This is a genomic window from Candidatus Latescibacterota bacterium, from assembly GCA_019038625.1.
In the GTDB taxonomy this organism is placed as follows: domain Bacteria; phylum Krumholzibacteriota; class Krumholzibacteriia; order Krumholzibacteriales; family Krumholzibacteriaceae; genus JAGLYV01.
Genome location: JAHOYU010000072.1, coordinates 1 through 42,538 on the forward strand (window position 1 = coordinate 1; position 42,538 = coordinate 42,538).

At 51.1% G+C, this 42,538-nt stretch carries 41 protein-coding genes; 29 read left to right on the plus strand and 12 right to left on the minus strand.

Annotated features, from left to right (window positions below):
• Window positions 1-1,064, minus strand: a 1,064-nt coding sequence (locus tag KOO63_05025; GenBank protein MBU8921163.1) for a hypothetical protein, incomplete at its 3' end; no start/stop codon positions are given.
• A 159-nt stretch (window positions 1,065-1,223) separates the two neighbouring features.
• Here KOO63_05025 and KOO63_05030 point away from each other — a divergent pair.
• A complete protein-coding gene (locus KOO63_05030; GenBank protein MBU8921164.1) occupies window positions 1,224-3,176 on the plus strand; it encodes an alpha/beta hydrolase in 1,953 nt (650 codons plus the stop codon).
• 79 nt (window positions 3,177-3,255) lie between these two features.
• Here the strand turns inward: KOO63_05030 and KOO63_05035 are convergent, their stop codons facing one another.
• The 9 genes from KOO63_05035 to KOO63_05075 all read right to left on the minus strand — a co-directional run bounded on the left by KOO63_05035 (window position 3,256) and on the right by KOO63_05075 (window position 10,607).
• On the minus strand, window positions 3,256-4,263 hold the full coding sequence (locus KOO63_05035) for a 7-cyano-7-deazaguanine synthase (protein MBU8921165.1): 1,008 nt from the start codon (window positions 4,261-4,263) through the stop codon (window positions 3,256-3,258).
• An 11-nt stretch (window positions 4,264-4,274) separates the two neighbouring features.
• Window positions 4,275-5,249: an NAD(+) synthase gene (gene nadE, locus KOO63_05040; protein MBU8921166.1), complete on the minus strand. Its 975-nt coding sequence runs from the start codon at window positions 5,247-5,249 to the stop codon at window positions 4,275-4,277.
• Window positions 5,250-5,265: 16 nt separating this feature from the next.
• On the minus strand, window positions 5,266-6,813 hold the full coding sequence (locus tag KOO63_05045; protein ID MBU8921167.1) for an AMP-binding protein: 1,548 nt from the start codon (window positions 6,811-6,813) through the stop codon (window positions 5,266-5,268).
• Window positions 6,814-6,845: 32 nt separating this feature from the next.
• Window positions 6,846-7,091, minus strand: coding sequence for an acyl carrier protein (locus tag KOO63_05050; protein ID MBU8921168.1), 246 nt, complete (start codon window positions 7,089-7,091; stop codon window positions 6,846-6,848).
• Window positions 7,092-7,254: 163 nt separating this feature from the next.
• The gene (locus KOO63_05055) at window positions 7,255-7,893 is read right to left on the minus strand and encodes an MBL fold metallo-hydrolase (GenBank protein MBU8921169.1); all 639 of its coding nucleotides are present in this window, start codon (window positions 7,891-7,893) and stop codon (window positions 7,255-7,257) included.
• On the minus strand, window positions 7,886-8,116 hold the full coding sequence (locus KOO63_05060) for a 4Fe-4S binding protein (protein ID MBU8921170.1): 231 nt from the start codon (window positions 8,114-8,116) through the stop codon (window positions 7,886-7,888). Before KOO63_05060 ends, KOO63_05055 begins: the two co-directional genes overlap by 8 nt.
• Before the next feature lie 41 nt (window positions 8,117-8,157).
• Entirely contained in the window at window positions 8,158-9,399 is a 1,242-nt protein-coding gene (locus KOO63_05065) for an NAD(P)/FAD-dependent oxidoreductase (GenBank protein ID MBU8921171.1), read from the minus strand.
• 3 nt (window positions 9,400-9,402) lie between these two features.
• Complete coding sequence (locus KOO63_05070) at window positions 9,403-10,161, minus strand: hypothetical protein (GenBank protein MBU8921172.1); 759 nt, start codon at window positions 10,159-10,161, stop codon at window positions 9,403-9,405.
• An 89-nt stretch (window positions 10,162-10,250) separates the two neighbouring features.
• The gene (locus tag KOO63_05075; protein ID MBU8921173.1) at window positions 10,251-10,607 is read right to left on the minus strand and encodes a cupin domain-containing protein; all 357 of its coding nucleotides are present in this window, start codon (window positions 10,605-10,607) and stop codon (window positions 10,251-10,253) included.
• 380 nt (window positions 10,608-10,987) lie between these two features.
• On the opposite strand from KOO63_05075, the gene KOO63_05080 reads away from it, so the two are divergent.
• The 9 genes from KOO63_05080 (at window position 10,988) to KOO63_05120 (ending at window position 21,037) form a co-directional block, all read left to right on the plus strand.
• On the plus strand, window positions 10,988-11,497 hold the full coding sequence (locus tag KOO63_05080; protein ID MBU8921174.1) for a DUF2059 domain-containing protein: 510 nt from the start codon (window positions 10,988-10,990) through the stop codon (window positions 11,495-11,497).
• A 179-nt stretch (window positions 11,498-11,676) separates the two neighbouring features.
• Window positions 11,677-12,912 carry a hypothetical protein gene (locus tag KOO63_05085; protein MBU8921175.1) on the plus strand — a complete coding sequence of 412 codons (1,236 nt, stop codon included), beginning with the start codon at window positions 11,677-11,679 and terminating at the stop codon, window positions 12,910-12,912.
• Between the two features lie 219 nt (window positions 12,913-13,131).
• Window positions 13,132-14,475, plus strand: coding sequence for a Trk system potassium transporter TrkA (trkA, locus tag KOO63_05090; GenBank protein ID MBU8921176.1), 1,344 nt, complete (start codon window positions 13,132-13,134; stop codon window positions 14,473-14,475).
• Window positions 14,476-14,487: 12 nt separating this feature from the next.
• Window positions 14,488-15,933: a TrkH family potassium uptake protein gene (locus tag KOO63_05095; protein MBU8921177.1), complete on the plus strand. Its 1,446-nt coding sequence runs from the start codon at window positions 14,488-14,490 to the stop codon at window positions 15,931-15,933.
• Window positions 15,934-15,957: 24 nt separating this feature from the next.
• Window positions 15,958-18,240: a T9SS type A sorting domain-containing protein gene (locus KOO63_05100; GenBank protein ID MBU8921178.1), complete on the plus strand. Its 2,283-nt coding sequence runs from the start codon at window positions 15,958-15,960 to the stop codon at window positions 18,238-18,240.
• A gap of 34 nt (window positions 18,241-18,274) precedes the next feature.
• Entirely contained in the window at window positions 18,275-19,051 is a 777-nt protein-coding gene (locus KOO63_05105) for a formylglycine-generating enzyme family protein (GenBank protein MBU8921179.1), read from the plus strand.
• A complete protein-coding gene (locus KOO63_05110; protein ID MBU8921180.1) occupies window positions 19,048-19,383 on the plus strand; it encodes a hypothetical protein in 336 nt (111 codons plus the stop codon). Before KOO63_05105 ends, KOO63_05110 begins: the two co-directional genes overlap by 4 nt.
• Before the next feature lie 14 nt (window positions 19,384-19,397).
• Window positions 19,398-19,919: a hypothetical protein gene (locus KOO63_05115; GenBank protein MBU8921181.1), complete on the plus strand. Its 522-nt coding sequence runs from the start codon at window positions 19,398-19,400 to the stop codon at window positions 19,917-19,919.
• Between the two features lie 56 nt (window positions 19,920-19,975).
• Complete coding sequence (locus tag KOO63_05120) at window positions 19,976-21,037, plus strand: methylated-DNA--[protein]-cysteine S-methyltransferase (GenBank protein MBU8921182.1); 1,062 nt, start codon at window positions 19,976-19,978, stop codon at window positions 21,035-21,037.
• On the opposite strand, the gene KOO63_05125 is transcribed toward KOO63_05120, so the two are convergent.
• Window positions 21,034-23,046: a carbohydrate binding family 9 domain-containing protein gene (locus KOO63_05125; protein ID MBU8921183.1), complete on the minus strand. Its 2,013-nt coding sequence runs from the start codon at window positions 23,044-23,046 to the stop codon at window positions 21,034-21,036. The two genes, KOO63_05120 and KOO63_05125, sit on opposite strands and share 4 nt — an antisense overlap.
• A 504-nt stretch (window positions 23,047-23,550) precedes the next feature.
• On the opposite strand from KOO63_05125, the gene KOO63_05130 reads away from it, so the two are divergent.
• The 18 genes from KOO63_05130 to KOO63_05215 all read left to right on the plus strand — a co-directional run bounded on the left by KOO63_05130 (window position 23,551) and on the right by KOO63_05215 (window position 39,363).
• Window positions 23,551-24,039, plus strand: a complete 489-nt coding sequence (locus KOO63_05130) for a low molecular weight protein arginine phosphatase (protein ID MBU8921184.1) — start codon at window positions 23,551-23,553, stop codon at window positions 24,037-24,039.
• Window positions 24,040-24,299: 260 nt separating this feature from the next.
• Window positions 24,300-25,220, plus strand: a complete 921-nt coding sequence (locus tag KOO63_05135; protein ID MBU8921185.1) for a branched-chain amino acid transaminase — start codon at window positions 24,300-24,302, stop codon at window positions 25,218-25,220.
• Between the two features lie 52 nt (window positions 25,221-25,272).
• Window positions 25,273-25,713, plus strand: coding sequence for a ribose 5-phosphate isomerase B (gene rpiB, locus KOO63_05140; protein MBU8921186.1), 441 nt, complete (start codon window positions 25,273-25,275; stop codon window positions 25,711-25,713).
• A gap of 38 nt (window positions 25,714-25,751) precedes the next feature.
• Window positions 25,752-27,020 carry a serine hydroxymethyltransferase gene (locus KOO63_05145; protein MBU8921187.1) on the plus strand — a complete coding sequence of 423 codons (1,269 nt, stop codon included), beginning with the start codon at window positions 25,752-25,754 and terminating at the stop codon, window positions 27,018-27,020.
• A 37-nt stretch (window positions 27,021-27,057) separates the two neighbouring features.
• Window positions 27,058-27,549: a cytidine/deoxycytidylate deaminase family protein gene (locus KOO63_05150; GenBank protein ID MBU8921188.1), complete on the plus strand. Its 492-nt coding sequence runs from the start codon at window positions 27,058-27,060 to the stop codon at window positions 27,547-27,549.
• A gap of 26 nt (window positions 27,550-27,575) precedes the next feature.
• Window positions 27,576-28,034, plus strand: a complete 459-nt coding sequence (gene nrdR, locus KOO63_05155) for a transcriptional regulator NrdR (GenBank protein MBU8921189.1) — start codon at window positions 27,576-27,578, stop codon at window positions 28,032-28,034.
• A 25-nt stretch (window positions 28,035-28,059) separates the two neighbouring features.
• Entirely contained in the window at window positions 28,060-28,920 is an 861-nt protein-coding gene (locus tag KOO63_05160) for a hypothetical protein (protein MBU8921190.1), read from the plus strand.
• Between the two features lie 64 nt (window positions 28,921-28,984).
• Complete coding sequence (tatC, locus tag KOO63_05165) at window positions 28,985-29,725, plus strand: twin-arginine translocase subunit TatC (protein MBU8921191.1); 741 nt, start codon at window positions 28,985-28,987, stop codon at window positions 29,723-29,725.
• Window positions 29,726-29,792: 67 nt separating this feature from the next.
• Window positions 29,793-30,803, plus strand: a complete 1,011-nt coding sequence (locus KOO63_05170; protein ID MBU8921192.1) for a polyprenyl synthetase family protein — start codon at window positions 29,793-29,795, stop codon at window positions 30,801-30,803.
• A gap of 57 nt (window positions 30,804-30,860) precedes the next feature.
• Entirely contained in the window at window positions 30,861-31,844 is a 984-nt protein-coding gene (gene amrS, locus KOO63_05175; GenBank protein MBU8921193.1) for an AmmeMemoRadiSam system radical SAM enzyme, read from the plus strand.
• Window positions 31,845-32,198, plus strand: a complete 354-nt coding sequence (gene rsfS, locus KOO63_05180) for a ribosome silencing factor (GenBank protein MBU8921194.1) — start codon at window positions 31,845-31,847, stop codon at window positions 32,196-32,198. It abuts the gene before it with no gap.
• Window positions 32,188-33,873, plus strand: coding sequence for an arginine--tRNA ligase (gene argS, locus KOO63_05185; GenBank protein MBU8921195.1), 1,686 nt, complete (start codon window positions 32,188-32,190; stop codon window positions 33,871-33,873). The genes rsfS and argS overlap by 11 nt, the downstream gene beginning before the upstream one ends.
• A gap of 50 nt (window positions 33,874-33,923) precedes the next feature.
• Window positions 33,924-34,844: a bifunctional hydroxymethylpyrimidine kinase/phosphomethylpyrimidine kinase gene (locus KOO63_05190; protein MBU8921196.1), complete on the plus strand. Its 921-nt coding sequence runs from the start codon at window positions 33,924-33,926 to the stop codon at window positions 34,842-34,844.
• 107 nt (window positions 34,845-34,951) lie between these two features.
• Complete coding sequence (locus KOO63_05195) at window positions 34,952-35,848, plus strand: hypothetical protein (protein ID MBU8921197.1); 897 nt, start codon at window positions 34,952-34,954, stop codon at window positions 35,846-35,848.
• Window positions 35,849-36,034: 186 nt separating this feature from the next.
• Complete coding sequence (locus KOO63_05200) at window positions 36,035-37,345, plus strand: HD-GYP domain-containing protein (protein MBU8921198.1); 1,311 nt, start codon at window positions 36,035-36,037, stop codon at window positions 37,343-37,345.
• A gap of 106 nt (window positions 37,346-37,451) precedes the next feature.
• Entirely contained in the window at window positions 37,452-38,471 is a 1,020-nt protein-coding gene (gene purM / locus KOO63_05205) for a phosphoribosylformylglycinamidine cyclo-ligase (GenBank protein ID MBU8921199.1), read from the plus strand.
• 175 nt (window positions 38,472-38,646) lie between these two features.
• Window positions 38,647-38,988, plus strand: a complete 342-nt coding sequence (locus tag KOO63_05210; GenBank protein MBU8921200.1) for an STAS domain-containing protein — start codon at window positions 38,647-38,649, stop codon at window positions 38,986-38,988.
• Window positions 38,989-39,021: 33 nt separating this feature from the next.
• Window positions 39,022-39,363 (plus strand): STAS domain-containing protein, encoded by a 342-nt coding sequence (locus KOO63_05215; protein MBU8921201.1) that lies wholly within the window; start codon window positions 39,022-39,024, stop codon window positions 39,361-39,363.
• A 71-nt stretch (window positions 39,364-39,434) separates the two neighbouring features.
• Here the strand turns inward: KOO63_05215 and KOO63_05220 are convergent, their stop codons facing one another.
• Window positions 39,435-40,718 carry a hypothetical protein gene (locus tag KOO63_05220; protein MBU8921202.1) on the minus strand — a complete coding sequence of 428 codons (1,284 nt, stop codon included), beginning with the start codon at window positions 40,716-40,718 and terminating at the stop codon, window positions 39,435-39,437.
• A gap of 174 nt (window positions 40,719-40,892) precedes the next feature.
• Between KOO63_05220 and KOO63_05225 the strand changes: the two genes are divergently transcribed.
• Window positions 40,893-42,538 (plus strand): hypothetical protein (locus KOO63_05225; GenBank protein ID MBU8921203.1); only part of this gene is annotated, 1,646 nt, incomplete at its 3' end.

The following is a 42,538-nucleotide window of genomic DNA, read 5'->3' on the forward strand; positions in this document are numbered from 1 at the left end:
CATATATATAGCCCTGCCAGGCCGAGTTCCGACATGCAGAGGACCACCGAGTTGTGCGCGGTCAGGTGATGGTGCTCTGTGAAATTATGAAACCCCACTCCAAGGATGGGTCGCCAGAAAAGAAGGTTCAGCCCCGTCGCCCAGGCGTCGATACGGCCGCTCGCCGAGGCCTCGTCGATCGACATGTCGGACATCCTGCTAGGACCCAGTGCCAGCGCCGCAGCGCTGAAGATAGCACCTGTGATCAGGCCTTTCACCAGCCCTATCCTTTTGCAGAGCAGCATCGTTGATACGGCCAGAAGCCCGAGGAAGGTACCCCTGGAATTTGTCAGATACAGAGCGTAGATCAATATGGCGAGGGACAGGATCCAGAGGATCCTCTTCAGTATCCCTATCTTTTTATTCAGTGATTTAAGCATGGCGAAAGGTGTAAAGGCGAGTATGGTCAACCCGAGATCGTTCGGGTCTGAGAAGATCCCGATCCACCTGATCCTTCCCTCATACATCGTCTGTCCCGCGATATCATATCCTCTGACATACTGCAGGATCCCGTTCAGTGAAAGTGCCAGGGTCATGAAAAAGAGCAGGTAAAATGTCTGTTTGAGTTGATTCGGATCGACAATCAGGTTGACGATCATGAAAAAGAGGAGAAACACGGGCAGAAAGTCGCTGAACGATTCCTGCGCGCCTGTCAGGTAGAAACGCTGAAGGTGACTCAGTGGTATAAGCAGGAAGAAGACCAACATGAAGATGCTCTGTCTGTTGTTGACCACTCTCATCGGCCGTTTCTCTATTGCGGCGTGCAGTATGAGAGTGCCGAGGAGCACGAACGCGAGAGCGAGCATCAGTGGTTGTTCCCTCAGCGCCGGAACGAATTCCTGGGGACGCAGGTATGTCATCGTCAGATAGATAAGGAGTCCCTGGTATGGATAGAAGAATACAATGGTTCCCACTATCCCCCCGGCGAACACCACCAGCGCGGCTTTAGCGGAGACCAGAAGCAGTGTGATCGCGAATGCCGCGAACACCGTTGCCAGGACCGGTATGACAGATTTGTTCCTCATCGGTCAGTCAGTTTATTTTATTCGCGCCTCAATCGCAATTGATATTTATTTCCGGGTATGTTGAAATCTACCGAAAGGGACTCATCTGGTATTCTTTTTGCAGATTGGATGGTTCAAGAGTAAATCGGGTTTTTGAGGATCAACGGGAAAAGACAGGATATGCCTGAAGAACGATCATTCTTTTTCAGAACTGAAGACAGGCCTCTATACGGGCGGTTGTATGCGCCTGGTGGGGGCACTCCGCCAGCCGGGAGCAGGGGGCTGGTGATCTGCGATTCGCTCTTCGAAGAGAAGTTCTGGTGCGAGAGGGTCCATTCCAATCTTGCGAGGCGTCTTTCCTGTGCTGGATGGACGGTACTGACCTTTGATTATTACGGGTACGGCAATAGCGGGGGAGACAGCGACGATGTGACTCTGACCTCGATATATGAGGATATCGGAGCGGCCTGTGACCTGCTAAGGGGAAAGGGTGTGGACACAGTATCGCTGCTCGGGTTGAGATGGGGAGCTCTTCCAGCATGCGAAGTGGCGTCCAGGAGAGAGGATATCGACAGCATATTCCTGGTAAACCCGGTCAGGAAATGGAAAAAACAGTTTATGAAGGCCCTCAGGGCCAATGTGGCGGGGCAATACGCGATCTTTAAAAAGGTCGTCATGACCAGGGATAAGATCATCGAGGAACTTCTCTCCGGCGGCGACTGCGTCAGATCCGGATACCATATGAACAATATCGATGGATATCTCATATCGAATAAATTCTTCGAAGAGGTATCCGATGCTGCTTTCCCTGAAGCTCTTCCCGGCAATATTTCAAAAGCGGCAGTGATAACGATACCGGAAAATCAGGCATCGTCCGAAGCCTCAGTCGACCCGCTTGCCGAGACCTGGAGGTCTGCCGGTGCCGACTGCGAAGACGTTTTTATAGCGGAAGACAACGCTTTCTGGATAAATAACAGGATATTTACTTCCGATACACCGAGATTTTTCAGTGTCATGGAAGGTCTTCTTGGATCTGTCGGGGATATTGTTCCCGGGGCCAGCAAGGGAGTTCCATCGATCACCGAGGCACCGTCATGTGTCATCGATGGTGTTCGGGAGGAGGCGGTCACGGTCATCTCGCCGGACGGTCACCAATTGTGTGGAGTGACTTACGTGCCGGAGAACGGCCCGCGGAATGAGGGCTTTGTTTTCACCCACGGTGGACTGATAGGCATGAACGGCGCTTTCAGGTTCAATACGAGAGCGGCGAGGAGACTGGCCAGGGCCGGTTATCCGGCCATTTGCTGCGACACTCATGGGATGGGCAGGTCGGGCGGACTGATCGAGAACCAGGAGCAGAGAGTCCTGTTCAGAGAGATCTGCGCCGGACTGTTCGCCGGTGACGTTCATGCTGCGGCATCGTACTTGAAGGAAAAGGCCTCTGTTGAAAAAATTGCTCTTTTCGGAGTCTGTGGCGGAGCGATAACCAATATCCTCTCCCACAGCATCTATGAAGATATCGACGAATCTATTCTTCTCAGTGTGCCGGTCATGTTGCCGAGTCTCGATTACGGCGAGGTCAGGATGAGCGAGGGATTCGCGAAGTTCTACCTGGGACTTTATCTGCGGAAGATCTTCAACCCCGTCGCATGGTACCGTTTCATCACAGGTAAAAGTGAGACTGACAAGATCGGCAAATCGTTGAAAGTCGCCCTGGGCGGTATGATGAAGAAACTGTCGGGAGTCGGCAGAAAGACCGGGAACACTCCCAAGCCAGTGGGCAGCGGAGGGACTCCGGCATCTGGTTCCTGCGTGGCTGCGAAAAAGGAAGTCAGGGGCGGGCTCAGTGTCACTGTTCCCGGTGCGGGAGACCTGCAGTTCAACAAAGGATTTCTCGACGCTTACAACCGTATCACGGGCCGGGGTGGACGCGTGTATTTCATCTTCGGCGAACATGACAATTTCAAGTATGAGTTCAACAGCGAATTTGTCGACGCGATGCCGGAAGAGTTCCAGGCGGGAATAGACGCAGTGACTGTCGAAGAGATAGCTCAAGCCAACCACATGTACACATTGCGCGAATGGCAGGATATCATCATAGACAAATGTATGGCCTGGATAACACCTGGTTGATGGCAGTACGACTTATGCTGCCAGCCAGAGAATCCACACGAAATCTCCGCTAGTCGACCTCAAGTCCGGTCAGCAGGCCTCAGTCGCTGTCCGCGGATTTTTCCAGTCTGTCTCTCACCATCTTGACGACAGACTCATCGGATGCTTCCTCGAGCCTCTCGATGGCTTCCTGCCTCTTCATGTAGCCTCCCCTGACAAGTCCGGCCAGTTCGAAGGCGTAGGGGTGGAAGCCCAGTCGCTCCTTGTGTACATCGATACCTACCGCGTTGAGCAGGCAGTTGGTCGAGTTTGGATCTGTGTCGTCCGGTTTTTTCCAGCCGAGATCCTTGATCTGCTCGATGATGGCCTTTTCATCGTATTCAAGAAAGGCCAGGGGACTCACGTTGGTCGGGAAACGTTCAGGTGTGGAGAAATGATCCTCTGTGAGGAAGTAGTTCGACACGCCTTCGCCCACTACTTTGGACATGGGGTCGGTGAACTGTTCCTGCATCGAACGGATCATGTCAGGATTGTTTTTGAAGATCGAGGCTTCCACCGGGGCTTGTCCCGGTGACCAGCCATAGAAGATGAATGGGATGTTTCCCTCGATCGCAAGACGAAGGGCGACAAACTTGACTATCCCCATGCATGTCGTGCAGATCGAGCTGGCTCTTTCCAGTCCCTTGCGCGAATAGATGTCCTCGTCGGCGCAATGCAGGAAGAGCTTACTTAAAGTGTCGAGCCTGGGCTTGTACAGGACATGGTCCACGTTGAGGCCCTCTACGACATTGCGGATATTCTCAAGTGACTGCGGAGAGATAAACCCGTTGTCCAGCGTCATGGCGAGGATCGAAAGGTCGTACTCGTTTTTCAGTACAGCCATCGTGTACGTCGAATCCTTGCCGCCGCTGAACGCCATAATGGCATCGTATCCACCAGTCCGGTTTTTTTCTGCCAGAAGCTTCTCGAAGCGGCCTTTGTATTTTGCCATCGATTTTTTCAGACGTTCCACACCTCTGAACATCCTGCAGAAATTACATACGCCGTCTTCATCGAATTGTATCCCCGGGTATGTTTCGGGGAGAACGCATTTCGTACATCTTTTCATTACAGCCTTCCTCATAATTTCAGTTCGGGCGCGGGAGGCAGCTGCCTCAGGGTCGCCGTCGCTTTTTTCTTTCTCTCCAGATCTTTCCAGGCCCTGTCGACCTGTTCTACGGTCATGCCGATCACCTCGGCTGTTTTTTCTATAGGGACTTCGTTAAACATCGCGTACATCACCAGGTCCAGAGTCTCGTACGGCATGCAGAAGTAGAAATCCTTGTCGCTCACCGGCAGCGAGTAGGTGTCCGGGCTGGGAGTCCTGTCGAGTACTTCCTGCGGCACACCGAGATGCCTGCCGAGTGCGAATACCTGTGCTTTGTAAAGATCGGTAAGTGGCTCGATATCGACCCCTCCGTCTCCAAACTTGACGAAGAAACCCTGGATGGTCTCGGGTAGATTGGTCGTTCCGCATACGATGTAGTGCCGTTTTTCAGCTTCGTAGTATAGCTGTGTCATCCTGACGCGCTGCTTTATATCGTTTGCAGCCATCATTTTCAGGTAATCCTTGTGAGCCAGTCTTTTCGATTCGATTTTTCCTTCAGCGATCTCTACCTCGAGATGGTAGGTGCTGATCCTGTCCCTGTCCAGGAGGTCCTGCGGGAGAGTGAGGCGGAATTTCTGATCGCCGTCGTACTCGGGGAAATATTTTTCTACGACAGAATCACGCTTGGCGTAGACCCCGAAGACATCGAGCATTGGGGATATCTCTACCTCGTGATACCGGATATCGAGTGACTCGGCACATTTTCGGCCATACTCCCTGCTGACCGGGCTTGAGTCCCGTTCTGGAAGCAGAACGCCGAAAACACGGTCCTTACCCAGTGCCTTAACAGCCAGGGCGGCACAGACCGCCGAGTCGATTCCACCGCTGAGGCCTATTATTATCCCTTTTTTGTGAAAATTGTTCTGTACCTGGTCGCGTATGAAATCGACAAGTTGTTCAGTGATACTTTCTACATCGAAATCAAGTACGTTCCGGTTGAATTCCATTCCTGCTTTCCTTCCATCAGAGATTCTTTGTAGTTATTTTTCCGGTCGTTGTCCTGGGAAGCGATTCTCTCAGCTCTATTATCTTTGGTACCATGAAATCTTCAAGATTGCGCGAGCAGTGGGCGATGATCGCCTTCTCGCTGAGTTCAGATCCATCTTTGAGGACGACGAAGGCCTTTACGGCTTCTCCCAGGATATCGTCGGGAACTCCGGTGACAGCAGCCTCTACCACATCTTCAATGGCGTAGAGCGCGTTTTCCACTTCCCTCGGGCTGACCTTTTCGCCCCTGCTTTTTATGATATCGTCCCTGCGCGAGACAAAATAGAGATACCCTTCCTTGTCCATCCTGAAAAGGTCACCTGTATACAGGGACTTTTCCCACGGATGTATGCCGGGCCTGAGCCTGCGGGCAGTCTCTTCGGGCAGTTCCCAGTATCCCTTCATCACGTTGGCTCCTCTTACGACGAGTTCGCCGGTCACGTCGGGGCGGGTGATGAGGTCATCATTTTCATCGACCAGATAGACCTGCTCGTTCGGCATGCCTTTGCCCACCGATTCGGGGCGTATGTCGATCTGGTCCGGGTGAAGGTATGATACCCTCTTGCATTCTGTAAGCCCGTACATCGAGTATATCTTTGTCGAAGGGAAGACATCTCTCAGTCCATTTATGTGGCTGACGGGCAGCGCCGCCGCTGTATTCGTAATGTAGCGAAGATTGCTGAAATCTTCTTTGGCCAGCTCTTTCATCTGGAGCAGGATGGCTGACATCGTCGGTACAATAGGAAAGCCGGTTGCTTTTTCCTCGTGGATGAGTTTGATAGTCTGATATGGATAGGTGAACGAACGCTCGAGTATCACCGTCCCGCTGAACTGAGCGGCCATTATCACCTGGTATAATCCATAGTCGAAGGAAAGGGGGAGGACGTTTATTATCCGGTCGTTCTCCGTGTTCTCAAGATATGTAGATACAGAGGTCGATGCCGCGACCATGTTGAGATGGGTCAGCATGACGCCTTTGGGATTTCCGGTCGATCCGGATGTGTAGATCAGAGCGGCAAGATCGATATCGATAGCTTTTCGTTCGGGCCTTGTTCCGGGCGCGTCGTTCAGTGCTTCGTCCAGCGTCAGGAAAGTAAGGGTGTCCGGCGATGATTCCTTCAGTTCCCCGGCCTTATCTCCAGCACAGATAACGGTTTTCAGTGATTCTGCTTCCGCAGCGGCTTCCGCCGCCTGTCTCCAGCGTGACTGGTGAGTGATCAGGGCGGCTGCCCGGCAATTGCCCAGTATGTATCGTATCTTGTCCGATTTCGTCGTCGGATTGATGATAAGGAAAACGGCATCCGCCTTCAGGACCGCCCAAAGCGCGATAACGGTCTCGGGAGAATTATCGATCAGTATGGCTACCCTGTCTCCATACCCGACTCCTGAATCACGGAGGGTATGCGCTAGCTGGTTCGCCATATTATCGATCTCTCCGAAACTCAGCCTTCGGTCACCGGAGACGAGAGCCTCCCTGTCAGGATGACGCGATGCGCTGTTTTCCAGAAATTCCTGAAGGAGCATGATACCTGCCTGGGCAAAATGGGTCGGCTGATTCAGCCCTGTTTCTTCGTTACGTAGGCTATGAGCTTGTTGAGTGAATCAAAATTGTCGGGGACGAGTTCCTCGTCCAACACTTCGATATCAAATTCATCTTCAATGAAACCAACGACTTCCAGTACTCCTGTCGAATCGATTATACCCGATTCAAGAAAGGAGTCATCGTCGCCAATAGTTGCGTCGTCGGATCCGAAAAGGAAGTTTTCGATGACAAAACTTTTTATCTGTTCCCTGATATCCAAGAGGACCTCCTGCAAATTTTTATTATCATTCGATTGGTACCCTGTATGGACGGTAACCATTTTACATCAGACTGACTATTATGCAAGAAGAAGTCCAAATCTCTTGTAAAATAACAGATTTACCGGGATTCTCCGCGAGGTGTTTCGCCTGGTTTCCCTGTTTTCAGAATGTGCCGTTGAGGTATGGGTTTCGGACCTTTTCCTCACCGATGGTCGTGGCAGGGCCATGACCGCAGAAGACGGCGGTGTCGTCAGGGAGAGTGAACAGTTCGCTTCTGACCGAGGCCACGAGTGTCTCCATGTCGCCGCCGAAGAAGTCGGTCCTGCCGATCGATCCGGCAAACAGTGTGTCGCCTGCAAAAACGGCATCACCCAGGACCAGGCTTATTCCTCCGAGAGTGTGTCCGGGAGTGTGCCGGACCTCTGCTTCGACTTCTCCGAATCGTATCGTGTCACCGGCGGAAAGAAGGGTCTTTACTTCCGGGTATTCCACATCGCCGAGGCCCCAGTGAGGTGAGTCTTCCACAGATTTTTTCATCGTCTCGATATCGTCTCCATGCATGGCGATCCCGATGTCGAATTCACGCGTCAACCCGGCCGCTGATGCCATGTGATCACTGTGTCCATGAGTAAGCACTATCATGACCGGCCTCAGGCCGTCTTCCTTTACAGCGCTGATAATCGAGGGCGAGTCTCCCCCCGGGTCGATGATTATGGCTTCCGAGCTTTTTGTGCAGGATACGATGAAACAGTTTGTACCGAGTGGCCCTACTACGAGGTGCCTGATCCGGATATCATCCATTCTTCGATTTCTCCCCTTTTTGTGGACAGCGCAACGCCCCTGTTGGACAGACAAGCGCCGCCTGCCCGCAGGGGCGGCATCGCTCGGGAACCGACTTCAAGGTCAGCCCCTCGATAATGAGCGCTTCAGTCGGGCAGACGGCAACACAGGCTCCACAGACGATGCACTTGCTGTCGTCAATGCAAATCAGGTCAATATTTTTTTCAACATCTCGTTCTGACATGTCAATTATAACTCTTTCGATCAATATTTTCAATCCAAAGACTATGTATTCAATCCTGAAAAGGTCTTCCTGGATCTTTTTCTCGCCGACAAGGCTTTCATCAAGGTCTTGCCAAGCAGGGATGGTGACGATCTGAGCAGCACTCCGATCAGTTTGGCGCTGCCCAGTCCTTTTCTCGTGATAAGGCCCTCTCTGGTGTTGAGGGCAGAAAGTACCTTGTCCATCGTTCTGTCGTCGAGACTATAGAAGACCTTTCCAGCAAGATAGAATCTCTTGTTCATTCTGCCTTCATTCCGTTTCCACTCTTTCGTGTAGGTCGAAAGTCCACTGGAACTGAAGTCTCCCTTTTCGAAGCATCTGCATATAGTGGTTGCCGCCATGTCACCAGCCATTATCGCGTTCAGGATGCCACCGCCGGTGAACGGGTTGTTCTGATTCGCTGCCTCTCCGACGGCGATAAATCCGTCCACCGCAAGGGAGGGAAGAGAATCGGACAAAAGCGTTCCGCCACACACGAAACGTTTTCTATCGCCTTCCGGGCAGACGCGGTCCATGAACTTTTCGAGGTAGTCCCTGGCGGTGAGGCCTGAGGCCAGCTCGGGGTTGATTCCCACACCGATGTTGGCGCTGCCGTTCCCCTTGGGAAACACCCACCCGTATCCTCCGGGTGCGAAGGTCGACGAAAGATGGAATTCCACATATTTATCCGGAAGATCCACGCATTCGACCAGGTACTGGGCGCAGGAGAAGATCTCGTCGACCCGGGTAGGGCCTTTCAGCCCCGCCCATCTGGGCGAAAGAGATTCGACCCCGTCCGATCCGACTGTGATCTTGCTTTGCACACGGTATTTTCTGCGGGTGGATAACTCGAGGACATTTACGCCGACGACTTTCCCATCTTCGCGAATTAGACCGGTCGCCTGATGTCCAGTTCTTAGTACGGCTCCATTCGAACATGCGGCCTCAGCGATATGGAGGTCGAGGAGTTCACGGTCGACGATGTAACCTATACCCTTCATCTCTTTCTGGTATCTTTTTCCGTCAGGTGAGACGATGGTCAGGCCGTTCACGACGCTGGTGACGAATGGTTCCTTCACATCTATATAGCGGGCTATTCCCTCAGCCGGGCCTATCGCTTCGGCGCAGCGGACCGGGTATCCGATCCTCTCTCTTTTTTCGAGTATCAGCGTGGAAAGACCCAGGCGGGAAACACCAGAAGCGGTCCGGGTACCACCAGGACCGCCACCGATGACAACTACATCGAAACGTTCATCAGTCATCATTCATCAGAAGTAGTAATAGAAGTTCATCGCAAGCGAAAGACCCGAATAATCGATGTCGAAATTAGCGTTATGGATATCGAATTTGCTCTGGGACATCTGGTACTTACCCTCCATACCTGCAGCCAGCTTGTTGGTCAAAAGGTACCGCATGCCGAATTCGATATGGATCCCCGACTGGAATGTGGTCTGGTCGAGGTTTTCATCGGGCAGGTCGTAGCTGGCTCCCAGACCGGTGACGGCGCTGGTCTCAAGCTTCACCATCGGGATCACGCCGGAGAAGCCACCGGCGATATACGGCGCCAGGGCGCTTACTTTCGGTTCGATCAGGTAGTAGGCGAAACCCAGATCGATGGAGAAATAGTAGATTTTCAGTTCTCTCTCGATATCTAGAGGGATATTGTCCGCGTCGGGAATCTCCTGGATGAAATAGCCGACACTCGAATTATTCAGGTAACAGAACGATATATTGCCCCTGAAGAAATGGAAGGGAGTGACCATTCTCTCATACCCTATCGAGGCGTACGGCGATGTGGATATTCCTTCGAAGAAATCCTTTCCACCCTGAAGCTGGGCCCAGAAGCTCAGGTGATCAGTCAGATACTCGTCGTCTGGTCCGTCGATGAACCCGAAACTGAAATTGATGTTGCTAATAGGAATGGGACCGAAATACTTCTTCTTCTTGTAGACCGATGGCCCCGCCTGAATGCTGTTTGCGAAGAAAATGGCAACCAGGACCGAGATGAACAGAAAAGTCTTTTTCATGAATGCTCCCATCGTCTGCGGATATTTCCCTGGACAGAACCCTCTATGGTTAAAGTTACTTCCAGAATTGTTCGAAGTCAATCCAAACATCAATCGTACGACGAGTTTGGTACCAGACAAAGAAATCTCGCAGGTGATTCTCCGGTGTTCGAGAACCGATGCATATTGCCTCCGGGTACGAAGATAAAATCACCTCCAATGAACGGTTTTTCTTCACCCTCGAATGTCAGGATGCCCTCGCCGGACACTATATAGACCTCATGTTCCCATTCGTGCGAGTGGAGGGGAGTGTGTCCTCCCGGGCCGACCTCGAACAGTCTCATCGCGAAATTCGGGGCGCCGTCAGCCTTCGAGATCAGCCAGCGGATCGATACATTCTCGACGCCTTCCATCTTCACTTCGCTGGCTTCGATCTCTGTCGCTTTCCCGATCTTAAGATCCAGCATCTAATACCTTCCTGTCTTTTGAATGCAACATGAGTATTTCCAGGTTCAATGACTCCAATTCAAGAGGACATTAAGAGCATAAGCAGGGGATGGGGAAGGTTACAAGTGGTTTTTAATGGCCGGGAGCAATTCAAATATTTCCCGCTCAGAAAGAATGCCTTGTCTGTTTCCGGCCCAGTGTGATAAATGTCTTTGACTGTGTTTTCCAGGCAGGATACACTGCCGCTGAATTGAGAATCGCGAGTTTGAAAGGGAATGAAAATAAATAAAAGTTAAAACACGAATAATGACAGTCCAGGCAGAGAACCATGCGGACTGAATATTTGTTGTTGTGCAGGGGTAATGAAAAAGGTGACTACAAAACCGAAGGAGGCGACAGGATGAGAAGAATAGTAGCAGTGACAATAGTCTTTGTTTTTGCGTGGCTGACAGTGGCCAATGCAAATGAGACACAAAACCGTGCTCTGGCAGAGGAACTACTCGATGCAATGGAAATGCAGGAGACCATAGAGAAATCGTTCGAGATGGTGAAGGAGATGATTCCCGCCCAGATGAAAGCGATGGGTGTCTCTGAGGAAGCAACCTCGGATGAGGACAAAGAAGCAGCGCAGAAAATGACGGATCTTATTATGAAGGAAGTCAGTTGGGATAATCTGAAGGATGATTACATTACAATCTATGCCGAGACCTTTACGGAAGAAGAGCTCAGGGGGCTTGTCGCTTTCTACAAGAGCCATGTCGGCAGGAAATTCATTGAAAAGCAGCCGGAGCTGATGAAACGATCCATGCAGATTTCTCAAATGAAGATGATGGAACTTATGCCAAAGATACAGGCGTTGACTCAGGAGATGGAAGATCAGGAAACTGCCCGGCCTGAAAGTGACGAATGAGAAGCTGTTTTTCGCTTGTCTGCCACCTGCGCGTAATGTGAAACGTTTTCTTTGTGTGTATTTCGCAAATGCAGCTTTATCTTGACTTTATGCGAAACAACTGCAAAGATTTTTTCTGTCAGTAATGACGATGATGTCGTTACGACATGATTCGAAAATTCCGGTCCGTGAGGAATCGTATGAATGAAAAGAAGACTCCAGGTTGGTTGATCGAGACTCAGAACAAGAGTTGGGAACCTGAGATCCTGATTTCAGGGATAACTCTTACTTTTCTGTTCATCATCTCCAGCCACATTTACAACTTTTATGGAATGCTGACCCAGGATTTTGGTGTATATGACAAGATCACAAAATTGTCATACGGTATTTCAGTATACACACTGGTCGGGCTGAAGATCATCCTGGTCGTTCATTTAATATTAAGGGGGATATGGACAGGCTTTGTCGGGTTGAGCTATGTGTATCCAGATGGTGTTAACAGACAAAGATTACGCAAGGCTGACACCGATGTTGATTTCTATAAACCTGAACAATATGTCATAATAATTGAAAAGATATGCAGCCTGCTTTTTTCTTTCATCTTTTCTTCTATCACATTTATTATCGGCATTTTTATCATATATATTCCGATTACGCTATTGTTCCTCGTCGGCCTGGACATGACATATATCCATTACAGCACTATGGTGATTCTCTCGATCGTAGCGATTTTGCTCGTCCTCATGGTCATCTTTAATAAAAAACTGAAGAAGACCGGATTTGAACAGCTGGTTGGAAATTCAATCTTCAATAATGCATTTGTGATCTATTACACAAATATTGGTAGAATCAAGACCGGAGCAATGTTTGCGTTATATTTTCTGATCGTGATAGGGCTATCTTTTTCTGATATCTCCAAATATAATTTTGATAACGATGAAAGCGTAGAAATCAGTTCTACGGCTGATATCGTGGATTTAGATAGAGATCATTATGAAGCACTCAGAAATCAGAAATTAAGGATTCCCAGAGCAACGATCGATCGATTCCAGGTGACTGATGACAAGATGGAACTGTTCATCAGTTTTTACAAAGAAGATATATATACGATTAAAAAACTGGAAAACGACCGCGAACTTGCTCGGGAGTTTAATGTCGGATCGGATAGCACCAGGGTCGGATTGCCGGAACTATACGAGGTGACTATCGATGATACTCCTGTTACCGGGCTGAGGTGGTATTCTATTGATAACACTTATACAAGTCAGAAAGGGATCGTAACGAAGATCCCTTTAGGGGCTCTGAGGCATGGATATCATGAATTAAGGATCAACAAGATATTATGGGATATCAATGATAGTGAAATGATACGAATAGTCAATTGGGACGCCATTCCGTTTGAGATGGATAATACTTTAAAAAATACAGATCGGTAAGATGATCGGACAGTCCGGGATTCCCGGAAATGCAAGCTGTTAAATGGTTCGGTAGTTTATTGAAGCTACATATTGAAAATTAATCCCGATATATTCCTGTTCCCACTCACAGAAACCTAAAGTAGTTGAATAAAATATAGTGGTAGTACATACTCGCCCCCTCTGGCACGAGATAAGTATCGGTGCCTTGATTTGGCTGTATCCAAAAGGAAACAGGTAATGAAAACTGTGATAATCGGTGCCGGGAACGCAGGGAAGAACCTGGTAGGCAAGCTTTGCGAGATGGGACACGATGTCGTGGTCATAGACAAGGATGCCGGGGTCCTCGACGAACTGGCCCAGCATCATGATGTGATGACACTCGTTGGCCACGGGGCAGATCCCACAATACTGGAAAATGATATCATCGGTAATATTGATCTGCTGGCGGCTGTGACAAATAACGATGAAGTCAATTTTCTTGCCTGCTGTTGGGCAAAGACTGCTGGAGCTGGTCATACTATAGCCCGGCTGTCGGATACCAAGTTTCTTCATTCGTCACTCGTTGATACCGAAAAACTGGGTGTCGACAGGCCGATGGTACACAAGGGAGAATGCGCAAAAGAGATATTCGATGTCCTCTACATGCCGGGGACACTTGAGGTGACCTCTCTGCTCGACGGCAAGATAGCCGCCATAGGGCTGAAGCTTCCGGACAACACCCCACTCATTGGCAAATCTTTAAAAGAGTTCAGAGCTGACAAGTGGTTCGGCAAAGTGCGGTTCATCGGTCTGGTCAAACAGGGTAAACTGACAATTCCCGACGGCGATTCATGCCCTGAACCTGGAGACGAGATCTATATCGTTCTTCCGGCAGGTGAGACTCATCAATTTCTCGACTGGATAAGAGGGGGGCGGAGAAAAGCGTTCAAGAAGGTCGTCATCGCAGGGGGAGGAGAACTGGGATTGCAACTTGCCGGGCTTCTGGAGGAAACATCGATGGAAACGGTGCTGATAGACCGGCACCGTGGGAGGGCGGAGGACGTCTCCCAGACCTTGAAAAAGTGTCTTGTGATCAACGCGGATGCAGCGGAAGCCACTACCTTGATCGAGCTGGGGATCGGCTCCGACACAGCGTTCGCGGCGGTCACCGGTGATGATGAGATGAACATCGTATGTTGTATTCAGGCCAAACAGCTTGGTGCGGATTTCACCATGGCCCGCATCGATAGATCCGAGTATGTTCCCATTCTCGACAACCTTAAACTGGTGGACCGGGTGGTCAGTCCCAATATCTCTCTGGGCAAGGCCATTCTGCAGTATGTGCGGGGGGAGATCGTAGAGGGTGTAGGATTATTCCACCACATAATCGGTGAGATCCAGGAAGTGGTTATAAAGGCCGGCAGCAGGCGCGTGGGGGCCACTATCAGCGAACTGAAACTCCCGCCTAATTCCATTGTCGCTGCAGTACAGCGGGGTGAACAGGCTTTTGTCCCTACCGGCGACTTCATGCTCAATCAGGGAGATCGGCTGGCAATCTACTGTTTGCCGGAGACCGCCGAAAAAATCAACTCTGCTTTCTGACAGGTTAATATAGTGAATATCCGCGCCGTCACTCATTTGATATCCTACCTGGTCGGGGTCATTTCCCTGGCGATGCTTGCGGGCGCCGGCGTGTCATGGTTTTATGGGGAACCCGTCGCAGTAAAAGGGCTGTTGGAAGCCGCGGTAATTTCGCTGGTCTCGGCTGTGATCATGTGGTTTATCAGCAGGGGCAGCATAGAACTTTCAAGGCGTGACGGGTTTGGCATAGCGACTTTCGGATGGCTTTTCGCTTCGATCTTTGGCGCCCTGCCATACATCCTTTCCGGTGTGATTGTGGATCCCATACCTGCTGTATTCGAGACGATGTCCGGTTTCACGACTACCGGGGCCTCGGTCCTGACCAATCTGGAAGCTCTGCCGCGAGGCATATTGTTCTGGAGAGCGATGACCCACTTTTTCGGTGGTATGGGCGTACTCGTGCTGTGCGTTGCTATCCTCCCGTTTCTGAAGGTCGGAGGAATGCAGATCTACAGGGCCGAAGTGCCCGGTCCTTCAAAAGATCGTCTGACGCCACGTATTTCCACGACTGCAAAGTGGCTCTGGGGCGCGTATCTTCTCTTCTGCGTGCTCGAGACTGTGCTTTTAATGCTGGGAGGCATGTCCCTTTTTGATGCCTGGTGTCACACGTGTGCTACGATGGCGACCGGTGGGTTTTCAACACAGACAGCCAGCGTGGGTGCTTACAACAGTGCATACTTTGACGTTGTCATCACTGCCTTCATGTTCATAGCCGGTGTCAATTTCGTCCTCCATCTGAAACTTCTGATGGGGAGACCTTTTGAGTACTTTCGTGATGCCGAGTTCCGCTTTTATCTGTTCTTCTGGCTGGCGGCCTGCCTCGTGCTTACCTTTAATGTCTGGGGCAGCACCTATGAGTCTTTTCCAAGATCACTGCGGGCTGCGTTCTTCCAGGGCACCTCGATTTTGACTACAACGGGTTTTGTCACAGAGGATTTCGACTTGTGGCCTGAGACTTCAAGGATGCTGCTCGTCATTCTCATGTTTGTTGGTGGGTGTGCAGGGTCGACCGGAGGTGGAGTCAAGATCATCAGGGTGTTTACGGGAATCAAAGCGCTCTTCAGGGAAATCCTGCTCTACGTGCGCCCCAACGCGGTCAAGACGATCAGGATCGGCGGCATCAACATGAAAGATCAGTCAGTCTCGAATATCTGCGCGTTTCTCCTGATATTCCTGGCGCTTTTCGCCGTCGGATCATTGATGATGACCGCCTTTACACCTGACATCGTCAGTGCCGCTTCCTGTACCATTGCCTGCCTGGGTAACATAGGCCCGGGGCTTAACAGTGTCGGAGCGACGCAGAATTATTCTTCCATACACGATGCTGGACTGGGTCTGCTGACTATATTCATGCTTCTCGGAAGGCTTGAACTATACACCGTACTGGTTATTTTCCTGCCGGGTTTCTGGAAAAAATAACGTGTTCTGAAGGGGGACTACATCTTGAAACGAAGTGGATCAGTGTTTGGGCTTATGTGTGCGTGCATTTTTCTTTTTGGCACCTGTGTCGTTCACGGGCAACCGAATGGATCAATCGTCGGATCTGGCACCTATGTCGTTGTGGAGCCAGCATCTCTCGACAGTCTCGTGGCGATTGCCGGGGGAGGGGAACACAGTCTGGCGCTCAGTTCCGATGGGTCTATCGTCGCGTGGGGGGCTAACATATCTGTCCAGTGCAACACTCCTGCTCCAAACGAGGACTTTATTGCGATATCAGGTGGGTGGGCCCACTCCCTTGGGCTCAGATCAGACGGGACGATAGGGGCCTGTGGATGGAACTATTACGGCCAGTGCAATATCCCCGCGCCGAACGAGGGTTTTGTTGCGATCGCCGCGGGAGAGGGACACAGTATGGGCCTCGGATCCGACAGTACGATTGTCGTATGGGGTAATAATAGCTACAGCCAGCGCGATGTTCCTGTGCCGAACGAGGATTTCGTTGCGATCGCGGGGGGTGGAGAACATTGCCTGGGTCTGAAGACCGATGGGACGATCGTCGCCTGGGGACGGAACCTGGATGTCCAGTGCAACGTTCCAGCACCGAACGAGGATTTTGTGGCAATTGCCGCTGGTGGTGAACACAGTCTGGGTCTCAAGTCAGACGGGACGATCGTTGCCTGGGGACAGAACGGCTATGGACAGTGTAACATCCCGGAGCCAAACACAGATTTCATCGAAATAGCCTCAGGTGGGGATCACAGTCTTGGCCTCAAGTCCGACGGGACGGTAGTGGCCTGGGGACGGAACGACTCCGATCAGTGTAACATCCCGGTGCCGAATGAGAATTTTGCTTCGATCGCCGGTGGTGAGGGACACAGTATGGGTCTGCTGGCCAATGGAGGCGTCGTGATCTGGGGATCAAACACTTCTGGCCAGTGCAACGTTCCCGTTTCAAACGAGGGCTTTGTGGATGTCGCCGGTGGCCAGTATCACACCCTGGGCCTTAAGGCCGATGGGATAGTAGTTGCCTGGGGACAGAACCATCAATATCACCAGTGCGATGTTCCCCTGCCGAACTCTGACTTTGTTGATGTCACCTCACTGGGTAATCACAGCTTGGGGCTCAAGTCGGATGGGACCGTCGTAGCATGGGGGTACAACGATTTCGGCCAGTGCAACGTTCCCGAGCCGAATGACAGCTTTATAGTAATCGATGCTGGGGGAAGGCACAGCCTTGGTCTCAGGCCAGGAGGGACGATCGTGGCATGGGGGGACAATGGTTCTGGTCAGTGCAATATTCCAGCGCCGAACGTAGACTTTTTAGCTATCAGCGGGGGCGCGTCTCACAGTCTTGGCCTGAAGGCCGATGGGACGATCATGGCCTGGGGGAACAACAACTATGGCCAGTGCGTCGTTCCTGCACCGAACGAAAGTTTCATAGCGGTAGCCGGGGGATATTCTCACAGCCTTGGCCTGAAGACTGATGGGACGATCGTGGCCTGGGGGAGTAACACCTCTGGCCAGTGCAATGTCCCAGCGCCGAACGAGGGTTTCGTCACGGTCGTATGTGGCGCGCACCATAGCCTGGGTCTAAAAGCCGACGCGACGATCGTGGCCTGGGGAATGAATGCTTATGGCCAGTGCGACATGCCGGCTCTGAGCGAAGGTTTTGCATATGTCACAGCAGGATACCATCACAGTCTTGGATTGAATCGCGCGGAACTTATTGCGGTCGCATTCAGCAGTATCGCCGCTGACTCCGAAGAAGGGGCAATAACGGTCCACTGGGAAGTTCAGGCTGATGAGGCGTTAAGCGGATTTCGACTGTATCGTGCTCCGATGCAGGGAGAGTTCTGTTGCATAACAGACATCCCGCTTTCTCCGTGCACGAGAACATTCGAAGACAGGACGATCGAGCCGGGGATGGAGTATCGTTACATGGTAGCGGTTTTGACGACGGATGGTCGTGAGATCCGTTCACTCGAGGTGACCGCCCATAGTATCGCTCCGCCACTGGCGCTTGGCCAGAACGTCCCCAATCCTTTCAATCCTCGAACGACAATCAGGTTTTCCGTGCCGGGTTCTCAGCACGTAGGGATCAATATCTACGACCCCGCGGGGCGTCTTGTGATGAAGCTCGTTGATAAACAGATGGAGGCAGGCAGTCATCAGATCGAGTGGGACGGCAGGGACAGCAGAGGGCGAGCTGTAGCTTCTGGTGTGTATTTCTACCGATTGACAGTGGGCAAGGAGACATCTACGAAAAAGATGATACTGTTGAAATAGTATCCGCCACTTGAAGATGAAAGCAGGCAATAAAATGATAATTAAACGAAATTTTTTCATTCTGATTGTCTTGATGTTTGCCCTGCCAGTGGCTGGACAAGATATAGTAAAGGGTGATTCTTCGATGGTCCTTATCCCATCAGGAGAATTCATAATGGGGAAAGATTCTGAAAGAGGATACGATTTCAGCCCTGCACACAAAGTGATAGTCGATCCTTTTTTCATGGATAAACACGAAGTCACAAATGGAGAGTATCTTCTCTTTTGCGAATCGACTGGTCATAATCTTCCTGAATTCTGGAATACAGATCTTTTCAGAAGTGGGGAAGATTATTCAGACTACCCTGTCATCGGGATAAGCTGGGGGAGTGCAAAAAAGTATGCGGAATGGGCGGGAAAGAGATTGCCGACAGAAGCAGAATGGGAATATGCGGCGCGGGGCGGCTTGATCGACAAGGATTATCCGAATGGCGATGAGTGGACAAAAGAGAGAGCCAGGCAGGATGCTACAGGCTGGAAAAACCTGGTCGAACCAGTGGGAAAGTATGAACCAAATGGATATGGACTTTACGATATGGGGGGGAATGTCTGGGAGTGGGTCTCTGACAGGTATTCAGGAGATTATTATAAAATCAGCCCTTCGGATAATCCTGCCGGGCCAGAGGATGGAAGTTTTCGTGTGATAAGAAGTGGGAGCTGGCATTCCGGGCCGATGTGCAAAAAAGTATATTTTCGAAAGGGCTTGCCGGGTAACTGGTGTGATTTCGCTGTCGGGTTCAGATGTGCAAAAGACATTAGAGGTGCTGAGTGATGAAGTATCATCATCTGGGAATTCCGACAGGCGACCACAAGCCGGACGAAGTGTACCTCGAGCGATTCAAGATGTACTGTACCGATCATGAGAGTAATCCTTTCGGGATCCAGTGGATGCGTTTCGAGCCTGATTGTCCGTTCCCTGAAATCGTAAAGACCGTTCCTCACGTAGCATTTGAAGTGGATGATCTCGCCGTGGCTTTGACAGGACAAGAGATTCTGATCAAACCGAATAGCCCCTCGGATGGGGTACTGGTGGCGTTTGTCCTGTGTGATGGAGTCCCCGTGGAATTCCTGCAGTTTGTAAAAAAAATGAAAATATCAACCTGACCCGGACGGCAGAGTTGGAAACTTTCACCGAACCTAAAGAACTCGTCAATAATCCCCGCTATCCTGAGCAGAGACAGGAAAGCCTGGCGGCTCTCGATGAGAGCATGATCGACATTCCCATCAGGGGACTGATTAATGATATTAACAGCGTAAACTGTTGTTTTACTCTGCAATGCTGCTATGGACATTTTGTCTACAACAGTCAGAATGATACTCATAATTTTGAACCTTTGCCTCATACTGTGGAAATCGATCAGGTAGAGTACAGGATCGCCTACATCGCCTTTTGTATTGAGAACAGTGCTTCAGGAAGAAGCTTGATTACCTCTCTTGAAAGGATCACAAAGATCGATCCGGATAACATACAATTCTGCAGCGCGGGGTGGTTCTGGGAAAGACAGGTCAATTCCTACGCGTTGCAGGTGGAACCGGACAGGGCAAAGCATAAAGATGAGGTCATGCTCGATTACAGAGAGGCGATGCGGGTGGAACAGATCCGAAATGAATTCTTTGTTCGACTGAGGGAACTGTTTTAAATATACTTGTCAATTTTCCGGTAGCAGGCCAATAACGGCGATGTTAGATTGCCCATATGAAGAAACTGACATTTCAGCAAAAATATGACGCGATCGGCAATAAAGACACTTTCTATGAGGGTGTGTTTATAACAGCCGTCAAAACGACAGGGATATTCTGCCGACCTTCATGCAGAGCAAGAAAACCAAAATCTGAGAACGTGATATTCTTCGATACCGCTCAGGAAGCTCTCCAGAATGGATTCCGGCCCTGCAAGGTCTGCCGGCCGATGGAAAAGCTCGATGTGACGCCGGGATATATCAAAGATATTATAAAAGAACTTCACCAAGACCCATACCTGAGGATCCGGGATGAGGATCTGAGAGAACGAGGTGTCGAGCCGAGCCAGATACGAAGATGGTTCAAAAAACATCATAATCTGACTTTTCATACATATCAGAGGATGCTGCGCATCAACTCAGCTTTTAACAGTATCAACAGGGGTGAGACTATTACAAACTCGGCCTTTGACAGTGGCTATGAATCGCTCAGTGGATTCAATGAAAGTTACAGCTCCATTTTTGGAGCGTCTCCTACGAATGCCGGTGAAAAATCTGTCCTGAATATCGTTCGTTTCACAACTCCGATAGGACCCATGTTTGCGTGCGCCAGCGGCGAGGGAATCTGCCTGCTGGACTTTACCGATCGCAGAATGCTGGAAACCGAGTTCAAGGATCTGCGTAAACGACTGAACGCGGTGATCCTTCCAGGAGGAAACCGGCATCTGGATCATGTCCAGTCAGAGATGCAGGAATACTTCGATGGAACGAGAAAGTCATTTTCAGTTCCACTGCATACTCCGGGAACTGATTTTCAGAATTCTGTATGGAAGATCCTTCAGGAGATCCCTTACGGAGAGACACGCTCATACAAGCAACAGGCCATCGCTATCGGAAACCCGAAAGCAGTCAGGGCTGTAGCGTCGGCTAACGGGTATAATAGAGTCGGTATAATAATCCCATGCCATCGGGTCATCGGCTCCGATGGAAGCCTGACCGGCTACGGGGGAGGACTGCACAGAAAAAAATGGCTGCTTGATTTTGAGAAGGCTAATCTTGCTGATTCAAATGACATCTAGAACACATGCGTGAATTTCAGGAAAATCGTGTTTCCCTGCTCCGAGCGTTGGCCGAATCCTGCGGTGCCTCTTTGAAATGCCAGTTGAATCGATCCAAAAGGTGGCTGATATCGATAGACGAAAACAGCCTGAAGGTTTGTGCGATCGATAGACGAATTAGTCTGAAAAAATACGCGCAAAAACAGGTCTTTTGTGAAAAACTGATTTGCTTTCAAAACGTTTATCCAGGTGCTTTCTGACTCAGGGTCCGGGTCCAGGATCAACCGCTGAAACTCATACTTGAGCGAGAGACTGGATGTGACTTTGTATCCCGTCTCAACATTCCAGAGATGGAAATCTGAGTCGAAGTTCCTGCCAAACTCGTAGCCGACCTCTGCCGACTGGAACTCCCGGGTGTTATATCCTGCCGTGATTCCTGCCTGCCTGTTTCGAAAGTCCTTTTCGAATTTCTTGAATTCCTCGGTATACTCGACTTCGAAACCAAAGCGATTATGCAGGTCGATCTCGATGGATTGATCGATCTGCCAGCTTCGGAGGGTTCCATCCTGCCCCCAGTATATATTGTAATTGGATGAGTATTGTGTGCGTTCCAGTGTGCCGTCACTGAAACGGACTTTCTCTATGGCACTGTCGATCTCGCGCCGGTTGTCGTCACGCATGTAACCGATAGCATTGATGTTCTCTGCCACCTGATCTCCGATATGAGTATATCGAACATGAAAATGACCTGTCGGCGAATCATATGAGGGGCGAATGAAATATGCCCAGGTATCACCATCACCCTGGCCGTAGCTTTTGACTAGTTGTGTAGTCATTCCCAGGGTCCTGGTAAAAAACAGCGTTGCGTCGGCGCTTGCCGAGCCTTGATTGTTGCCATTGAGTGCTCGATCAGCAGCCATAAATGAAACATTGGACGAACCCAGGATGTCTCTCTGGACCCGTGCTACAGAGTATGTTGCTTCATCCTGGTCATCCAGAGGATCGGAAATGGCGGAAAGCGCCGCGAAGGTCCATGGTCCCTGTTTCCCCAGAATCTTTCCTCCGACCCTTATATCGGGAATGCGCCGCGAGTAAAATGTGCGGATACGTTGCCTGAAAAGCTCATTACCTTCTATAAAAAACTGGCGTTTCTCTGGCAGGAACAGTTCGAATCGAGACAGGTTTATCTGCTCCTGATCAGCCTCGATGGTCGCGAAATCCGGATTGACGGTCAGATATGCTGCTGTTTTCGGCGTGAGGGCGTAACGGATGTCAATGCCCGCATCCAGTTCACCCTTCTGTTTCTCCTCAAATCGGGAAAGGCCGTATGGGATGATCTGATGCCGCCGGGTGGGTGGAGGTATGTTCAGCTCGACGAGGGTGCCTGCCTGTGAAATACGAAAGCGATTGTCCAGCGGACCTGACCAGAAACTGACTTCCAGATCCCGGCGCTCGGACCTGCCGAAATTAATTCCCCAGGTCACAGATTCCCCAGCATTGTATTTCAGTGAAGTGAAGGGGATAGCGATCTCAACCATCCAGCCTGTCTCCGTGCGGTGCGCCGCGGATCGCCAAGGCGCATCCCATGTGTTGTCCAGCGTTCTGCCATCGTCGCCGATCCGTCCGTCCGTTTGAGTGCCGAGGGCATTGGTCATGAAATAGTAAGCCGTTCGCCGGTCATTATATGTATCGAGCACTAGGATCACCGCGTCATCGTTGAAAAGGTCAGCATCCCGCCTCGTCAACTGTGCGGTAGGAGGCTCCGTATCACTGAGATAGAATGCGACATAGAGATGTTCCGAATCGTACACCACCATCGCACGAGTAATATTTCCCGATGGTTGTCCATGTTTCGGTTCGTACTGTATAAAATCCCGGGCGACGGGAGCATTCTCCCAGACTTTTTCATCAATGATCCCATCAATTACAGGTGGAGTTATAGTCCTGGCAGTTTTAAGCACAAATGACTGATCCGCTAAGGCGGGACTGGATAACGCGAGCAGGATCAGCAAAAGGTGTATTTTTCTCATATTGTATCTGGCCTGGGTCGGGGAGTTATCGCATTACAGGAATCTATTCCACTTCATTTAAGTACTATACATGGCTCGTCTGATGGGGGCTGATTATAATCCCGGACTCTTTCTCAGTCAATGCGTTTGGGCTTTGTGGAGGAATGGTCAAGGCTGTGCTATTTCGTTAAATTATTGTCACGTGTACTTAACACGAACAAACTGTAAGGTTTCTTATCACCACCGGTGGCGGTAACGGTGTTGTCAGTTGGGTCGGAGATTGCTTGGTGCCCCGAGGGTCCGTAAAACCCTAATAATACTAATACTATCAGAAACACAATCAGAAATCGCGATTGACACAGGGCCTCGGTCTGAAATATCCTGTCCTTGTCTATTTCAGGTTATATGGATGGGGGGCGCAAGTCTGGTCCATGATAACCTCACAATGAATCGACAAGGGAAATCCGCTTGACATCAATTCCGGTAGCATGATGGTAAAAGGAAAGTGGTGGCCGGGAAAGTCATATGAATAACATGAACAAACTCAAAATAACCTTCCTCTGCACTGGCAACACCTGCCGTAGTCCGATGGCCGAGGGTCTGCTTCGGGAGATGATGCCCGAGAGTTGGAAGGGCATGGTCGAGGTCTCTTCTGCCGGAGTGATTGCTTATGGAGAGTCGCCTGCGGCTATCGAGGGAGTTGAGGCTCTTCGGGAGAAGGGGATCGATATCAGCACTCATCGTTCCACTCTCCTGACGAGTGAGATCATCGAGAACTCCGACCTGATTGTTACGATGGCCGGCAGCCACGCATCCACTGTTCTGGACATAGCTCCAGATGTTGCCGACAAGGTCCTTATCATAGGAACTCTCGACCCGGACAGGGCCGACCCCGATATTTCAGACCCGGTCGGTCAGGGAATAGAGGTCTACAGGCAGACGAGGGACGAACTTGAGAAATTGATATTGCTCCTCATAAGAGAGATCTCCTCCCGGTTCGATCTGGAAGCTTGATAACCGTGTATTTATCGACGCTGGATCACATGGCTTGTAATCTACTATCGTAATCTATTGCAAATCAATTTGTTACCCGATGCACACTTGAATTTTTCCGATATTCTGCAATTTTCGGCACAAAATGAAAATACTGGTTGCCGGATATGCTCCCATATTACTATAATATCAGGGATTGTCGGTCCCGGTGGGAACGACCCTGTCCTCACCTGCCGATGATCCCGGGTGAATATTTTTTATAAGCCGAAAGGGAGTCTGCAATGGCGCTGAAGAAATCGGAAAAGATCTGGATGGACGGAAAGTTCGTAGATTGGGACGATGCTAATATCCATGTTTGTTCCCACGTAGTCCATTATGGCACATGCCTGTTCGAGGGAATCCGATGTTACAACACCAAAAAAGGTCCGGCGATCTTCCGGCTCGAGCCTCATATCAAGCGTCTCTATAATTCGTCAAAGATGTATCGTATGGAACCAGAGATGCCCCAGAAGGATTTCATGGAAGCCTGTCTCGAGACAGTCAGGGTCAACAAGATGGAGGCATGTTATGTGAGGCCCGTCGTCTATCGCGGATATGATTCTCTCGGAGTCAACCCTTTCCCGAACCCGATCAACATGTTTATTGTGGTCTGGGAATGGGGAAATTATCTTGGCGCGGAAGCTCTGGAGGAGGGTGTGGATGTCTGTGTCTCCACCTGGGACAGGATCGCTCCGAACACACTTCCCGCACTGGCAAAGTCCGGCGCTAACTACATGAACTCGCAGTTGATCAAGATGGAAGCCATCACAAACGGATATACCGAGGGTATAGCTCTCGATACCAATGGCTACGTCAGCGAAGGCAGCGGCGAGAATATTTTCCTGATCGTCGACGACGTGATCATCACCCCGCCCCTGGGCGCAAGCGTTCTTCCCGGTATCACCCGTAACACTGTCATGGAACTGGCCGTGGAGATGGGATACAAGGTCAGCGAGCAGCTCGTTCCGAGAGAGATGCTCTACATCGCCGACGAGGTATTCTTCACCGGCACGGCAGCGGAGATATCACCGATACGCAGTATCGACAAGATAAAGGTAGGCGAGGGCAAGCGTGGTCCTATCACGGCAAAACTTCAGGAAGTCTTCTTCAAGCTCCTGAATGCCGAAGTCGAAGAGCACATGGACTGGCTGGACTTCGTATAGAGGACCCAGGCTTTGTTCAGGGTCTGACATGGATCAGTCAAGGGAGGGTTTGTTGAAGGTAGCCGTAGGATCGGATCACCGTGGATACCTCCTTAAGGAACGTCTGAAAAAAATGCTCGCCGGCGAGGGCCATGAGGTCGTCGACCTGGGCACAGGCAGCACCGAATCGGTCGATTACCCCGATTTCGGTATCTCTGTCGCGGAAATGACCGCCAGTGGGGATGTCGAACGGGGTATCGTCATATGTGGTAGCGGTATAGGCATCTCGATAGCGGCGAACAAGGTGAATGGCGCAAGAGCTGCACTGTGCCGCACTATGGATCAGGCTCGTATGACCAGAAGACATAACGATTCGAACGTGCTGGCGCTTTCAGAAGAAAGCCAGGACGATCCGGATGTCGAGGAACTGGTCCGTACTTGGCTGGCGACGCCTTTCGACGGGGGCCGTCACCAGTTGCGGGTGGACAAGATAACCGGGTACGAGAATCGCTGACAATAGACCTGAAAACTCAATCGACAAGAGGGAAAACGATGTTATACGACGAGAACCTGTTCAAGTATCTCGAGGGGACCGACCCCGAGATCATGGAGACGATGAGATCGGAACTGCACAGGCAGCAGACCACACTCGAACTTATAGCGAGTGAGAACTTCACGAGCAGGGCCGTTCTTGCCGCACTGAGCAATCCCATGCAGAACAAATATGCAGAAGGGTATCCACGCAGACGCTACTATCGCGGATGCAAGTTCGTCGACAAGGCCGAGGACCTCGCGAGGGAACGCGCAAAGGAGCTTTTCGGAGCCGAATACGCAAACGTCCAGCCGCATTCCGGCACCCAGGCAAATATCTCAGCCTACATGTCGTTCATCGAACCTGGCGATACGATAATGGGACTCAGCCTTTCTCACGGCGGACACCTTTCCCACGGACATCCGGTAAATTTCTCCGGCCTTTTCTACAAGGTGGTCCACTACGAGGTCGATCCCGAGACGAAGATGCTCAATTACGATACGATGGAGAAGTTGGCAGTCGAGAGCAGGCCGAAGATGCTCGTGGCTGGAGCCAGCGCCTATCCCCGGTTTTGGGACTGGGAGAGGCTTCGCGCTATCTGTGACAAGGTAGGAGCCTTCATGATGGCCGATATCGCTCACATCGCCGGATTGATCGCGGCCGGAGTGCATCCGAGCCCCATACCCTACGCCGATATCGTTACTTCTACAACACACAAGACCCTTCGCGGGCCTAGAGGCGGACTCATCCTCTGTCCCGAGAAGTACGCGAAAGCGGTCGACAAGTTCAATTTTCCAGGGACCCAGGGCGGACCCTTCATGCACTGCATCGCCGCCAAGGCGGTCTGTTTCAAAGAGGCCATGAGCAATGAGTTCAAAGAGTATCAGAAGCAAGTCGTCGCGAATGCAAGCAAGCTTGCCGACGTCATGATAGAAAAGGGATTCGATATCGTAAGCGGTGGGACGGACAACCACCTCTTCCTTGTCGACTTTACGAATAAGGGACTTACCGGCAAGGAAGCGGCCAAGACCCTGCACAAGGCCGGTATCACAGTGAACAAGAATACGGTACCTTTCGACCAGCAGTCGCCGTTCGTCACTTCGGGCATCAGGGTCGGGACTCCTGCTCTTACCACCCGCGGGATGAAAGAGGCTGAAATGGCCGTGGTCGGCGAGCTTATGGCGAAGGTCCTCGATAACATGGGCGACGAAAATGCTATCGAAAAGACGATCGAAGAGGTAAAGGCGGGGACAGCTGAACTGGCTTCGCGTTTTCCTCTGTATGAATAGGGGGGACCTGTGTGAGTGTGGGTGAGGAGATTCGATAATGGATGAAAAAATAATGGGAAGAAAGACAATAAAGAGACCCACCTGGGATGAGTATTTCATGAAGATCACTCATCTTGTCGCCGAACGCTCGACCTGTCTCAGGCGAAGGGTGGGCGCGGTGATCGTGAAGGACAAAAAGATCCTGTCGACGGGCTACAATGGTGCGCCGAAGGGATTGGCGCATTGTCTGGAACTGGGGTGTCTTAGAGACGAGCTGGGTATACCTTCCGGAGAGAGGCACGAACTCTGCCGGGGCGCCCATGCCGAGCAGAATGCCCTTATCCAGGCGGCCGGCAGCGGTTCCTCTATGGATGGAGCCACCATGTACTGTACCAATTCCCCATGTTCGACATGTACCAAGATGATAATCAACGCGGGGATCAGGAGACTTGTTCTGGGCGCGGAATATCCCGACCAGCTCGGCAAGGACCTTATACGTGAATCGGGGATTGAAACCGTTTACATCTCGCTCGAACCCGGGGAAGGATAACCCCGGAAAAATGAAAAGGGGGCATCATGCGTTGTCCCGCCTGTGGTCATGAAGAGGACAAGGTAGTCGACAGCAGGTCGACCAAAGAGAACTCCGCCATCAGAAGGCGCAGGGAATGCATCGCCTGCGGCAACCGCTTTACAACCTACGAATATGTAGAACACCGGCCCGTGATGGTCGTCAAGAAAGACGGTCGGCGCGAGCATTACTCGCGTGACAAGATCATGAACGGACTTCTCAGGGCATGCGAGAAGCGGTCGGTCCCGGCCGAGACACTGGAGAACCTGGTCGACGAAGTCGAAAAGGCGGTCACTGGCAGAGTCCGCGACGAGATCCCCACCCAGGAACTCGGTAATGAAGTGATGACGAGGCTGGCCGGGATAGACCAGGTAGCATACGTCCGATTCGCCTCAGTCTACCGTGATTTCAAGGATATCAATCAGTTTCTCGCGGAGCTCAAAGGTCTTCTTGAGACGAAAGAATAAACAAAGGAATATAAGGAGGAAGCCGATGACATCTAGATCCTGTATTTATCGCAACCTGATTTCTGCCGTTCTGTTCATGAGCATCTTATTGATGTGCGGCTCTGTTTCGGCGGACGATAACAAGGAAGTCACAATCAGGTTTTCCCTCGAAGAGGGGACAGTACTGAAATACAAGGGCTCGTCCATGATGGAGATGAACTGGAAAGGCATCGTTTTAAACAATATGCACTCCGATGAAGTCGAAATGTCCTGGTTGGAGACCCTGGAAGGCGAAAAACAAAGAGTGGAAGTAAATTATATCGCCTGCTCGGACAGAAGATCGATGGGTGGCGCGGCGGCGATGGATTTTGATAGCCCGGTCAAGCCCGAAGGTCGCGCGGTCAAGGTTGTAGTCGGGGCAGATGGAAGGCCCGACGAAGCTGCCGGATTCATATTGGGAATAAAGGGTGGCAAGGCCCTCAAGGATTATGTGAATAAATGGTTTTTTGAGCTACCCGAGGCCCCTGTGAAAAAAGGTTCAAAATGGACTGTCATTGTGCCCCGTGAGGACGAAAAGAAGGATGAAGAGGAAGAATCCGGGACTGAATTCAAAGGTGCTTTTGACCTGGAACTGAAGAAGTTTGAGAAGAAAAAGGGTATCGAAGTAGCCGTGATCAAATTCAAGGCAAAGATTTCTATCCATAACGAATCTGAGCAGGGTGTCCTGGATGGAGAGTCGAAAAGCGAGGGTGAAGTCAAGGTAGCTATTGAAGGCGGATACATAGTCGAGTTCAAGAGTTCTTCGGAGATGAAGGGCAAGCTGATCAGCCAGGACGAATTCAGCGGCAAGGAGACCTCCACTGATATCGTGCAGATAAGAAGCAGCGAGATCAAGCTGCAGAAATAGGGCGGTGAATCATTTGCCCGAATCGGAAGAACCTTTGGCAAAAGAGCCATTAGAGGAAGAATCATTGAAAGAGATGGGTTTTCTCGGCCATCTCGAGGATCTCAGGTCCATGTTGATATGGGTGCTGGCCACATGGCTCGGGACCTCGATCGTCCTGTGGTTCTTCTCCGGGTATGTACTGGACTTTCTCCTGGCCGGGATCCCTGTCGAGAGCCTTTATTTCCACGCCCCTGTAGAAGCCTTCATGGTACGGCTGAAACTAAGTTTCATAAGTGGTTTTCTCGTCTCATTTCCATTTGTTCTGTTCAGAGTATGGTCCTTTATCTCTCCTGGCCTGTTCAAGAGTGAGAAGAAGGTCATTATTCCTCTGATCCTGCCGGCCAGCGTGCTGTTTTACACGGGAGCGGCTTTCGCTTACTGGATAATGATCCCGGTCGTACTGGAATTCCTTATCCAGTTCGGTACCGAGATGCTTTCTCCATTGATCTCGGTCGATAGATATTTCGAATTCGTCGCACGGCTCTGTTTCGCTTTTGGTATAGTCTTTCAACTGCCCCTCGTGATCATATCCCTGACTTCTCTCGGAGTAATATCTCCGAGAGCGCTGCTTCGGCAGTGGAGATGGGTGATCCTCCTGATTTTCGTGACGGGTGCTGTCCTGACACCCCCGGATCCCGCGTCACAGCTGCTGATGGCCCTGCCGCTCGTCCTTCTTTTCCTGGTGAGCGCCACTCTGTCGCTCATGATCGAGAAACGCAGGCTTGGAAAAAGTGATGAAGAGGACGAGGATGACGGGGCGCCTTGACATCGGCCCCTGGAAAGTGCTAATTTCCCCTGTGACTTATATGTAAAGAAAGGAATTGTGCGACCCGATGGAGCCGACCGACAATGATAGATGTAATAGTTTTCAGGATCCGGTGAGGAGTGAACTCGACATCCTGGAAGACCGGCTTCGGGATACGCTGCATTCCGATATCCCCCTGATCGACGACATATGTAGACATATCAACAAGACCCCCGGGAAGCGGCTGCGTCCAAATATCCTCTTTCTGGCATCGCGAAGTACCGGAGGAGAGAAATCGGCAGCGCTGACGGCCGGGATGGCTGTCGAATTGATCCATACCGCAACATTGATACATGACGATATCATAGATAATCATCTCGTGCGGCGAGGTGAGCAGACGGTATATGCAAAATGGGGAAACAACATCGCCACGATCATGGGTGATTTTTTATACTCCAGAGCGTTCACCAGCCTCAGTGAAGCAGGATTGCATGAGTTGATGGCGATCCTGGCAAGGGCGACCAATATAATGAGTGTCGGAGAGATGCTCCAGTTCCAGCAGGCCGGACAGATAGACATAGACGAAGCCCGCTACATGGATATGATCTACGGCAAGACGGCTTCTCTGTTCTCCGCCTCCAGCGAGTGCGGCGCAGTGATCGGTACGGACGGCAACGGCAATGGAACAAGAGAGTCCTATTCGGGCTTTGGAAAGAATATCGGACTTGCATTCCAGATCACCGACGATCTGTTCGACTATATCGCGGTGGACGAGTTGATAGGCAAGCCGGTCGCTTCGGATTTCACGGACGGCAGAGTGACTCTTCCATTTATTACTGCCTTCAGGAACGCTCCGGACCTCAAGAAGAAACGCGTCAGCGAACTTTTTCATGTGGGGGTAAAGGAAGATGGCGACTGGGGCGAGATAGTCTCATTCGTTCAGAGTTATGGAGGAGTGGAGTACTCTCTTAATAAGGCCCGGGAGCTCGGTGAAAAAGCCAAAGATTCATTGAGTTCTATTTCTCCATCGCGTGAAAGGGACGCGCTCTGTTACGCGGCAGACTATATCACCGAACGGGTCCTTCCATTTTCCGCGTAGGATTCCAGAAGATCATCCCCGGGCAGATATTTCTTTAATCAGATCGTGACAGAGGTCATGGAAGCTCTTTATTACGAAAAACTTCCAAAAAACGTGGTCCGATGCCTTCTTTGCCCCAATCTGTGTGTGATTGAAGAGGGTGGGAAGGGGCGGTGCAGGTTGAGAGTGAATGAAGGGGGATTTCTTCAAACACAGTCATACGGGATGACTGTGACGGCCGCTGTGGATCCGATCGAGAAGAAACCACTCTATCACTTCATGCCGGGCAGCGAGATCCTCTCTATAGGCCCCAACGGTTGTACACTGACTTGCGAACATTGCCAGAACTGGAACATCTCCCAGGAGGATTGTCCCGTGACGTACATCCCTCCGGATGAGCTTGCCGCCCACGCACGCTCCAGAGGATCTGTCGGCGTCGCCTTTACATATACCGAGCCTCTTCTGTGGTACGAGTATCTCATCGATGTGCTTCCGCTTCTGAGGGAGGAAGGACTCAAATCGGTCCTTGTGACGAACGGCTATCTGAACGATGGGCCTGCGGAGCGGATCATTCCGATGGTGGACGGTTTCAATATCGACATGAAGAGTTTTAATGACGATTTCTACAGAAAGTACTGTGGCGGTTCACTGGAGCCTGTAAAAAGATTCGTCGAGGCCGCGGCCGGGGCAGCGCATGTCGAGGTCACGACCTTGATTATTCCCGGCCTGAATGATTCGCCTTCCGAAATAGAGGCTCTCGCACGCTGGCTGGCCGGAATATCGAAAGATATTCCCCTGCATCTGTCGCGGTTTTTCCCGAGATACAGGATGAAGGATATACCACCTACGTCTTCTTCCACTCTGAAGGAATCATGGGAAACGGCCAGAAGATTCCTTGATTATGTCTATATTGGTAATATATTCATCGAAGGTACAGAGAACACGTTATGCCCCGATTGCGGGGAAAATCTGATAATGAGATCTGGCTATTCCACAACGGTCATGATCGAGGGCGAAAGTTGCCCGGCCTGTGGGAAACGGATCAAGGGGGTATTGAAGTAATTGGCTACAGCACCAAAGACACTGGCCAAGATGATGATCAGGGCCGCATACGACAAGATGGCTGAGGACATTGTCCTTCTCAATCTGAAAAAAATATCAAGTTACACCGACTATCTCGTGATTCTCAGTGCGGGAAGCGATACTCATGCACGTACCATCGCAGATCATCTGCGGGAACGCTTCAAGAAAAAAGATGTCATCCTTCATGTGGAGGGTTACGAATCAGGTAACTGGATATTGATAGATTGCTTCACGGTGGTCGTCCATATCTTCCGGCCTGATGTCAGAGAGTACTACGGACTGGAGAAATTCTGGGGTGACGCTGAAAGGGAGGAGTTTCCCGATGGCTTGTAGCCCCGATGAGAAGACAGGGCTTTCCGTTAGAAACAGGATCCGGACCGCGGTCGAGACAGCTCTGACGAAAGCCGGCATTGAAGGTATACTCGATGGTATACAGCTTGAACGTCCGAACAATCCTGAAAATGGTGACATCAGCTGCAATGTAGCCATGATCGCCGCGAAGAAACTGGGCAGAAATCCTCGCGAACTGGCAGAAATGATCAGGGACTCTCTGGAACTCGGTGATGATTTTATCGATTGTGTCGAAGTAGCGGGTCCCGGCTTTCTCAACTTCACTTTCTCAATGGAATATCTCTCAAGTCAGGTTGCGAAGATCAACAGCATGGGAGCCTCCTATGGTGCATCTGACATCGGAAGTGGCAGGAAGGTGCAGGTCGAATATGTCTCGGCCAATCCGACTGGCCCACTGGTGGTAGTGGCGGCACGCGCCGCCGCGGTAGGCTCTTCGCTAGTCAACATACTCAGGAAGACAGGGCACGAGGTCGAGGCGGAGTATTATCTCAACGATGCGGGAAGCCAGGTCAGGAAACTCGGGCTGTCGCTGTTGACGCGGTTCAGGCAGAGGATCGGAGAGGATGTCGAATTTCCGGAGGACGGATATCCAGGTGACTACCTCGTCGATATAGCGGCAGAAATACCGGAGGAGACAGGACGCGAATGGCTGGACTCCAGCGATGAAAATGCCCGGGAGGCCTTTGGCTCACTCGCTCTGGAGAAGATAACCGCGTGGATCAGAGAGGACCTGGAAAAGTTCGGCGTGCGTTTCGATACCTTCTTTAACGAATCCACTCTCCATCGTGAAGGTGGAGAGGTGACAGAGGCACTCGAACTCTATAAAAGCAAAGAAGTGGTCTACGAAAAAGAGGGCGCGGTCTGGTTCAGATCGACCGATTTCGGCGACGAGAAGGACAGGGTCCTGGTCAGGTCAGACGGGACTCCCACATATTTTCTCGCTGACGCGGCATACCATCTCAACAAGTTCAGGCGCGGATACGACCATGTCATAGATATATTCGGCCCTGACCACCATGGCCATATCAGTAGACTCAAGGCAGCTTCGGCTGTATTCGGCGCGGATAAGGACTGGCTCGACGTTATGACTGTTCAATGGGTCAGGCTGATAGAGGACGGACAGCAGGTGAAGATGTCCAAACGCGGTGGTGTCTTTGAAACGCTGGCGAGCCTTGTCGAAGATGTGGGAAGTGACGCTTCGAAATTTTTCTTCCTTATGAGGAAGACGAACGCGCATCTCGATTTTAATCTTACACTGGCCAGAAAGTCCACCGACGAGAACCCGGTATATTATGTCCAGTACGCTCACGCGAGGATATGCAGCGTGATTTCATTCGCTGCCGATGAAGGTGTGAAGTTCCCTGAAGACCTTGATTGCGTCGATAAACTGGGAGAACCCGAAGAGATCGGCCTGATAAGGAATCTGGTAGTCTTTCCCCAGTTGATCGAAGGGGCAGCAGAGGCATGTGAGCCGCACAGGCTTACTACTTACGCGCAGGAGCTGGCGGCGTCCTTTCATCGGTTCTACCATATCTGCAGAATAGTCTCGAACGATACGCGGCTCAGCCAGGCCAGGCTTCTTCTTGCCGCAGCCACACGGATCGTACTCGCGGAGACCTTGAATCTGCTTGGCGTATCGGCCCCGGAGAGGATGTAGATGTCCTCAGGGGCGCTAAAGACAAAATCCCGATTATGAGGAGGAGACTGATGAGCATAGTAATCGTAGGTTCGGTCGCGTTTGATACTATCGAGACACCGCAGGAAAGAGTGGAAAGGGCGATAGGTGGTTCCGCCACATATTCCTCTATGATAGCGTCGATGTTCTGTCCCGTGAAGCTTGTCGGTGTGGTCGGTGAGGATTTCAGGGCGGAACATCGAGCCGTTCTTGAGGCGAAGGGTATAGACCTGGAGGGCCTCGAGACAGTAGAGGGAGGGAAGACCTTCTTCTGGGAGGGACGTTACGGGGCCGACCCGAACGAGCGGGATACCCTGGTCACAGAACTCAATGTTTTCGAGACGTTCAAGCCGATCCTGCCGGAATCATGGCGAGGGAGCGGTTTTCTCTTTCTGGGAAACATCGATCCGGATCTTCAGATCGATGTACTCGATCAGATGGATGAGGGTACCGTGTCGGGATGCGATACGATGAATTTCTGGATCGAGGGCAAACCTGAGAGCCTCAAAAAACTTCTTTCAAAAGTCGATATACTGTTCGTGAATGACGGGGAAGCGCGTCAGCTCAGCGGTGAGAACAATCTTCTCCATGCGGGAAAGGCCATCCTGGATATGGGTCCTTCGGTCGTCGTCATCAAAAAGGGCGAGCATGGAGCGATGCTCATGACTGAGGACATGAAGTTTATCACTCCCGCGTTCCCACTTGAGTCAGTCTCCGACCCGACCGGGGCGGGAGACACATTTGCGGGCGGGTTCATGGCCTGCCTGGCGGCCGCAGGAAAGGTCGACAGCAAGAGCTTGAAGCGCGCCATGGTATATGGCACCGTATCGGCAAGTTTCACCTGCGAGCAGTTCTCAGTGGAGAGGCTGAAAGCCCTCTCGCACGGCGATATCAGGAAACGTTTCAACGAGCTGATGGCGATGGTCAGAGTCGATGACGAGGTCCTGGATTGATTTTTTTCTTTAAAGCAGCGTTAATCCACCTCCCCATATTGAGTTTCTCGTCAATACGTGCTATAATGGGTGTAGATGTGTGAATGATGGGAAAAAGGAGAGATTGATTGTTGGAGGAATTCCCCGAGCGGGATGTTATAGATAAGGCGGAGACCCTTATTCTCCAGATTCGGGATGTCCAGTCCTGCCGGATCGCTACTGACGATTCGGGACGGATCAGCGAGATTCATGTGGTAGCCGCTACAGACAGGCAACCGAAGATGATTGCCCGCGATGTCGATGCCTGCCTCAAGGCGCAGCTCGGACTGGCCGTTGATTACAGGAAGATCGGTGTCGTGCTCATTGATGCTCCTTCCGAGGAAGAGCCCGAGGAACTCGAAGAGGTGGGCGACGATGATATCGAGGTTCGGGAGGAACTCGACGATGATGATATTGAGATCCAGCAGGAACTGGACAATGTGATCAAACGGCGGTTCACGGAAAGAGCGAATATTGGAGATACTACAGTGCAGAGACAACATTCAAACGACGATCCGGTAAACACTGATCCGGTCAACGACGATCCCGTCAGACTTGAGTTTCTCGAAGATGATAACAGGGCACGTTTCCGTGGACTCAGCCTCAATATAAACGAGAGCAGTATCAGTGTCGAAGTGAAGCTCGAAAGAAATGGTATAGAGGTCGCCGGGTGTCTCGAAGCTGTCAGAAAGTCCGGGCCGATCTATGAGACGATTGCGGGTGCCACCATCCATGCCCTGACAGAATTGATAGAGGAAGATTTCCAGATATGCCTTGCGGGGATCGATGAGGTCGAACTGGCAGGGAAGAACGCGATGGTCGCCGCTGTGGATATAGTCGACGGCAGGTCAGTGCGAAGCTACGCGGGCAGCACATTCGTCGGGCGCGATCCGAACGAGGCGACGGTTCTGGCCGTTCTCGACGCGATCAACAGGCCATTCGGCAGATGGAAATCGATCAGGGAGATCCATTACAGGATCAGTTGACACCACCTTCCGCTACGGAATAATGCAAACCATACACATTATATGTTCCAATTTAATCCGGGTTGTGGTAATTTCTGCAACAGCAAGAGGTTGGCACAGATGCTGCAGCTGAAGGGCGGGGGTGGCCCGTGTGGCTGCAAACACGTTAGAGGTTCTCGCGTAACCAGGTGTCAGGCAGGCAGTTAAATGGATAGTAAAGAATCGGGTATTGGCTTTAAATTATTTTATACTGCCTTTATCATCGCTGGTTTTGCCTTTCTTGCTTATTTTGTCAGGGAGTTACCCACAGATCGCTGGCGGGATATTCTTCTTTTTCTGATTCTCATAATAATAGCTGATTCGGTCCAGATATCACTGCCAAAGGGTGGAGCTTCGATATATGCATCGTCTCCGATCGACCTTGCGGGAATAGTTCTTTTTGGGCCAGCCGTGATGGCTGTTATCGAAGCGGTGGCGACACTTGTCACCGAGGGATTATTCCAGAGACGTCCGTTGATAAAAGTACTGTTCAACATACCTCTGCTCGTTATGACGGTCGGTATCTCCGGAATAGTCTACAGGTCATTCGGCAGCCTCACTTCGATTGATTCTCCGCTTTTCCTGATACCCCTTTTCACAGCGGGAATCGTTTATTACCTGTTCAACACATGGTCGGTCAGCCTGATTATTTCGCTGACCAGCAAGAGGAATCCTGTGACTGTGTGGAGACAGAACTACATGTGGAATTTCTTCCATATCCTGGCCTTTTTCCCAGTGGCGGCAGTCATCGCGCTACTCTACAGCAAGGCGGGAGTCTGGACGATAGCACTCTTCATCATACCGTTGTTCCTGGCGCGATATTCCTTTCAGCTCTATCTGGATATGCGTGAGACGCATATCAACACGATCGCCGCGCTCACTTCCGCTATCGATGCTTCCGATCCGTTCACTCACGGCCATTCGTTCAGGGTGTCGAGATACGCGCTTCGCATAGCGAGGGAGATGGGGCAGTCGTCGAAAGAAATGGAGAAGCTCGAATATGCGGCACTGCTGCATGATATCGGCAAGATATCGGTTCAGAACGATATCCTTCTCAAGGTCGGCCCATTGACCGATGACGAGTGGAAAGCTCTCAGGGCGCATCCTGATATCGGGGCCGACATAGTCGAACAGCTCAAGTTTCTCAAGGAAGCCGGCAATGTAATACGCTCGCATCATGAGAGACCGGACGGCACAGGATATCCGAGGGGCCTGACCGAGGATAAGATCCCGATGGCCGCCCACATCCTCCAGGTAGTAGACGCGTTTGACGCGATGACATCTGACAGGCCTTACAGGAAGGCCCTGCCGATCGAGAGAGTGATAGAGGAACTGGAGACGTACAATGGCACACAGTTCCATCGAAGGGTCACTGAGATCCTCTTGGACCTTTACCGCAAGGGTGAATTTCCTCTGATCGTAGAAGCCGACGCGACCACCGAGATATACAACTCCCTCGCAGAGCACGTCCAGCTCTGAAAACTCATTTTCCTTCTGGATTCAAAGGTGATTTAGGTTTATTATTCCGCGTATAGGTTGTCCAGGCGTGTTGGGTATGGCTGTCTTTTCGGGAAGGATCTGGATCTTGAGTTCAAAATACAGCGAATCGGGTGTCGATATTGATGCCGCGGGAAAAGCCATGAAAGGCATCGGCAGAATGGTCAAGGCGACCTGGGGTAAGGAAGTACTCTCGGAAATAGGGAATTTCGGGGGATTATTTGCTCTTCCTGCCGGATACACCGAACCCGTACTCGTGTCCAGTGCCGATGGAGTGGGAACGAAGCTCAAGCTGGCCTTCATGACCGGACGACACAATACTGTCGGTGAGGACCTCGTGAACCATTGCGTCAACGACATCCTTGTTCAGGGCGCAGAACCCATGTTTTTTCTCGATTATTTCGGGTGTGGCCGGCTCGAACCTGGAATAGTAGAAGCAGTAGTGGAAGGGTTGGCGAGAGGTTGTGAAAACAACGGCTGCGCGCTGATCGGTGGGGAGACGGCTGAGATGCCGGGATTCTACAAAGAAGGTGAATACGATATTGCCGGGTGCATTGTCGGAATAATCGAAAAAGAGAAAGTGATAGACGGAAAGAAGATCAGGCCGGGCGATTCGGTCTGGGCATTCCCCTCAAGCGGGTTGCATACTAATGGCTATAGCCTTGCGAGGAAGATCGTTTTTGAGGATGAGAACCTTGGTGTGCAAGACGAGATCCCCGGAACAGACGGTATAGTCGCGGATCTTCTGCTGCAGGTGCACAGGAGTTATCTGCCCGAGATCCGATCGATGAGGGCGATAGTCGATATCAGAGGACTGGCACATATAACGGGTGGCGGGCTTATCGATAATATTCCCAGAGTGCTTCCAGAAGGTTGTAGCGTGCGAATCGACAGATCTTCCTGGAATGTCCCTCCATTGTTCGAATATTTCCGTGAGAAAGGCGGAGTCAGCGACAGAGAGATGCACAGAGTCTTCAATATGGGAGTCGGAATGGTTGCGATCCTCCCTTCAGCCGATGACATTCTCGTAAAAACCGGAGATTACAGGTGGAAGCCGTTTAAAATAGGTGAGATAACAGAAGGTCCAGGAGATGTGGCCCTTGCATAGGAGGTTCTTCCTCCACTGGAATGACGACAATACTTGACACCTGCGAAAACCGATGATACGATTCGACATCGGATGATATTCTGTTTGGTTGTGAAGCCAACAGGCCTTATTATTAAGGCAATAGTGAGATAACTAAAAGAAAAACGACCATCGTGCGTAAAGAGAGGAGTCAGGTATGCTGACGATCACTAACAGGGATGCCGGCGGAGTGGTCATTCTGGATTTGGAAGGTCAGATCGACGGTGGACCGAAGTCTGAGAGAATACACGGGATCATCAAGGAAGGAATCGAGCAAGGACAGAAGAAGTTCGTGCTTAACCTCAGAGAAGTCAAATGGCTCAACTCACTTGGGGCGGGCGTCCTTATTGCTGCCTATGCCTCGGCCAAAAGGGAAGATGCGTTGTTGAAGCTTCACAGCGTCTCGGACCGCGTCGGCTCTGTGTTGAAGACCTGCGGTCTCATTCCTGAAGTATTCGATGTCTATGATGATGAAGCTGGCGCACTTTCCAGCTTCTGAACCGGTGTTGTTCAGCTGTAAACGGGAGAGAAAATGAAGATAAAGAAGAAAGAAATAGATGGGATCGCAGTACTTGAGCTTTCCGGCGAGATGTATGGCGGCCCCGATAATATGAAGCTGGTTGAAGTCGTATCCGAACTCGTCGAAGAGAAAAAGCTGGATCTCGTTATCAATCTGTCGAAAGTAAAGTGGATCTCCAGTACCGGTCTGGGTATTCTCGTCTCAGCCAGGTCGAGGTATGCGAAGGAGGGCGGAGTCATCAAACTTTGCCAGCCTAATGACAGGGTGCTGGGTATCCTTCAGGTTACCCGACTGAACCTGATTTTCGATGTTTTCAATTCAGTCAAGGAAGCTATCGAAAACCTGAAAAAATAGCCGGGATACATAAATCGAATACCGAAAGCGTCGGAGCGCCAGCTGTACAGCATTGGCTTCCGGCGCTTTTTTCATTGGCAGACTATCAATGGTGAGGCGGCGATCCCGTATCTTTCGAAGTCACTCATGGATGTCGAGAAATCGGTGCTGTCGTACGAACCGAGAATCTCACCTTCAGTAGATATCACAAGCAGACTGTTGTTTATTATGTCGATCAGGTAGAGGCTTCCGTTTGAATAAGCGATATCGCCCCACCTGCCGCTCGTGGTGTAGTCGTACAGGTCGAAGAAGACATTCGTCCACACCCCGTCGGGGGACAGCCTGCCTATGCTTATCTCGCTGGCAGTTCCGTTTAGTACGACATAGATCGTTCCCGTGCTGTCGGCACACATCCCTTCAGGAGTGAACGCGCCGGAGATAAGCGTGGAACTTTTTATGGTTCCGAAGTTGTTTCTCCCGTCCCATGCATATCCTGAAAGAGTGAATGATGGTCTGTTGCCGGTGATGATCCACGCGTCACGTGATACAGGTTCCACCGCCAGGCATTTCGTGCTGATGCTGCTTCTGCTTACTTCAGCGGCGAGTTCCGACGAGGGACAGAAGATGCCGTAAAGGCTGGTCGAATTGACTATTGTCAGGACGCTGCCGTAGTTCGGTTCCATCTCGATCTGTCCTGGAGAATCGAATGTATACCAGGATGTGAGTTCTTTAGTGTCGGGGTCGACTATGAAGATCTCTGTCTCAGAGGAGATAAAAAGATCGCCTCTTGAGTCGAAAGTAAGATCGATGATGGTCTCTGTGGTCTCCAGGATTTTTTCGTGGGTCTCTGCCAGCGGGTCGAACTCTATCAGGACAGATCCGCTTCCGGTCAACAGATCGGAACTGGTGGTCGTAATATAGATCCGGCCGGCGGGCCAGGCGCAGGCAGGAGCAAGAGACTCCTGCTCACATTCAGGGATCACCGCTGTCGCTGTGAATGCGGCGCCATCATCTGTGATCGTGGCTGTTACAGTTTGTTCACCAGTGGTCGATCCGAGGGTGAGCCAGGCAGACGCCAGACCGTCAGCGTCCGTTACCGCTGATGGGGTGATGTCCGAACCCGGGGCCGAAGTGGAGAAATCGATGGTCACGCCAGCGCGTGGATCATCAAGCAGGTCGGCTACTCTTGCAACGAGTGGTTCCGGGAGCGCAGCTCCTGCCCTTTCTGTCTGATTGTTGCCGGAGTAGACAGAGATGCGCAGCAGCCCATCTTCGTTATCTACTGGATTATCATCACTGCAGGAGACGGAAAGAACAAGGACCAACAGGAGAGAGAGTCCGGAGATATTCCGGATTGTTCCACATATATTTCTCATCGATCATCCCCCCATTCTGGAAGTATCGTTATTATCAGAGTCATAGTCCGATCAGTCTATTCCAAAGTGGAGAAAGGGTCAATGTATGAATGCAGATTGTCTTATCTTGTTAAGAAGCAAATAGTTGACGAATGCGCTTCTCTATGATATGCTGGACTTGAATCAGGAAAAATCATGGCGCTGAAAACTATCTTCATCTTGGGGGGAAAGATAATGTTGAAAGCGAAAGTATGCCTGTTGGTAGCCCTGTCTGCTTTTTTCATCATAACTACAGCTTCAGCCAGGGAGATCGACAAGAGCGGTCTTCGTCTGATGAAATCACTGCACGAAAACGAAAATCAGGAGTTCATCGACCAGGGAGCGAGGAGCCTCATGACGGCGACTGCTGTCGACTCCTATTGTCTCGTCTGGTACGATTTTGAAACGATGAACTGGCAGGGTTGGACGACTTTGGATAATACAGCAGATATCGATACTTTCTTTCACGTAGATGATTTTGCCGGGCTCGGTGGTGGAGATTATGGAGGTCTCTACGCCCTGGAAGGTACGAAGTCGATGTGGTGTGGAACCAGGCCGGCAGAGGATGCACGCGCCAAGGCGCCGTTCTGGTATCTCTGCAACTGGAACAGCTCGCCCGGTTATGGGAATAGTTGGAGACAAATGCTTACGACCGAGGCTTTTCCGATAACAGGGATCCTTACTCTCTCATATAAGGGGTATTTCGATTCAGAGCCCGATTACGATCGGACTTTCATCGAGTATGATCAGGGCGACGGTGTCTGGGAAGAACTGGCCATGTACGAAGGTCTGGAAAACATCGTAGCCACACACACTATGCTGCTCTCTCAGGTAGCAACAAAACTGCGGTTTCGCTTCAACTCTGACGGCGCCTGGTCGGATCAGGATGGCCTGTGGGACACCGATGGCGCCTGTATCATAGACAGTATCAGGGTCTCTGATTCATCGGGACAGATCAATTTTGAAGACTGGGAAGGTGAGAGTCTCGACGCACTTTCATCAGACGATGGATTCTGGTACGCGACTACGGAAGACGCATATGGCAGTTTCGCAGGCCTTGCGTCAGGTTTGATATCCAAGGATCCCTGCGGTAATAACTACAAGACCCAGGTCATCTTTTTCCAGGGGTCAGCATATCCAAGCGCCGATTATCCCGGCCTCTTCGATACACCGTTCTGCACAGGATCCGGGGGAACTACCGCTCCTTGTCAGAATGAGTCTCTGTCGTCACCGATTATCGAGGTAGACATGTACAGCAGCAACCGTGACGAATTCCAGGACACTGCGATTCCTCCGGCTGTGTTACCGAATCTGGGAGGAACTGTTTTCAAGTTCTGTGTAATGCGTGACCTGCCTATTGTGAACCTTGTTTTCTATACGTGGAGTGTCCGCGATATAATCGATGGGTGTCCCAGTCAGTGGCAGGATCGGTCATTCGTCTATTATGGAGCGGACCTGGATTATATCCAGATTTCCGCCGATATCAGCGATCTCGTGGGAGGGCACCCCCTGCAGGTTGTGCTGGGAGTTACTGATATGTGTGATGTCTGGATAAATTCGTATGGCGATTGTGCTAACCATACTCCTTCTCCCTGGTTCGATTCGGTGAGGCTATACAAATATGACGTGTCGGGGCCCCAGTGGTCGTACCGTGACCTCGATATTTTCCAGGACAACTTCCCTTCGGAAGAGTTCGCTATCGAGAGCTGGGTACGTATCGATGCTGCCAACGACCTGAAGACCAACTATGATCCTGTCATCGATCCGGGCGACTCGGCCGTAATCACCTGCTCGGCTCCTCT

Coding starts and splice junctions, on each gene's coding strand:
- KOO63_05085 (MBU8921175.1), top strand. CDS start 11,677: ATGAATGAAAAGAAGACTCCAGGTTGGTTGATCGAGACTCAGAACAAG.
- argS (MBU8921195.1), top strand. CDS start 32,188: ATGGCTTGTAGCCCCGATGAGAAGACAGGGCTTTCCGTTAGAAACAGG.
- KOO63_05105 (MBU8921179.1), top strand. CDS start 18,275: ATGATAATTAAACGAAATTTTTTCATTCTGATTGTCTTGATGTTTGCC.
- KOO63_05080 (MBU8921174.1), top strand. CDS start 10,988: ATGAGAAGAATAGTAGCAGTGACAATAGTCTTTGTTTTTGCGTGGCTG.
- KOO63_05220 (MBU8921202.1), bottom strand. CDS start 40,718: ATGAGAAATATATGTGGAACAATCCGGAATATCTCCGGACTCTCTCTC.
- KOO63_05065 (MBU8921171.1), bottom strand. CDS start 9,399: ATGATGACTGATGAACGTTTCGATGTAGTTGTCATCGGTGGCGGTCCT.
- KOO63_05070 (MBU8921172.1), bottom strand. CDS start 10,161: ATGAAAAAGACTTTTCTGTTCATCTCGGTCCTGGTTGCCATTTTCTTC.
- trkA (MBU8921176.1), top strand. CDS start 13,132: ATGAAAACTGTGATAATCGGTGCCGGGAACGCAGGGAAGAACCTGGTA.
- KOO63_05125 (MBU8921183.1), bottom strand. CDS start 23,046: ATGAGAAAAATACACCTTTTGCTGATCCTGCTCGCGTTATCCAGTCCC.
- KOO63_05055 (MBU8921169.1), bottom strand. CDS start 7,893: ATGGATGATATCCGGATCAGGCACCTCGTAGTAGGGCCACTCGGTACA.
- KOO63_05190 (MBU8921196.1), top strand. CDS start 33,924: ATGAGCATAGTAATCGTAGGTTCGGTCGCGTTTGATACTATCGAGACA.
- KOO63_05145 (MBU8921187.1), top strand. CDS start 25,752: ATGTTATACGACGAGAACCTGTTCAAGTATCTCGAGGGGACCGACCCC.
- KOO63_05060 (MBU8921170.1), bottom strand. CDS start 8,116: ATGTCAGAACGAGATGTTGAAAAAAATATTGACCTGATTTGCATTGAC.
- KOO63_05200 (MBU8921198.1), top strand. CDS start 36,035: ATGGATAGTAAAGAATCGGGTATTGGCTTTAAATTATTTTATACTGCC.
- KOO63_05130 (MBU8921184.1), top strand. CDS start 23,551: ATGAATAACATGAACAAACTCAAAATAACCTTCCTCTGCACTGGCAAC.
- amrS (MBU8921193.1), top strand. CDS start 30,861: ATGGAAGCTCTTTATTACGAAAAACTTCCAAAAAACGTGGTCCGATGC.
- KOO63_05120 (MBU8921182.1), top strand. CDS start 19,976: ATGAAGAAACTGACATTTCAGCAAAAATATGACGCGATCGGCAATAAA.
- KOO63_05160 (MBU8921190.1), top strand. CDS start 28,060: ATGACATCTAGATCCTGTATTTATCGCAACCTGATTTCTGCCGTTCTG.
- KOO63_05150 (MBU8921188.1), top strand. CDS start 27,058: ATGGATGAAAAAATAATGGGAAGAAAGACAATAAAGAGACCCACCTGG.
- nadE (MBU8921166.1), bottom strand. CDS start 5,249: ATGGAATTCAACCGGAACGTACTTGATTTCGATGTAGAAAGTATCACT.
- KOO63_05135 (MBU8921185.1), top strand. CDS start 24,300: ATGGCGCTGAAGAAATCGGAAAAGATCTGGATGGACGGAAAGTTCGTA.
- KOO63_05030 (MBU8921164.1), top strand. CDS start 1,224: ATGCCTGAAGAACGATCATTCTTTTTCAGAACTGAAGACAGGCCTCTA.
- KOO63_05075 (MBU8921173.1), bottom strand. CDS start 10,607: ATGCTGGATCTTAAGATCGGGAAAGCGACAGAGATCGAAGCCAGCGAA.
- KOO63_05035 (MBU8921165.1), bottom strand. CDS start 4,263: ATGAAAAGATGTACGAAATGCGTTCTCCCCGAAACATACCCGGGGATA.
- KOO63_05215 (MBU8921201.1), top strand. CDS start 39,022: ATGAAGATAAAGAAGAAAGAAATAGATGGGATCGCAGTACTTGAGCTT.
- nrdR (MBU8921189.1), top strand. CDS start 27,576: ATGCGTTGTCCCGCCTGTGGTCATGAAGAGGACAAGGTAGTCGACAGC.
- KOO63_05170 (MBU8921192.1), top strand. CDS start 29,793: ATGGAGCCGACCGACAATGATAGATGTAATAGTTTTCAGGATCCGGTG.
- KOO63_05045 (MBU8921167.1), bottom strand. CDS start 6,813: ATGCTCCTTCAGGAATTTCTGGAAAACAGCGCATCGCGTCATCCTGAC.
- KOO63_05210 (MBU8921200.1), top strand. CDS start 38,647: ATGCTGACGATCACTAACAGGGATGCCGGCGGAGTGGTCATTCTGGAT.